The organism is Acetobacter ascendens, assembly GCF_001766235.1.
In the GTDB taxonomy this organism is placed as follows: domain Bacteria; phylum Pseudomonadota; class Alphaproteobacteria; order Acetobacterales; family Acetobacteraceae; genus Acetobacter; species Acetobacter ascendens.
In genome coordinates, this window is the sequence record NZ_CP015164.1 from 284,522 (window position 1) to 341,093 (window position 56,572).

The 56,572-nt window shown below is 54.9% G+C and carries 54 protein-coding genes, 1 tRNA gene and 1 pseudogene (2 of these 56 cut by a window edge); 32 read left to right on the forward strand and 24 right to left on the reverse strand.

Annotated elements, in window-relative coordinates; translation table 11 throughout:
• Together A4S02_RS01470 and A4S02_RS01475 are read left to right on the forward strand one after the other, a co-directional pair.
• A protein-coding gene (locus tag A4S02_RS01470) for a replicative DNA helicase (RefSeq protein ID WP_070324134.1) crosses the window boundary here: on the forward strand, window positions 1-1,428 show its 3' portion. 75 nt of this gene lie to the left of the window's left edge; 1,428 of the gene's 1,503 nt are visible here — the last part of the coding sequence; its start codon lies off the left edge, out of view; the stop codon is at window positions 1,426-1,428.
• 179 nt (window positions 1,429-1,607) lie between these two features.
• Window positions 1,608-1,826: a hypothetical protein gene (locus tag A4S02_RS01475; protein ID WP_070322733.1), complete on the forward strand. Its 219-nt coding sequence runs from the start codon at window positions 1,608-1,610 to the stop codon at window positions 1,824-1,826.
• Here the strand turns inward: A4S02_RS01475 and A4S02_RS01480 are convergent.
• Complete coding sequence (locus tag A4S02_RS01480) at window positions 1,798-2,622, reverse strand: IS5-like element IS12528 family transposase (RefSeq protein ID WP_082246719.1); 825 nt, start codon at window positions 2,620-2,622, stop codon at window positions 1,798-1,800. The genes A4S02_RS01475 and A4S02_RS01480 overlap by 29 nt on opposite strands.
• A gap of 28 nt (window positions 2,623-2,650) precedes the next feature.
• Here A4S02_RS01480 and A4S02_RS15495 point away from each other — a divergent pair, with 28 nt between their 5' ends.
• Window positions 2,651-2,890: an NERD domain-containing protein gene (locus A4S02_RS15495; RefSeq protein WP_070322735.1), complete on the forward strand. Its 240-nt coding sequence runs from the start codon at window positions 2,651-2,653 to the stop codon at window positions 2,888-2,890.
• A 90-nt stretch (window positions 2,891-2,980) separates the two neighbouring features.
• Here A4S02_RS15495 and A4S02_RS01490 read toward each other — a convergent pair whose 3' ends face one another.
• Complete coding sequence (locus A4S02_RS01490; RefSeq protein ID WP_208858931.1) at window positions 2,981-4,063, reverse strand: IS5 family transposase; 1,083 nt, start codon at window positions 4,061-4,063, stop codon at window positions 2,981-2,983.
• Window positions 4,064-4,193: 130 nt separating this feature from the next.
• Between A4S02_RS01490 and A4S02_RS01495 the strand changes: the two genes are divergently transcribed.
• A complete protein-coding gene (locus A4S02_RS01495; protein ID WP_265733692.1) occupies window positions 4,194-4,598 on the forward strand; it encodes a nuclease-related domain-containing protein in 405 nt (134 codons plus the stop codon).
• Between the two features lie 63 nt (window positions 4,599-4,661).
• Here the strand turns inward: A4S02_RS01495 and A4S02_RS01500 are convergent, their stop codons facing one another.
• The 4 genes from A4S02_RS01500 to A4S02_RS01510 all read right to left on the reverse strand — a co-directional run bounded on the left by A4S02_RS01500 (window position 4,662) and on the right by A4S02_RS01510 (window position 9,118).
• The gene (locus tag A4S02_RS01500) at window positions 4,662-7,079 is read right to left on the reverse strand and encodes a mechanosensitive ion channel domain-containing protein (protein ID WP_070322736.1); all 2,418 of its coding nucleotides are present in this window, start codon (window positions 7,077-7,079) and stop codon (window positions 4,662-4,664) included.
• A 230-nt stretch (window positions 7,080-7,309) separates the two neighbouring features.
• On the reverse strand, window positions 7,310-7,459 hold the full coding sequence (locus tag A4S02_RS15825; RefSeq protein ID WP_003629136.1) for a hypothetical protein: 150 nt from the start codon (window positions 7,457-7,459) through the stop codon (window positions 7,310-7,312).
• 88 nt (window positions 7,460-7,547) lie between these two features.
• Entirely contained in the window at window positions 7,548-8,336 is a 789-nt protein-coding gene (locus A4S02_RS01505; protein WP_082246720.1) for an ABC transporter ATP-binding protein, read from the reverse strand.
• Window positions 8,333-9,118, reverse strand: a complete 786-nt coding sequence (locus A4S02_RS01510; protein WP_070322737.1) for an MlaE family ABC transporter permease — start codon at window positions 9,116-9,118, stop codon at window positions 8,333-8,335. Before A4S02_RS01510 ends, A4S02_RS01505 begins: the two co-directional genes overlap by 4 nt.
• 206 nt (window positions 9,119-9,324) lie before the next feature.
• Here A4S02_RS01510 and A4S02_RS01515 point away from each other — a divergent pair, with 206 nt between their 5' ends.
• The 9 genes from A4S02_RS01515 to A4S02_RS01555 all read left to right on the forward strand — a co-directional run bounded on the left by A4S02_RS01515 (window position 9,325) and on the right by A4S02_RS01555 (window position 18,704).
• Complete coding sequence (locus A4S02_RS01515; RefSeq protein WP_070324136.1) at window positions 9,325-10,356, forward strand: hypothetical protein; 1,032 nt, start codon at window positions 9,325-9,327, stop codon at window positions 10,354-10,356.
• 84 nt (window positions 10,357-10,440) lie between these two features.
• A complete protein-coding gene (gene radA / locus A4S02_RS01520; protein ID WP_070322738.1) occupies window positions 10,441-11,832 on the forward strand; it encodes a DNA repair protein RadA in 1,392 nt (463 codons plus the stop codon).
• A 54-nt stretch (window positions 11,833-11,886) separates the two neighbouring features.
• Window positions 11,887-11,960 (forward strand) — tRNA-Gly (locus A4S02_RS01525).
• A 98-nt stretch (window positions 11,961-12,058) separates the two neighbouring features.
• Window positions 12,059-12,493 carry a hypothetical protein gene (locus tag A4S02_RS01530; RefSeq protein WP_157885523.1) on the forward strand — a complete coding sequence of 145 codons (435 nt, stop codon included), beginning with the start codon at window positions 12,059-12,061 and terminating at the stop codon, window positions 12,491-12,493.
• 89 nt (window positions 12,494-12,582) lie between these two features.
• Window positions 12,583-13,149, forward strand: a complete 567-nt coding sequence (locus tag A4S02_RS01535; protein WP_070324137.1) for a recombinase family protein — start codon at window positions 12,583-12,585, stop codon at window positions 13,147-13,149.
• Between the two features lie 601 nt (window positions 13,150-13,750).
• Window positions 13,751-14,005: a hypothetical protein gene (locus A4S02_RS01540; protein WP_228142428.1), complete on the forward strand. Its 255-nt coding sequence runs from the start codon at window positions 13,751-13,753 to the stop codon at window positions 14,003-14,005.
• Window positions 14,006-14,155: 150 nt separating this feature from the next.
• A complete protein-coding gene (locus A4S02_RS01545; RefSeq protein WP_082246712.1) occupies window positions 14,156-14,980 on the forward strand; it encodes an IS5-like element IS12528 family transposase in 825 nt (274 codons plus the stop codon).
• A gap of 688 nt (window positions 14,981-15,668) precedes the next feature.
• The gene (locus A4S02_RS01550) at window positions 15,669-17,264 is read left to right on the forward strand and encodes a hypothetical protein (protein ID WP_019089763.1); all 1,596 of its coding nucleotides are present in this window, start codon (window positions 15,669-15,671) and stop codon (window positions 17,262-17,264) included.
• Window positions 17,265-17,333: 69 nt separating this feature from the next.
• The gene (locus A4S02_RS01555; RefSeq protein ID WP_070322740.1) at window positions 17,334-18,704 is read left to right on the forward strand and encodes an amino acid permease; all 1,371 of its coding nucleotides are present in this window, start codon (window positions 17,334-17,336) and stop codon (window positions 18,702-18,704) included.
• Between the two features lie 29 nt (window positions 18,705-18,733).
• Here the strand turns inward: A4S02_RS01555 and A4S02_RS01560 are convergent.
• The 3 genes and pseudogenes from A4S02_RS01560 to A4S02_RS01570 all read right to left on the reverse strand — a co-directional run bounded on the left by A4S02_RS01560 (window position 18,734) and on the right by A4S02_RS01570 (window position 24,172).
• Window positions 18,734-19,418, reverse strand: a pseudogene (locus A4S02_RS01560) (YoaK family protein).
• Between the two features lie 205 nt (window positions 19,419-19,623).
• Window positions 19,624-23,349 carry a bifunctional proline dehydrogenase/L-glutamate gamma-semialdehyde dehydrogenase PutA gene (putA, locus tag A4S02_RS01565; protein ID WP_082246856.1) on the reverse strand — a complete coding sequence of 1,242 codons (3,726 nt, stop codon included), beginning with the start codon at window positions 23,347-23,349 and terminating at the stop codon, window positions 19,624-19,626.
• A gap of 109 nt (window positions 23,350-23,458) precedes the next feature.
• Entirely contained in the window at window positions 23,459-24,172 is a 714-nt protein-coding gene (locus A4S02_RS01570) for a GntR family transcriptional regulator (RefSeq protein WP_019089758.1), read from the reverse strand.
• A 541-nt stretch (window positions 24,173-24,713) separates the two neighbouring features.
• Here A4S02_RS01570 and A4S02_RS01580 point away from each other — a divergent pair.
• A complete protein-coding gene (locus A4S02_RS01580) occupies window positions 24,714-25,148 on the forward strand; it encodes a hypothetical protein (protein ID WP_019089756.1) in 435 nt (144 codons plus the stop codon).
• A 216-nt stretch (window positions 25,149-25,364) separates the two neighbouring features.
• Window positions 25,365-27,287 (forward strand): acetate--CoA ligase, encoded by a 1,923-nt coding sequence (acs, locus tag A4S02_RS01585; RefSeq protein ID WP_070322742.1) that lies wholly within the window; start codon window positions 25,365-25,367, stop codon window positions 27,285-27,287.
• A 35-nt stretch (window positions 27,288-27,322) separates the two neighbouring features.
• On the opposite strand, the gene A4S02_RS01590 is transcribed toward acs, so the two are convergent.
• The gene (locus tag A4S02_RS01590) at window positions 27,323-27,652 is read right to left on the reverse strand and encodes a DUF1653 domain-containing protein (RefSeq protein WP_019089754.1); all 330 of its coding nucleotides are present in this window, start codon (window positions 27,650-27,652) and stop codon (window positions 27,323-27,325) included.
• A gap of 33 nt (window positions 27,653-27,685) precedes the next feature.
• On the opposite strand from A4S02_RS01590, the gene A4S02_RS01595 reads away from it, so the two are divergent.
• Window positions 27,686-28,258 (forward strand): hypothetical protein, encoded by a 573-nt coding sequence (locus A4S02_RS01595; protein ID WP_026019446.1) that lies wholly within the window; start codon window positions 27,686-27,688, stop codon window positions 28,256-28,258.
• A gap of 9 nt (window positions 28,259-28,267) precedes the next feature.
• A complete protein-coding gene (locus A4S02_RS01600; protein WP_070322743.1) occupies window positions 28,268-28,555 on the forward strand; it encodes a hypothetical protein in 288 nt (95 codons plus the stop codon).
• Window positions 28,556-28,613: 58 nt separating this feature from the next.
• Here A4S02_RS01600 and A4S02_RS01605 read toward each other — a convergent pair whose 3' ends face one another.
• Window positions 28,614-29,588 (reverse strand): SAM-dependent methyltransferase, encoded by a 975-nt coding sequence (locus tag A4S02_RS01605; protein WP_070322744.1) that lies wholly within the window; start codon window positions 29,586-29,588, stop codon window positions 28,614-28,616.
• Complete coding sequence (locus A4S02_RS01610; RefSeq protein WP_082246721.1) at window positions 29,585-30,043, reverse strand: DUF423 domain-containing protein; 459 nt, start codon at window positions 30,041-30,043, stop codon at window positions 29,585-29,587. Before A4S02_RS01610 ends, A4S02_RS01605 begins: the two co-directional genes overlap by 4 nt.
• Before the next feature lie 70 nt (window positions 30,044-30,113).
• Here A4S02_RS01610 and A4S02_RS01615 point away from each other — a divergent pair, with 70 nt between their 5' ends.
• From A4S02_RS01615 to A4S02_RS01625, 3 genes are all read left to right on the forward strand, one after another.
• The gene (locus tag A4S02_RS01615) at window positions 30,114-30,680 is read left to right on the forward strand and encodes a cob(I)yrinic acid a,c-diamide adenosyltransferase (protein WP_070322745.1); all 567 of its coding nucleotides are present in this window, start codon (window positions 30,114-30,116) and stop codon (window positions 30,678-30,680) included.
• Between the two features lie 275 nt (window positions 30,681-30,955).
• Entirely contained in the window at window positions 30,956-31,612 is a 657-nt protein-coding gene (locus A4S02_RS01620; RefSeq protein WP_070322746.1) for a hypothetical protein, read from the forward strand.
• Between the two features lie 33 nt (window positions 31,613-31,645).
• Window positions 31,646-32,113: a hypothetical protein gene (locus tag A4S02_RS01625; RefSeq protein WP_019089747.1), complete on the forward strand. Its 468-nt coding sequence runs from the start codon at window positions 31,646-31,648 to the stop codon at window positions 32,111-32,113.
• Window positions 32,114-32,202: 89 nt separating this feature from the next.
• Here A4S02_RS01625 and A4S02_RS01630 read toward each other — a convergent pair whose 3' ends face one another.
• The 4 genes from A4S02_RS01630 to cysQ all read right to left on the reverse strand — a co-directional run bounded on the left by A4S02_RS01630 (window position 32,203) and on the right by cysQ (window position 36,114).
• Complete coding sequence (locus A4S02_RS01630) at window positions 32,203-33,672, reverse strand: FAD-binding oxidoreductase (RefSeq protein ID WP_082246722.1); 1,470 nt, start codon at window positions 33,670-33,672, stop codon at window positions 32,203-32,205.
• Between the two features lie 15 nt (window positions 33,673-33,687).
• The gene (locus tag A4S02_RS01635; protein WP_070322748.1) at window positions 33,688-34,251 is read right to left on the reverse strand and encodes a hypothetical protein; all 564 of its coding nucleotides are present in this window, start codon (window positions 34,249-34,251) and stop codon (window positions 33,688-33,690) included.
• Window positions 34,238-35,254, reverse strand: a complete 1,017-nt coding sequence (locus tag A4S02_RS01640; RefSeq protein ID WP_070322749.1) for an L-threonylcarbamoyladenylate synthase — start codon at window positions 35,252-35,254, stop codon at window positions 34,238-34,240. The genes A4S02_RS01635 and A4S02_RS01640 overlap by 14 nt, the downstream gene beginning before the upstream one ends.
• Window positions 35,255-35,343: 89 nt before the next feature.
• Complete coding sequence (cysQ, locus tag A4S02_RS01645; protein WP_408736040.1) at window positions 35,344-36,114, reverse strand: 3'(2'),5'-bisphosphate nucleotidase CysQ; 771 nt, start codon at window positions 36,112-36,114, stop codon at window positions 35,344-35,346.
• Window positions 36,115-36,257: 143 nt separating this feature from the next.
• Here cysQ and A4S02_RS01650 point away from each other — a divergent pair, with 143 nt between their 5' ends.
• Window positions 36,258-37,742 carry a leucyl aminopeptidase gene (locus tag A4S02_RS01650; RefSeq protein WP_070322750.1) on the forward strand — a complete coding sequence of 495 codons (1,485 nt, stop codon included), beginning with the start codon at window positions 36,258-36,260 and terminating at the stop codon, window positions 37,740-37,742.
• A 61-nt stretch (window positions 37,743-37,803) separates the two neighbouring features.
• Here A4S02_RS01650 and A4S02_RS01655 read toward each other — a convergent pair whose 3' ends face one another.
• Window positions 37,804-38,250, reverse strand: a complete 447-nt coding sequence (locus tag A4S02_RS01655) for a DNA polymerase III subunit chi (protein ID WP_019089741.1) — start codon at window positions 38,248-38,250, stop codon at window positions 37,804-37,806.
• 106 nt (window positions 38,251-38,356) lie between these two features.
• On the opposite strand from A4S02_RS01655, the gene A4S02_RS01660 reads away from it, so the two are divergent.
• Entirely contained in the window at window positions 38,357-39,211 is an 855-nt protein-coding gene (locus A4S02_RS01660; protein ID WP_019089740.1) for an aldo/keto reductase, read from the forward strand.
• Between the two features lie 16 nt (window positions 39,212-39,227).
• On the opposite strand, the gene A4S02_RS01665 is transcribed toward A4S02_RS01660, so the two are convergent.
• From A4S02_RS01665 to A4S02_RS01695, 7 genes are all read right to left on the reverse strand, one after another.
• Window positions 39,228-40,346: a S1C family serine protease gene (locus A4S02_RS01665; RefSeq protein WP_019089739.1), complete on the reverse strand. Its 1,119-nt coding sequence runs from the start codon at window positions 40,344-40,346 to the stop codon at window positions 39,228-39,230.
• 138 nt (window positions 40,347-40,484) lie between these two features.
• Complete coding sequence (gene hrpB / locus A4S02_RS01670; RefSeq protein WP_070322751.1) at window positions 40,485-43,052, reverse strand: ATP-dependent helicase HrpB; 2,568 nt, start codon at window positions 43,050-43,052, stop codon at window positions 40,485-40,487.
• Between the two features lie 99 nt (window positions 43,053-43,151).
• On the reverse strand, window positions 43,152-44,135 hold the full coding sequence (locus A4S02_RS01675) for a hypothetical protein (protein ID WP_228142429.1): 984 nt from the start codon (window positions 44,133-44,135) through the stop codon (window positions 43,152-43,154).
• Window positions 44,136-44,237: 102 nt separating this feature from the next.
• On the reverse strand, window positions 44,238-45,188 hold the full coding sequence (hslO, locus tag A4S02_RS01680) for an Hsp33 family molecular chaperone HslO (RefSeq protein ID WP_019089735.1): 951 nt from the start codon (window positions 45,186-45,188) through the stop codon (window positions 44,238-44,240).
• 123 nt (window positions 45,189-45,311) lie between these two features.
• Window positions 45,312-45,629, reverse strand: a complete 318-nt coding sequence (locus tag A4S02_RS01685; RefSeq protein WP_019089734.1) for a hypothetical protein — start codon at window positions 45,627-45,629, stop codon at window positions 45,312-45,314.
• A 4-nt stretch (window positions 45,630-45,633) separates the two neighbouring features.
• Window positions 45,634-46,620 carry an ornithine carbamoyltransferase gene (argF, locus tag A4S02_RS01690; protein ID WP_070324139.1) on the reverse strand — a complete coding sequence of 329 codons (987 nt, stop codon included), beginning with the start codon at window positions 46,618-46,620 and terminating at the stop codon, window positions 45,634-45,636.
• A gap of 11 nt (window positions 46,621-46,631) precedes the next feature.
• Window positions 46,632-47,879, reverse strand: a complete 1,248-nt coding sequence (locus A4S02_RS01695) for an aspartate aminotransferase family protein (protein WP_208858901.1) — start codon at window positions 47,877-47,879, stop codon at window positions 46,632-46,634.
• A gap of 199 nt (window positions 47,880-48,078) precedes the next feature.
• On the opposite strand from A4S02_RS01695, the gene A4S02_RS01700 reads away from it, so the two are divergent.
• From A4S02_RS01700 to A4S02_RS01745, 10 genes are all read left to right on the forward strand, one after another.
• Window positions 48,079-48,741: a RecX family transcriptional regulator gene (locus A4S02_RS01700; RefSeq protein WP_070322754.1), complete on the forward strand. Its 663-nt coding sequence runs from the start codon at window positions 48,079-48,081 to the stop codon at window positions 48,739-48,741.
• Window positions 48,738-49,196 (forward strand): CHAP domain-containing protein, encoded by a 459-nt coding sequence (locus A4S02_RS01705; RefSeq protein WP_019089729.1) that lies wholly within the window; start codon window positions 48,738-48,740, stop codon window positions 49,194-49,196. The genes A4S02_RS01700 and A4S02_RS01705 overlap by 4 nt, the downstream gene beginning before the upstream one ends.
• A 128-nt stretch (window positions 49,197-49,324) precedes the next feature.
• The gene (locus tag A4S02_RS01710) at window positions 49,325-49,582 is read left to right on the forward strand and encodes a twin-arginine translocase TatA/TatE family subunit (RefSeq protein ID WP_004448930.1); all 258 of its coding nucleotides are present in this window, start codon (window positions 49,325-49,327) and stop codon (window positions 49,580-49,582) included.
• A 33-nt stretch (window positions 49,583-49,615) separates the two neighbouring features.
• Window positions 49,616-50,239: a methylthioribulose 1-phosphate dehydratase gene (locus tag A4S02_RS01715; protein WP_070322755.1), complete on the forward strand. Its 624-nt coding sequence runs from the start codon at window positions 49,616-49,618 to the stop codon at window positions 50,237-50,239.
• Window positions 50,236-50,781: a 1,2-dihydroxy-3-keto-5-methylthiopentene dioxygenase gene (locus tag A4S02_RS01720; protein ID WP_019089727.1), complete on the forward strand. Its 546-nt coding sequence runs from the start codon at window positions 50,236-50,238 to the stop codon at window positions 50,779-50,781. Before A4S02_RS01715 ends, A4S02_RS01720 begins: the two co-directional genes overlap by 4 nt.
• A gap of 11 nt (window positions 50,782-50,792) precedes the next feature.
• Window positions 50,793-51,497 carry an acireductone synthase gene (gene mtnC, locus A4S02_RS01725; protein ID WP_019089726.1) on the forward strand — a complete coding sequence of 235 codons (705 nt, stop codon included), beginning with the start codon at window positions 50,793-50,795 and terminating at the stop codon, window positions 51,495-51,497.
• Window positions 51,498-51,501: 4 nt separating this feature from the next.
• Window positions 51,502-52,449, forward strand: a complete 948-nt coding sequence (locus A4S02_RS01730; protein ID WP_208858902.1) for a bifunctional riboflavin kinase/FAD synthetase — start codon at window positions 51,502-51,504, stop codon at window positions 52,447-52,449.
• Window positions 52,450-52,621: 172 nt separating this feature from the next.
• Complete coding sequence (gene ileS / locus A4S02_RS01735) at window positions 52,622-55,537, forward strand: isoleucine--tRNA ligase (protein ID WP_070322756.1); 2,916 nt, start codon at window positions 52,622-52,624, stop codon at window positions 55,535-55,537.
• A complete protein-coding gene (lspA, locus tag A4S02_RS01740; protein WP_070322757.1) occupies window positions 55,534-56,049 on the forward strand; it encodes a signal peptidase II in 516 nt (171 codons plus the stop codon). Before ileS ends, lspA begins: the two co-directional genes overlap by 4 nt.
• A gap of 48 nt (window positions 56,050-56,097) precedes the next feature.
• Window positions 56,098-56,572 carry the 5' portion of a DUF3035 domain-containing protein gene (locus tag A4S02_RS01745; RefSeq protein WP_070322758.1) on the forward strand. Its footprint extends 56 nt past the window's final position, so the window shows 475 of its 531 coding nt (coding positions 1-475); it begins with the start codon at window positions 56,098-56,100; the stop codon falls past the right edge of the window.

A 56,572-nucleotide genomic window follows, 5' to 3' on the forward strand; every position in this document is an offset into this window, starting at 1 on the left:
GTGGAGGCCGAACAGGCGCTGCTTGGCGCGTTGCTGACCAACAACCGCGCCTATGATCGTGTTTCGGACTTTTTGGCCGGTGAGCATTTTGCCAACCGTGTAAATGGCCAGATTTATGAAGCCATTGCCCGGCGCATAGAAAACGGCCAGTTGGCAGACCCCGTAACCATGCGGGCCGAGCTGGAACATTCCGGCATTTTGGCGAGTGTTGGCGGCATGGCCTATATGGCCAAGCTGCTGTCCTCCATGGTCGGGATTATCAACGCTGGGGATTACGGACGCACCATTCATGATGCGTGGATCCGCCGCCAGCTAATTGATATTGGTGAAAACGTGGTGAACAGCGCGTTTGGCACCACCATGGGCCTTTCCGGGCAGGACCAGATTGAAGCAGGGGAAGAAGCCCTGTTCAAACTGGCGACGGAAAAAGGCAATGAAGGGGATTTTGTTTCCTTCAATAAGGCGCTGAGCGGGGCCATTTCTGTTGCGGCCCAAGCCTTCCAGAACGAAGGGCACGTTACGGGCCTGACATCCGGCCTGCGTGATCTGGATAAAAAAACAGGTGGGCTGCATCCGTCGGACTTGCTGATTCTGGCGGGGCGTCCGGCTATGGGTAAAACGGCGCTGGCCACCAAAATGGCTTTTTCCGCCGCCCGCGCCATTATGGATGAGGCCGAGGAAACGGGAGAAAAGCCCAAAGGGGCTGTGGCTATTTTCTCGCTCGAAATGTCGGCAGAACAGTTGGCCACACGTATTCTGTCTGAACAGGCAGAGGTTTCGGGCGAGCGTATCCGCCGTGGTGATATTGGGCAGAAGGAGTTTGACCGCTTTGTGCGTGTCAGCCACGAACTGGCCCGCCTGCCATTGGTGATTGATGATACGCCAGCTATTTCCCTTTCCGCCATGCGCACACGCTGCCGTAGGTTAAAGCGTACGCAGGGCCTATGCCTTGTGGTGGTGGATTACCTCCAGCTTATGCGGCCATCTGTTGGCACCCGCCCAGAAAGCCGCGTGTTGGAAATTTCCATGATTACGCAGGGCCTTAAAGCCATTGCCAAGGAATTGGAAGTGCCCGTTATTGCGCTTTCCCAGCTTTCCCGTCAGGTGGAAAGCCGAGAAGACAAGCGGCCTATGCTATCGGATTTGCGTGAATCTGGCTCCATTGAGCAGGACGCCGATGCGGTGATGTTTGTGTACCGTGATGAATATTACCTGCAACAGCGTATGCCCAAGGAAACAGCTTTTGAATCCATGGAGAAATACTCTATGGCGATGGATGAATGGCAGCGCAAGATGAGCCTGGTGCATAATAAGGCCGAGCTTATTTTGGAAAAGCAGCGTCATGGCCCCACGGGCACTATCAATCTGTTTTTCGAAGGCGAATACACACGCTTTGCAGATTTGGATACCATTCATCAGGATCAGTAAACCTGTTAAAAAGGCCCCACATGTTGGGGCCTTTTTTTTGGTAAAAACCATCTGATATCCACGCAAATTTGAAAAGTGGTGCAGCTTGCCGTAAGGCGCTGTATGTGCCACTGCATGTACGTGCAAGAACAGCCTGTAAGCTGAATGCCAAAAAACAATAAGATCGGGCAGATTTTTTAATGAATAAACTTGGTGCCATTATTGCAGTGGCAGTGTGCGTTCTTGTCTTGCTGAATATTTCAACTGTTTTTGCGTTCTTGTTCCTGCTTCTAAAAATTGCTTTGGTTGTTGGGCTTCTTGCTCTGGCAGGGTTTCTGGTTTTTGGTTTTATTGAAAAACCAGAAACGCGCTTAGAGCCCTTTTGGAAATTCACGGATGAGCGTTTCGGCGTAGCATGAGGCTTCCCATGGCGATGTGGATCATGGCCTCTGCGACGTCGATCCGCTGTTCGTAGTCCTTCACAAGGCGACGCCAGCGGATCATCCAACCGAAGGTCCGTTCCACAACCCACCGACGCGGCAGGATTTCAAACCCTTTTGCTGTCTCTGACCGCCGGATGATCTCGACTGTGAAGTCGAGAAAAGTGGCCTTATCCATCAACTGGAGGCGGTCATAGGCTCCATCGGCAAACAGGTGCTTCACCCAAAGCCAGCGTTTACGAATGGCATCAAGGATCATCTGTCCTCCTGCACTGTCCGAAATATCGGCTGTTGTCAGCTGGACCAGGAGAAGGCGGCCATCCGTATCAACTGCGATGTGACGTTTCCGACCGACGATCTTCTTGCCTGCGTCATAACCACGTGTCTTTGCGTGGGGTGCCTTGATACTCTGGCTATCAATGACACCACCCGATGGACTGGTTTCGCGTCCTGTCGCTTCACGATCGAGCATCAGACAGACATCATGAATGGTCTGGAACAGGAAACGGCGCATCAGCCTGCGGAACCACCAGTAAACCGTTTGACATGGGCCAAAATGAACCGGAAGCATCTCCCAACCGCAGCCTGAGCGCACGAGATAGCGCAGAGCATTGATGATCTCACGGAAATCGGTTGTCCGTTTCCGACCACGCCGGTTCGCAGGGGGCATCAGAGGCGCTATGCGCTCCCATTCCTCATCTGTCAGATCAGACGGATAGCGTTTCGTCTTGCGTGTAATTCCGGCCATGCGACCTCGTTGTGCTGGCGTCCACATCCTGCCTTTGAATCACGCTCAAAACCTCTTGAAAACCTATCATAGCGAATTTCCAAAAGGGCTCTTACCTCCGGCCCCAACACCTAAGGGGGAAGCCCCCACAGAGCCGGTTTTTGAGAAACCGTATTTTGATGCTCATGAAAAGGGGCGGGAAGGGGAAGAAAAAGTAAGCGCAATTCTCCAGCATATGGGCTGGCCAGCCTTGCATAATGTTATTCTGGAAGATGGAGGGTTCGAAGAACCGTTGATTGATTTCCCTTCTGCCTGATTTCAGGTTTTTAGCGAGTTGATTGCTGGTTCGTGGACCTGATTTTCACTCTGCGTATTGAGCAGAGAGAGGGTCTCATGCCCTGAATTGCTACGCGCTCGCGTTAATCCGCTCCAGGAGGAGAAAGCGGCGCATATTATAGACGATATTGGCCAGCCCGATCCTCATGGTGGCTCGGGTTATCCCTACGGTTCGTATGAACAGTCCTGTCTGCGATTTCTGATCGGCAAAAACATGCTCGACACGCGACCGAATAACGGACTTTCCGGCGTTGGATCTCTGGATATGTCGTGGCATCGGCTTGAGATGAGGCTTTTTCCTGTGAACCTTCGAGACAAAGCCATGCTTGTCCATGAAGTCCTCATTGGCTTTTGAGCGGTAGGCTGTATCCGCCCAGACTGTTGATGCCATATTGGTTTTATCCAGCAGGCCCTCGCGTAGTCTGGCACCATCGCTGGCCGCTGCATCGGTCGCTTTCCATTTGCGGATCAGCCGAAATTTCCGGTCGATGGAAACATGCGATTTATAGCCAAAGAAAGGGATGGCCAGATCTGTTGCGGGCATACTCCCGTCATCCTGACGCTTTGCTTTCGTGAACTTCAATGTCCATCGGGCATGACGATCTTTATGGGACAGCTTTGAGGGCTTGTCCTGCCAATCCTGCGGGATCCGTCCTTCGCGCAGATCGGCCTTCTCTTCATTGGTATTGCGCTGCTTTGGGGCCGCTACCAGTGTAGCATCCAGGATCTGACCTGACATGGGGAGATAACCGGCATTCCGCAGGGTCGCATCAAAGCGGTTGAACAAAACATCAATTGCTCCCGCCTGTGTCAGACGCTCACGAAACAGCCAGACGGTCTTGGCATCAGGCACGCGGTCAGACAGCCCCAGACCAAGAAAGCGCATGAAGGACAGGCGGTCGTTGATCAGGTATTCCGTCCGTTCGTCGGACAAATTGTTCAGCGTCTGGATGACCAGAATTTTGAACATTAGCACTGGATCAAACGGAGGACGCCCGCCTTTGCTTCTGTCTGAATAGGCCAACGCCTTGTTCAGCTCCGGACGGAATACCTCAAAATCCACAGTCTGGGAAAATGCTTCAAGTTGGTCACCAAGCCCACTCAACCGAGCAAGCCGCTCTTCAACATCAAAGAAACCAGACTGCGTCATCAGCCACTCCTCCAGTCATCACACAAGAGAGGGAATCACACAGAGAGACCTAAAACCAGAGGGTTTTTCGAACCCTCCAGATGATAGAGGGCTGACAGAAATAGATCATCTTGTAAAAGCCCCGTGGGGCATTGTGGTTATTGAAACCAAAAATTACGATGGCTTTATTTCTGGTTCATCTACGCCGGGTGTTTGGAAACAGAGTTTTCCAAATTCTTCCGGGGTAAGCTACCGGCTGTTTATGGACCCCGTGCATCAGAACTATCGGCATGTTTGTGCTGTAAAATATTTGACCGAGATGGAAAACGTGCAATCTGTAGTGGTGTTTGCCGGGCGTGCCTATGCCAGCCCGTTTGTGCATCATCAGGTGGTGCGGCTGAAAAATCTGGAGCGCGTTTTACGTAAGCGGCCAGAAAGTTTTGCCCATGTTGATAAGCGCGAATTAGAAAAGGCATGGTACATTCTGCAACAGGCGTATATTGCCAATGCTGGGCGTGCGCGTGAACATATAGATGAATTGCGCCAGCGTTTTTCCTAAAAAAGAGCGGGGCCGGGTTTCTGCGGGCCATACAGGTAGCCCGCAGAAATTAAAGTGTGTTGGTTAAACGGTTATCAGGTTTTGCCGCACCGTAACCGGTATTTTGTTTTCCTGAAACGCCTTCCAGATTTCAAAAAGTGCGGCACTACGCACGGCTGTAAGGTCCGTGCCACTTACGGCCTTGGCAGATCCAATCAGCAGGGCAGAGCCATCAGATACGGAAGACATGCTGACACTTGGCTGCACGGTTGCATCCACATCCTTACAGGCGGCAAGGGTGCGCGCCATAACATCCATGGCTTTATCCAGATCAGATGCAAAAGGTAGATTGAGTTCTATGGTGAACACACCGGGCTTTTGTGCCCGTGTAGCATTTTTGACAGCCGAGGTAATGAACTGCGAGTTGGGGACAATCATGGTGGATTTATCATCTAGCCGGATATCGGTAGAGCGCACGCTAATGCGTTCTACCGTGCCGGTAACACCTGCAATGGTCACAACATCCCCAATGGAAACCGGGCGTTCAGCCATAAGAATAATGCCAGAAACAAAGTTTTGCACAATGGATTGCAAGCCAAAGCCAATACCCACAGAAAGCGCGCTAACAACCCATGTCATGCTTTTAACGGTAACGCCTAGCACCGCCAGCATGCTTAGCCCCACCAAAATCCAAGCCGCATAGCTTAGAATACTCAGGATGGAGGCCTGCGCCCCGATATCTAACCGCGTGGTGGGGAAAAACCTTTGCTTGAACCAAGATTTTAAAATGCTGATGGTGTAATAGCCCGCAACCGGCAACACGGCGCACAGCAAAATGGCATCCAGAGAGATATGGGAGCCATCGGTACTGGCTTGGCCATGAAACAACCAGTAAAGCTGGTGCCAGATTTGCTGCGGGTCAAACCCATCGCCACTGGTGGCAACAGCATAAGCTACGGCCAGCAGCAGCACATTTACAATACCGGGTACCACCACACACATCTGGTTTACAAGCCGCGGGGGCAGCCCCAGCTCAACCAGATGCCGCCCCAAAGGCGCACTGGCCGGGAAAAGCGTGCTGGCCATAACCGTAACCAAAAGGGAAAGCAGCAAAAGGCCAGTCATGCTAATGGCCATCATGCTCAACCATGAGATGATGGTGTAAGCCAGCGGAATATAGCCTGAAAAAACAGCCAGCCAGCAGACAATGGAAATTCCCATAGCCAGACTGATTAAAAACTGTGTGCGCGAGGGTTGGCTGGGTGTGTTTTCTGCTTGGTCGGAAATGCGCAATTCCTGCGGGATAACAAACAGCAAAGGGCTTACCGCCAGCACATACAGGCCATCCATAAACTGTACGGACAGCATGGAAATGCCGCTTTGCGTATCAATATAACGCAGGAACCCACGCATAATAAGCGCTGCCGCCAACCAGAGCGGAAACAGCCGTAAATTGCGCGCAATGGTGTCCGACATCGGAAAGATACGCCATTCTGGATGGCGTGAAAGCAGGCAAAACCCCAACTCAATAACAAGCCCGCAAAGTGGAAACTGCGCGCCCATCATGCTGCCAAGGGTGGTTAAATCTTCATCCAGCGCAGAGTTATCAAAGGCCAGAACGCTCCACAAAATCTGGAAGGAAAAGCCCCATGCCAACAGGCTAAGCACACCACAAATAAGAGTTGCGATAATGGGGCGGATACGTCCTGCAGGTAAAATACGCACCACCACCCGGCGAATAATGCCGTGTGAGAAAAACCACCCCACCAAAAGCAAGGCGGAAAGTGCTAGACCGCCGAGCGAAATAAAGATGCGCTTGCCAGCAAAAGCTACGCCCAGCACCCCAAGGGCTTCTCCCCCCAAAGCGCTGAGCCGTGTGGTGTCTGCACGGAAATTGCTGGTAAACTGAGACCAGAAATTAACACCCAGAGGTGAGGGAAAACGCTGCCACAAGGTAGCCTGCTGTATGGCGGTGCCATGCTGGCGCAGTTCATTAACAAGCTGCTGGGCTTCTACCTGATACAGCTTAAGCCGCGTCATGCGGGAATTGATATCCTGCTGTTTGGTCAGCAGGAGTTTGCGCTGCTCGGTAATGGAGGCCGCTTCTGCCGGTTCATCTTTGCCCGGCGGCTTGCCCAGAATATCTAAAAAGTTTTGATAAACCGCTTGGTAGGGTTTTAGGCGGGCTTGCAGGGTATCTGTTTGTGTAGCTACAGCATTGGCGCGGCGCAGCAAGGTGGCCAGTTCTGTTGTGCTTTGGGCGTTGCTTCTTTCTTGCTGACTGCTTTGGTAAATGGCGCTTATTTCTGTGCCAATACTTTCCAGCGTGCTGTTACTGACAATATCAGCAGTATTGGTAATAAGGGTTGTTGGGGCCGGTTCCGTAACCTGTGTGTTTTCTGTGGTGGCTGCCAAAAGGGGGGAGCTGGTTGCAAAAAACAGGGCACCCTGCGTAAGCACAAAGCACGATAGAAAAAGAGAACAGAACCGCTTCAAACGCATCAGAAAACCTTGTGTTTCAGGTGTCTGGAAAAAATAACACTTATATCCGTAACGTAGCGGCGTAAGAGGGGGTTGCGCCACTATTAAGCCAGCGGCTTAGTGTTATTGGGCGCGTGCGCAAGTTTCTGTTTTGTGCAGGCGGCGTATACGCTGTGCACATTCAAACAGATAAAGCCCTGCCATCAAATAGTGGCAGGGGTAGAAATTAACGTATGGGAAAAGTGATGGAGTTAGTCGTCATCACCTGTTTTGAGGTGATCATGATACCCGTATTTTTCCCACTGGGCGGCTGTGGTCAGATGTTTCGGTTCACTGGAGCTAAACATGCCACAGGCGGATAGTCCCAAGGTGCAGGCCAGCAGCAGAACCGCGCGTTTCATCTTACCGAATATCCCTTACCCGTTTTGTCTGCTTTTTCTATCTCATTGCAGGGCATCGTGGGCAAGTGGAGATTGCAGGCAAGAGTGATTAACGCCGCAATTCCATGCTGATGGGGCCTTCACGCCGCCCATGTGTAAACTGATCTACATACGGGTTACCACTGTTCATAAGGGAGGCTGCTGCTCCCTGCCAGATCAGCTTGCCTTTGTAGAGCATGGCGGCTTCATCCCCAATGCGCTGGGCGGATGCCATATCATGCGTAATGGCAATGGCGGTGGAGCCCAGCTTTTTCACGCAATCTACAATCAGCCCATCAATCACCGCCCCCATAATGGGGTCCAGCCCGGTGGTGGGTTCATCAAAAAACAAAATATCCGGCTGGGCAGCAATGGCACGGGCCAAGCCCACACGCTTTTGCATGCCGCCAGAAAGTTCAGATGGGTATAAATCCCCCACAGAAGGATCAAGCCCCACCTGCGCCAGAATGGTGCCAGCATGGTTGCGGGCATTTTTGCGGGTGATTTTATGAAGCGCCAGCAGGCCGAAGGTGACGTTTTCCCATACGGTTAAACTGTCAAACAGGGCGGCGTTCTGGAACAGCATGCCAATTTCACTGCGCCGTTTTTCACGCCGCTTTTCCGAGGCTTCCAGAACGTTTTCGCCATCAATTTCAATAATGCCGGAATCTGGCGTAATCAGCCCCAGAATGCAGCGTAACAGCACGGATTTGCCCGAGCCAGACCCGCCGATAACAACAAAGGATGTGCCCTGTGCAACATCCATGGAAACACCATCCAGCACCTTTTTGGTGCCGAAGGATTTGTGCAGGTCCCGAATACGGATTTTAGGCGTGGTGCCTGTCATGGTCTGGCTCATTGTGAAAAGAACAGGTCTGTCAGCAGGTAATCAAAGGCCAGCAGCATGATGGAAGCGGCCACCACGGCGGCTGTTGTGGCAGAGCCCACACCTTCTGCTCCACCTTTACTGTTATAGCCGTAGTAGCAGCCCATCAGCGCAATAAGGAACCCAAACAGCGCGGCCTTTACCAACCCTACAGTCACATCAATGGCCTTGAGGGAGTTCAGCGTGGCCGTAATGTAAGCGGGTGCAGAAAAGCCCAACTTTACCACCGCTACGGTAAAGCCACCTGCAACACCCAATATGTCTGCCACCAGCACCAGCAGGGGCAGGGCAATAAGCCCGGCCAGCAAGCGCGGGGCTACCAGATACTTCATGGGGTTGGTGGAAAGGGTGGTGAGCGCATCTATCTGGTCTGTTACGCGCATGGTGCCAATCTGGGCAGCCATGGCAGCACCCACGCGGCCAGCCACCATAAGGCCAGCCAGCACCGGCCCCAGTTCACGCGTAACGGCCAGCACCACAATTCCGGCAATAGCACTTTGGGCATGGTATTGTGCAAACCCGGTATAGGATTGCAGCGCAATCACCCCGCCAGAAAACAGCGCCGTAAGCGCCACCACAGGCAAAGAGAAAAAGCCTGTTTCTAAAAAGGTGGATAAAAATACCCGCCCATAAAACGGAGGGCGCACAATGTGCGAAAGCCCAGAAGCCGCAAACAGGGCCAAAGCCCCCGCCGCGCGAATAAGGGAAAGTGTAGCGCGGCCAAGGTGGGCCACAAGATTAAGCACCATGTCCATGAGTGTGGACTGTCCGTTCCTGCTGAAGTGTGAAAAGGCAGTTCCAGCAGCCGTAACCTGTGCGAGCGGGTTCGTCAAAGCATCGTTGCGTGGTGGGGGAGGTGGTATTGCCCTTTCAAATAATAAAATTTGTTTAAATTTTTGAACAGAGGTGGCAAAGAGCGCCCAGCCATTTTGCGAAATGGCACTATATGGGGTGTTCAATTATGAATGATGTTTCCCGTTCTGTTTTTGTGTTTGGGTCTCCTTGCAATAATAATTACGGCAAGGTGGTCTTTCTGCCCAACGGCCAGCTTTATGGGTATCAGCACGAAAACGAACATACATGGTGTATGGATGGGGAAGAACTGTGCCTGTTAAATATTCAGGGGCAGGTGAGCAGTCGGTATCATCGTACGGGAAACGGGTGGGCAGGCACGGTAGAAGGCCGCAGATACCCACTTTATCTCAATACCCTGATAACAACAGATATATGTGAAACACCGGGCCTGCCGCCTGTTATGGTTAACACCATTCCCAAGGCTGGCACCTATTATGTAGAAGCTGCGCTAAAGGCAGCGGGCTGTCCTTCCCATCGTCTGCATCTGGGGGGTGAGGATGTGGTGGATGATTACCGCGGCCTGCCGGATGAGCGTGTGCACATTATGCCTGAAACACTGCGGTTATATTGCCCGCTGGATCTGGTAACCGCCACGCTGCAAGGTGGCCATGTTGTGGCGCATTGTGATTTTCAGCACGTTATAGACCATGTGCGCAGCCAGGGCGTGGTGGTGCTTTCTGTTGTGCGCAACCTGCGTGACATCATGAAAAGCATGTTCCGCTTTTTGCTGTATATGATCCCGCCGGAGCCAGATGATTTTCTGGGCCAGTTCTGGCGTGAGCAGGAAGGCGATGCCCGCGTAACAGCTTTTCTGGCCGTAGAGCATGAACGTGGGCTGGAACATGTGCGCCAGATGGCCCGTATGATGCTTGCTGATACATCGCCCCAAAGCATCGTGCTGCGTTATGAAAGCCTGAAACAGGGTGATTTGCAGCCGCATAACATTGAAAAATTGCAGGCTATCAACCCGGAATTTACACAGCGTTTGTCTGATGCGTTTGTGCAGACATATGGCGTGCGCACCCCTACATTTTCGGGCGAAGCCCGGCAGCAGCCAGACCCGTGGTGTGATGTGTTTGAGGCGTATTTCCATAAATCCGGCATGGCCGATCTGAACGCGCAATTGGGTTACGCGTAAAAACAGTTCAGGCGAGCCCTTGAGTTTGTTCCTGTTTTATTCCACATCAGGGGGGATGAACCAGACAGCAAAAGAGCTTGCCTGATGGCTAAAAAACTTTCCCGCACCTATGTTTGCCGCAACTGTGGCGCTGTACATGCCAAATGGGCCGGGCAATGCGATGCCTGCGGTGAATGGAACACGCTGGAAGAAATGGCTGTGGAACCCTTGGCCGCATCCTCTGCCGCGGTGCGCGGCGGCAAGGGGCGGCGTGTAGCGCTACAGGCGCTGGAAGGGGAAATCAAACTTCCACCACGCACCCAAACTGGCATTGCAGAACTTGATCGGGTTCTGGGCGGTGGCCTTGTGCCTGCCTCTGTTGTGTTGGTGGGGGGGGACCCCGGCATAGGTAAATCTACTCTGCTGCTTCAGGCCGCCAGCAAGCTGGCAGGTAAGGGCGAGCGGGTGCTGTATATTTCTGGTGAAGAAGCGGTGGATCAGATCCGCCTGCGCGCCCAGAGATTAGAGGTGGCCGGGGCCAAGCTGGATCTGGCGGCATCCATTAACGTGGCGGATATTGTGGCCACGCTGGAAGCCGAACCCGACGTGCGGGCGGTGGTGATTGATTCCATCCAGACCATGTGGCTTGAAACCATAGATAGCGCACCGGGCACGGTCTCTCAGGTGCGGGCCTGTGCGTTTGAGTTGATACGTGCAGCCAAGCGCCGGGGCTTCAGCCTTATTCTGGTGGGGCACGTTACCAAGGAGGGCGCATTGGCAGGCCCGCGTGTGCTGGAGCACATGGTGGATGCCGTGATGTATTTTGAAGGTGATAGGGGCCACCAGTTCCGTATCTTGCGTGCCGCCAAAAACCGTTACGGCGCAACGGATGAAATTGGCGTGTTTGCCATGACAGATCGCGGGCTGGAGGAAGTTAGCAACCCATCAGCTCTGTTTCTGGCCGAACGGCGGGGGAATATTGCCGGGTCTGCCGTATTTGCTGGGTTGGAAGGTACGCGCCCCGTTTTGCTGGAAGTGCAGGCTTTACTGGCCCCCAAAGGCGGAGATGGCGCACCGCGCCGCGCCGTGGTGGGGTGGGATACAGGCCGCCTTTCCATGTTGCTGGCTGTGCTGGAAACACGTTGCGGGCTTAAACTTTCTAGCATGGATGTGTATCTGAACGTGGCCGGCGGCCTGAAAGTGGCGGAGCCTGCGGCAGATCTGGCTGTGGCTGCGGCGCTGGTTTCTGCCGCCAGCGGCGTGCCCACCAGCCCCGGAGAGGTTTATTTTGGCGAAGTAGGTCTTTCAGGCGAGGTGCGGCAAGTGGCACAGGCCGATGCCCGTTTGAAGGAAGCTGCCAAGCTGGGGTTTGACCGAGCCGTGCTGCCCCGGCGCATTGCACGGGGCAATACGCGCTCTCGCCCGCCGGAGGGGCTGCATCTGCGAGAAATCGGGCATATTTCTGATTTGGTGAGTGCAGAAATGGAAGCCGAGTAAAACTGATACGTTGCTTTTTGCGCGATGTATCGGTATAGTGCGCCCCACAAAGATGCGGATGTAGTTCAATGGTAGAACGGCAGCTTCCCAAGCTGCATACGAGGGTTCGATTCCCTTCATCCGCTCCAATGTGCATTTTCCCAATGAAATCAATGACTTATGAACATCACCCAGCAGCACGATATACCGTGTTGGTAGTGGGTCAGCGGTAGTTCTTCCTATGGGTATGAAGAAGGATGCCGAGAAGATGTTTGGATTGAGAAGGGCTGCAAGTGGCTTGTGGTCTGCCCGCCTGTCTATTCCAAGAAACCGCTGGAAGGACGTGGGGCAGGCTTTCCAGACCAAGTCGGGCATCCGGCAAGACTTCGTGAAGTCACTCCAGACCAAGGACAAGCAGGAAGCTATCCAGCGCCGTGATGCCGCTCTTGCTGCCCTCCGTTCTGTGGTCAATGAGAAGCTCAGAGAGATAGGCAAGCCGCCCCTTGGTGGTGAGTGGGAAGCCTCTTGCATGGGCATAGCTGAGAAGGCTGTGGTGGATGCCTTGTCGGCAAGGAAGCAGATAGACCAAGCCTCAGACGCCTATGAGCCAGTCCAAGACGCCTATGGGAATGTGAATGAGAACATACCGGCCACTGAGCAAGGTCTATCGGAACATAATTGATGGAACACTTTTCCGTTCCAATAGGGTTGACTTTATGTGTTTTGGAACACTATCTGTTCAGGGTCTAGGCCCTAATGGAACAGAACGTCATGAAGATTGGTTATGCCCGCACCAGCACCACAGAACAGCTTGCAGGATTGGAAGCACAGGTCAGAGACTTGTGGGCGGCTGGGTGTGAGAAGGTCTTTCAGGAGCAGGTGAGCGGAGCCAGCACAGACAGGCCACAGCTTGCTGCTGCATTGGAACACATGCGCCAAGGTGATGTCTTGATGGTCATGAAGCCAGATAGGCTTGCACGTTCAACCGCTGATCTTCTTGGTTATGTGAAGGCCATTCAGGCCAAAGGGTGCCGCCTGATTGTTCAGAGCATGGGCGGGCAGACTCTGGACACCAGCAACCCGACAAGCAAACTGATGCTCACCATGCTGGGTGCTGTGGCTGAGTTTGAACGTGATCTGATGAAAGAGCGACAAGCAGAAGGCATTGCCAAGGCCAAGGCGGAGGGCAAATACAAGGGCCGCAAACCCACAGCACGGAGCCAAGCCCATGAAGTCAGCAAGCTGCATGAGCAAGGCATGACACCCACAGAAATCGCCAAGAAGCTCGGCATGGGTCGCACAAGTGTCTATCGGTGCCTTTCTTCTCTAACTAATTGATATATAGCACTCTTCGGTCATTGGCTTCTGATGAATGAAGCAAACAAGAAGAAAACGGCTCTCTTGCAGGCTTCGTGTGGATGCTGATATGACGCCATGCAACTGAATTGCTTGCTGATAATCGTGCAAGGCTCTGGTGCTACCAGTCTGGTGGTTTATGTGTTGGTAGCTGTTTTTCTTTGAGAAACTGCCATTTATCGAGTGTTTCGAATGGGTCTGTGACATTCCCTTCATCCGCTCCAATTTCCTAAAAATTTAGAAATTTCAATTGGTTGCAATATGCTTCTGCTGTTGGCGCTGTAAGTCTGCGTTATAGGTTAGGTGTTACATATTTTGCGGATGGAAAAGCATTGAATCCGCAAAATATGTTCTTCACACAAGATAAATCCTGCGCAAGGAACCCGTTTTTGGGGTTCCTTTTTTTATGGCCACATTGCTGTCCAGATGCCCGGAGCATGTGTTGGGCTGTTCACGATGATTGCTTTTTAAAGAGCAGACATACGGAGAATGCACAGTCCTCGTGTTGAAAATAAACAAATAAGAAATACATCCTGTTACAGTTTTGTTAAACGAGGAGAGAAAAATGAAAAAGACACTTTATATGTGTGTCGCTGTTCTTGGCCTCGGGTTTGTACAGAGTGCTTCTGCTGCCACATGGGATGGTGGTGTTTCCAGGCATGTTGAGGTTAAGAATCCGGATCAGCCCGATACAACCAAAGGGGGTGTATGGGATGGCGGGGAAGCCGAGAAGGTAAAGGTGGAAGACCGGGATACACCGGATACCACTAAAGGCGGTGTGTGGGACGGCGGTATATCTGAGCACGTGCCCGTAAAATACCCCAGTATGCCGCAGTAATGCGGGATAGCCCTGTTTCAATGTTGTTATGATGCGTTCATACAATATAGGAACAGGGCATAGCTTCTTTTTCATTCCAACACTAAGAGCCCTTTTGGAAATTCGCTATGATAGGTTTTCAAGAGGTTTTGAGCGTGATTCAAAGGCAGGATGTGGACGCCAGCACAACGAGGCCGCATGGCCGGAATTACACGCAAGACGAAACGCTATCCGTCTGATCTGACAGATGAGGAATGGGAGCGCATAGCGCCTCTGATGCCCCCTGCGAACCGGCGTGGTCGGAAACGGACAACCGATTTCCGTGAGATCATCAATGCTCTGCGCTATCTCGTGCGCTCAGGCTGCGGTTGGGAGATGCTTCCGGTTCATTTTGGCCCATGGCAAACGGTTTACTGGTGGTTCCGCAGGCTGATGCGCCGTTTCCTGTTCCAGACCATTCATGATGTCTGTCTGATGCTCGATCGTGAAGCGACAGGACGCGAAACCAGTCCATCGGGTGGTGTCATTGATAGCCAGAGTATCAAGGCACCCCACGCAAAGACACGTGGTTATGACGCAGGCAAGAAGATCGTCGGTCGGAAACGTCACATCGCAGTTGATACGGATGGCCGCCTTCTCCTGGTCCAGCTGACAACAGCCGATATTTCGGACAGTGCAGGAGGACAGATGATCCTTGATGCCATTCGTAAACGCTGGCCTTGGGTGAAGCACCTGTTTGCCGATGGAGCCTATGACCGCCTCCAGTTGATGGATAAGGCCACTTTTCTCGACTTCACAGTCGAGATCATCCGGCGGTCAGAGACAGCAAAAGGGTTTGAAATCCTGCCGCGTCGGTGGGTTGTGGAACGGACCTTCGGTTGGATGATCCGCTGGCGTCGCCTTGTGAAGGACTACGAACAGCGGATCGACGTCGCAGAGGCCATGATCCACATCGCCATGGGAAGCCTCATGCTACGCCGAAACGCTCATCCGTGAATTTCCAAAAGGGCTCTAATAAGCTTTTGAGGTATGGAAACGTATGCGGCGTTTTCTGTCTCGCTGATTTAGTATTTAAATAAACTGTATATATGAATGTATATAGACCTGCTATATCATTTGAAGTTTATATTAAATGAGTGATTTTTATGGGGTGTATAAAAATATATACAGGATAATAACCATAATACAGAAAATTTTATAATGATATATGTTGAATATTTAGTTTGCATAAAAAGAATTATACATATCACGCATAAAATCAGAACTCCTAAAAGGCAGATGCGCACCTGAAGGCATGTACATTGTGCATGCGGCAAGATAATTTTTCATGAAATTATTGTTTCACATCCGATATGGTAAGCATTCTTTGTTTTGGAATACATGAAAGAAATACAAAATACTCTTTTTATTATTTAACAATACATCTTGATTATACAAAATATAGAAGTAAAAAAGATTCAGAATTTTTTATTATAATCTCTTGAATATCATATATTGTTGTGTGATGATTATAAAAAGAGATGTGTATATGCAATACATATCTGTCCCGTAACAGATTGCAACAAGGAGATCCTCTGCACGTGGCATATCTGATGCAGGATATCATTTTTGTACAGAAACAGCTTTACCGCTTTTTTTGTACGTGTGCGTCTGGGTTTCAACTTCATGCAGACGCGGGCTGATTATGAGTAATTCCTTTGTCCGGCATGCGCGTTCTCATGCCTCTTCAGTGTGCCGCGGGTCTCGCGGGTTTGTTAAGGCAAGCTGTTCTTTAGTCGCGCTCGGTCTGGCCGCGTTTGTAGCGCCAGAAGAGGTGCGGGCAGAACAAACGCTCGTTTCCATTAAGGGGATCACCCTTCAGGGCGCGCTGGATATTGGTGGGTCTGCTTTTTTCCTGCCCAATACCAACTTTGGCGCTGGGTCTTACGGCACTAAATCCTCTGGCGCTCTGGTGCGGCATAAAAACAGCACATATGGCGAATTTTACGGCAAGCCCATGCTTATGGGGTCTTGGCAAACGGGCTGGGGCTTTACCGTTATTGGCAAGGCTTCTGCCATTGGTGCCACCACGCTGGGTGATGGTGATGCGGAGGAAGTTTCTCAAACATCTGGCACGCCGCGCTCCATTTATTTGGAAGAAGCCAATCTGGGCGTAGAAGTGCCGCTCAAGATGGCAGGCGGCAACCAGGTTCTTACGGTGCAGGGCGGCAGACAGGCCTTTGCGGTGGATGATGGCTTTCTGATTGGTAAAGGCACCTACAGCGCGGGTGATAGAGGCGCATGGTGGTATGCACCGCGATATGCGTTTTCTGGCCCAGGCGTGATCAAGCTGGAAGGTGATTCCGTGCGTGGGGATGTCTTTATGTTGGAAAGCAATTCCGACAACGACATTGACCGCGGGTATGATCGCCCCAAAACCAAGTTTGTCGGGTTTGATGTATCCTGGTTTAAAAACAAACCCGGTGGGCATGGTGGGTCTACATATGCAGATCGTGCGGCGTATGTAACGTTAACCTACTTCCATGTGCGTGATGCAGATGGGTCATCTCATTACGATTATTCCACACGTGCAGATCGTAACGGCATGAACGTAGCAGCCCTGAGCTGGGGTGGCACACTGTTTCCCATCAAGGCGTTGGGAATTTCAAAAAACTTTACGTTCTACGGCAACTTTGTATCCGAACAGAACAGCCACGCAGGCAATGGCTACAAATCAGTAGAAGCCTACGGTATGTTTTTCGAACCCGGCTATACGTTCTCCATGCTGCCGTGGAAACCACACCTGTTTTATCGGTACACGCGTTTTGGTGGCGGCAAAAATGCCGAAGGTTCGGTCAAGCGCAATTACGATACGTTCTTCCTGTATGATGGTAAACGCTACACCTATGGCGGTTACTGGCCGGGTGAAATTGTGGGCATGTATCTTGCCCCGCTTTCTGATTTGGAAGTGCATCAGTTTGACCTTACCGGCACGCCGCCTGTGCACCTGTTCCGTAAAAAGGATGAGCTTAAGCTGGGTGTGCATTTTTACGATCTCTCCCTGCTGTATCCCTCCGGTATGGGGCTGAAGAACGTGGGCCGCCATGTTTCAAACGAAGTGGATTTTACGGCCGAATATATGCTGGACGAAACCACATCAGCCGCGGTTGCCGCAGGCACAGCCTTTAGTGGCCCGGCAGGGCGGGCGCTTTCACGCGCAGGGGTGCCAACGGGGTATCGTATGCACAATATCGGGCGGCATGCAGGCGTGCTGGAAGCCTATTTTTACAAGCATTTCTAACGAGAATTTCCCAAAACGTTTCGTTTTGGGGTAGAAACTTGCAGGACAACAAGAATAAAGGATTTCCTGATGCCCGAACCGACAACCCTTCCTGCGGAAAAACCCGCAGACGGGCTGCGTAATCGCCACATAGCTATGATCGCTCTGGGCGGCACTATTGGGGCTGGCCTGTTTGTTGGCAGTGGCGCTGCCATTGCAGCAACGGGGCCTGCGGTTCTGCTGGCGTTTCTGCTGGTAGGATTTCTGGTTATCCTGGTGATGCGCATGCTGGGGGAAATGGTTGTGGCGGACCCCGGGCGCGGGTCCTTTGTAGAATACATTCGCGCTGCACATGGAGATAAAGTGGGCTTTACCGCAGGGTGGCTTTACTGGTTCTTCTGGGTGGTGGTGTTGGGAAGTGAGGCCATAGCCGGCGCCATTCTGTTACAAGATTGGGTGCATCTGCCAGTTTGGCTGCTTTCTGTTGTGCTTATTCTTGTTCTTAAACTTATTAACTTTGCAGCCCCACGCGTTTTTGGTGAATGTGAATTCTGGCTTTCTGCCATTAAAGTTTTCAGCATTATCGCCTTTATTGCTATTTCCCTTTTATATGCGGCGCATGTGTTTGGGCCGGGCGTTTCTGTAAAGGAAAATCTGCTGGGGCATGGTGGGCTTTTCCCGCATGGTGTTGTGGCGCTGCTTTCTATTATTCCCACCATTTTGTTCACCATGATGGGTTCAGAAATTGCCACAGTAGCCGCTGCTGAATCTCCAGAGCCGGGTAAAAATGTGGCCCGTGTAACCCGCAGCCTTGGCCGCCGTATTACACTGTTTTACGTGGCCGCCGTGGGTATGATCCTGATTGTGGTGCCGTGGACAAACATTGTCGCCGGTAAATCGCCTTTTGTGGCGGCTATGGATGTTATGGGCGTGCCCGGTGCAGGGTTGCTGATGCGTATTGTGGTGCTGAGCGCCATTCTCTCCTGCCTGAACTCCGCCATGTATATTACATCGCGCATTCTTACAGAGCTGGCTGCTCAGGGGGATGCTCCGGGCTTTTTGGCGCGTAGCTCTGCCGCTGTTGTGCCGCGTAAGGCCATTATTGTTAGCAGCCTTGCGGGCACGTTGGTGGCTTTCTCATCCATTCTGGCACCGGGCACCATCTTTGCCTTTCTGCTAAGCTGTAGTGGTGGCGTTATCCTGCTGATCTACAGCCTGATTGTAACATCTTACATTGTTACGCGCCGTGCAGCGCGGAAGGCTGGCACAGAGGCAGAAAATTACACGCTGCCGCTTTTCCCGCTGTGCAATTACGTAACACTTGCTGGTGTGGTGCTGGTGTTTGTGGCCATGTTGCTGAACCCATCCGAACGGATGACGGCTCTGGCAACCATGGGCAGCTCGGTGGTGTGCTACCTTATGGCTGTTTACTTTGCCACCAATAACAAAAAAGCTGGCTGAGCTTTGTATTTACTGAGTATTCCCGTTGTTTAGGGAATACTCATTTTGTCCAGATGCAGGGCAAGAGGGTGGCGGCGCCAATGCAGCAGGCCACCCGCCGCAAAAACGGTAGCACCCGCAGCGGCAATACCAATTCCAACATTTTTATCAGAAACCAGAGTGCCAATAACGGCCCCCACAAACAGGCTGGCAATAGCGGCTAATCTGCGCCAAGTGCCAGAGTTTGTGCCCCCAGCCACTGTGCTGTTATGGGCCAGCCCGTGCAGCACCATAGTGGCGGCAGGCAGCACCATATCCGGCAGTTTGGCATGGCGCGTGGCAGAAGTTTGCAGCCCCATGGCTAGCGAGAGCATGCCCAGCGTAATGTAAATGCTGCCTCTAAGCTGTGCACACCACACAAACGCGGCCAGCCCCACAAGGCAGCCAACACCCAGCAGGATATCTCCCACTACAAGGCGTGTATGGCGTTCACGCCGTACAAGGCGTGCCACCAATAATGGCCCCCGTAAAGTAACAGGCAATGGCTTCTAGGCCAGAAAGAACAATGGCCTGAGAAGTGGCAATGTTAACAGCCATAAGAATAATGGTGGCTGTCATATATCCTGCAAAAATTTTCAGATGCAGTAGGGATATGGCATCCAGCATGCCCATTGCCATTGTAACCAGCAGAATGGCAATAACCAGCTTGGCATCATGTCCCGTACGGGCTGTCATAATTTCTCCTCTAAAGAAAAAGAATGAAAAGAGAGGTTTTATGCGCGTTTTGTAATAGAAGGATGCGCGTTATATCACCATCTCTGCTCACGAAAAGATGATCTCTTGTAAGATGAGCCATGCCCCACGCAGGAGGCACAGCCGTACAAACAAAACCCCCGGCGCACAAAAACGCCGAGGGCTTGGTTCATACCGTGCTGGCTGGTTAGTTCAGTGTCATCAGGCTGGCATTGCCACCCGCTGCGGTGGTGTTGATGCTGCGAGACTGCTCTTCCAGCACCACTTCAACACCAGGCAATGTTGCGCCCGTTACAAAGGCAGAAACAATGGGGCCATTGGCTTCTGCTAGTGTTTTGCGTGCACTGCGGAAGATGGCGTTATCATCTTCACCCAGCAGGATAGAGCAGGGCAGGGCCGTTGCGCTGACAACTGGGCGAATGGCCTGACGCAGAATATCTGGCAGTCTATCCAGCCATTCTGTCAGGTTTTCTTCTGCCAGCACCAGTGCGGTGTTGCCCCCAGCCAGTGCCAGAGAAACCTGATCATACAGCCCTGCCAGCGTGATGGGCACGCACAGCACGTTGCCGCGCGCGCTCAGGCGGTAGATGTTCTGCTCACCCACAGGGCCGGGGAGGGTGATTTCTCCGCCCACCAGCGGCAGGCGTGCCAGATTGCCAGCAATCTGCGCGGCTTTGCTTTCACCTTTTTCACGCAGCCAGTCTGTCCACTGCGCCATTTCTGGCGTGGTGCGGCCCCGCACAATCTGCGCCACTGTTGGAGCTTCGGACAGCAGACGGCGCAGAATAAGCGGGCCACCTGCCTTGGGGCCGGTGCCAGAAAGGCCACGCCCACCAAAGGGCTGTACACCCACCACCGCGCCAATGGTGTTGCGGTTGACGTAAAGATTGCCTGCCTCAACCTGTGAGAGCACGCTTTTGATTGTGGAATCCAACCGGGTATGCAGGCCGAATGTTAGCCCGTAGCCGGTATCGTTAATTTCCAGCAGCAGTTCTTCCAGCTTGTCACGCTGGAAGCGCAGAACATGCAGCACGGGGCCAAATACTTCCGGCCCGATTTCCCGAATGTTCAGCACTTCAATCAATGTGGGCGGCACGTAACTGCCATTGGCGCAGGCTTCTGGCACAGGCAGCGCCATAACCGGAGCCTTGCGCGCTTTAAAGGCATTAACATGCGCCGTAATGTTTGCAGCGGCTTCCTCGGTAATCACCGGGCCCACATCGCAGGAAAGATGCGCGGGGTTGCCAATACGCAGTTCACGCATAGCGCCGCGCAGCATAGCCAGAACGTGGTCTGCACAATCTTCCTGCACACACAGAACGCGCAGGGCGGAGCAGCGCTGGCCTGCACTATCAAAGGCAGAGGCCAGAACATCAGCCACAACCTGTTCTGCCAGTGCGGAGGAATCCACAATCATGGCATTCTGGCCGCCGGTTTCGGCCACAAATGGCACGGGCTGGCCGGTAGCTGTGCGGCGTTCCAGAAGCTGGTGGTTGATAATTTGCGCCACGGTGGTGGAGCCAGTGAACATCACACCCATGACGCGCTCATCCGCCACGGCAGCAGCGCCTACGTCACCTTCACCTGTCAGCAGTTGCAGGGCTGCGGGGGGCACGCCTGCTTCTTGCAAAATGCCCACGGCCACGGCCGCAACAAGGGGTGTTTCTTCTGCTGGTTTGGCCAGAACAACGTTACCGGCCGCAAGGGCTGCGGCAATCTGGCCGATAAAGATGGCCAGCGGGAAGTTCCACGGGCTAATGCAGGTGACAATCCCCAGTGGCTTGTGGGTGGTATTATCAAAATCCCGCCGGATGGTGGCTCCGTAATAGCGCAGGAAGTCTACAGCCTCACGCACTTCTGCCACGGCGTTGGGGAGGGATTTTCCGGCTTCACGCCCCAGAAGTGCCAGAAGATCATCTGTGCGTTCTTCCAGAATGTCAGAGGCTTTTTGCAGAATATCTGCACGTTCTGCCGGGCTGCGGTTGGCCCAATCCTGCTGGCCTTTTTGTGCGGCATCTACAGCTTTTGTCACCACATCTGGCGTGGCGTAAGAGACCTTGCCCACCACATCGCGCCGGTCTGCCGGGTTGGTAACGGGGCGGAAAGCGCCTTTCTTTTTCACACCCACAACCATGGGGCTGGCTTCCCACGTTTGCGGGGCATCTTTAATGCCGATTGCCAGTGCGGACAGAACTTTGTCATCCGCCAGATCCACCCCTGCGGAGTTGATGCGTTCTGGCGCAAACAGATCTCGCGGGTTGCGGATTTCTGTGTGCGGTGCGCCATAGGGTGCGTAACGGTGGGCCACATCAATGGGGTTTTCAATCAGGGATGAAAGCGGAATGGCGCTATCCCCAATCTGATTGACGAAGGAGGAATTAGCCCCGTTTTCCAGCAGGCGGCGCACAAGGTAGGCCAGCAGGGTTTCATGCGTGCCAACAGGTGCATAAATGCGGCACGGACGGTTGAACTTATCCGCCCCCACAACCTGTTTGTACAGCGGTTCGCCCATACCGTGCAGGCACTGGAATTCGTAAGAGCCAAGCTCGAACTTTTCACCTGCCAAAGTGTAAATGGTGGAAAGCGTGCGGGCGTTGTGCGTGGCAAATTGCGGGAAAATGACATCACGCGCGTTCAGCAATTTGCGGGCGCAGGCAATGTAGCTGATATCTGTGTGGCACTTGCGGGTATAAACGGGAAAATCCGCCATGCCCTCAACCTGTGCTTTCTTGATTTCGCTATCCCAGTAAGCGCCTTTTACCAAGCGCACCATAATGCGGCGGTTGGTGCGCTTGGCCAGATCAATAATGTAATCCAGCACATAGGGGCAGCGCTTGCCGTAAGCCTGCACCACAAAACCGATGCCGTTCCAGCCTTCCAGCCCCGGCGTGGCGCACAGGGCTTCCAGAATATCTAAAGAGACATCCAGACGTTCTGTTTCTTCCGCATCAATATTCAGGCCGATATCGTATTTGCGGGCCAGCAGCGTAAGTTCCTGCACAACCGGCAGCAGTTCCCCCATTACACGGTCATACTGCGCGCGGGCATAGCGTGGGTGCAGAGCGGAAAGTTTGATGGAAATGCCGGGCCGGTCATACACATTGTTGCCGGTTGCGCTGCGGCCAATGGTGTTGATGGCGTTGATATAATCCTGCCGGTAGCGTTCTGCATCGTGCGCGGTAAACGCGGCCTCGCCCAGCATATCGTAGGAATAGGAAAAACCGTCAGCTTCCAGCTTGGCGCTGTTCTTGCGGGCCTGATCAATGGTCTGGCCCAGCACAAACTGTTCGCCCATCAGGCGCATGGCGGCATCTACGGCCTTGCGGATAATGGGTTTAGATGTGCGTTCGGCAAAGTTGAGCAAATAGCTGGCAATCGTGCCTTCATCATGATCGGTTACCAGTTTGCCGGTAAGCGCCAGCCCCCATGCGGCGGCGTTGGCAAACAAAGGCTTGCCGCGCGCAACATGAGAAAGCCAGTTGCTTTCACCAATCTTGTCCTGAATTAGCGCATCGCGCGTGGCAACGTCTGGAATACGCAGCAGCGCTTCGGCCAGACACATTAGGGCCACGCCCTCGGTGGAGGAAAGCGAGAACTCCTGCACCAGTGTTTCCACCAGCCCCGGGCTGCGGCGCGCGCGCAGGGCTTCGGCCAGTTTGGCAGCCATAGTGGCAACAGAGCCGTTTTCTGCCTCTGTTAATGTGGCGTCTGGTGTCAGGGTTTCCACGCACTGGGCTTCGGGGCGGCGCATGGCTTCAATAATGGCCTGCCGAAGTGGTGTGCGGGATGCAAAATCAGGAGCGAACGTGTCTGTGGATGACATGGGCTTTTCATTCCGGATTGGTGAGCCATAACCGGGCCTGCCGTGTGTGCAGGTAGTTTTGGCTTCATAATGATTATTCCCTCCTGACATGATAATATATGATTTGCAACATAATATATTATCCAGAAATGCAGAGGTGTTCCGCTCTTTAAACCCTACCTGTAGCGCTAGGGTTTTTGTGAATTTCCATAAGGGGAAATCAGGTGCCTGTTCTGGCGGTTTTTGCAGCTTTTCTGCTGCGGAACACATCTATGGAAATAGTCGCCGCTTCCAGAATATGCGTGCGCGTGAGATGCGCGCATAAATCGGCATCGCGGTTGCGGCAGGCATCTAGAATCGCCTTGTGTTCCAGATCTGTAATATCCTTGCGGCCCTCTATCACCAGATGCCCACGAATATAGCGATCAAGCCGCACGTGCAGGTCTTCTATCATTTCAAGCAAGCGCGGGCTGCGGGCCGATGCGTAAATGGAATTATGAAAAGCCCGGTTGAGCGCGCCAGAGCGGATACGCCCAGAAGGGCCATGCACACCCTCTACAAAGGCTTCATACGCATCTTCCACGCGGGCAAAATCAACGCGTGTCATGTTGCGTACACCTTCTGCGGCGGCGCGTTCCTCTAAAATGGCGCGGATCTGGGAGTATTCCAGAATATCCGCCTCATTCATGCCAATCACCATCGCCCCTTTATTGGGCATGAAGGTGACAAGCCCTTCAGCTTCCAGATGTTTCAGGGCCTCGCGCACAGGAATAATGCTGACACCAAAGCCGCTGGCCAGTTCAGATTGCGGTAGCGGTTGGCCGGGCTGAATCTGGTCTTCAAGAATGGCGCGGCGCAAGGCGTCGCATATGGCTTCAGAAGCGGTGCCATGGCCTGTTATTTCTGTTTTTGCAAAAAGGCTGGCTGGCAGCATGCCTTGTATTCCCGCTCGTCGTTTCTTTTTCGATACAAGTTAACGTTGTACCCTGCTGGTTGGCTGGCTGTCCAATTTTCGGTGGAGGTTAAGCGTATATTTGGGTGGAACGCCCAGCTTCGCCCATACACTCACTAGATCGTGATCTAGCACGAGGAAGGAAAGAAGACACGAATAACACCTGTAGGACACTTTGTTATAACATAGAGGGATTGCTCAGGACTACCTACACATCTCAGATAGGTGCAACAGGGAAGTTCACAAAAAACTGGCTTTTTGTGTTGCGGCTGAATTGAGAAAAGTGAGGCAGATTCATCAATATTCGTATCTTTGCCACGCAAAAGCAGGCTGGCTGGGCTTGGGCTGCTGGTGCTGCGCAAGGGCAGGCACGGGCCATGCACACAGCAAGGCTTGGGGTCAGGCTTATAGAAAAACCCTGATATATCTGTGGTCTGCCATGTGCGGGGTGCGCAATGGGGCTGCTTGATCTTTCAGGCAGATACAGGGCAGTTTGAGGCATATTCCGCTAGGGAGATTCTGAATGAAACTGATTGCCGTACGTGCCCTGTCGGCGCTTGCCCTCACCACATCTCTGCTGGCAGGGGCTGCTGTGTCTGCCCATGCGCAGGAAAACACAGATGCGCCCGTAACACGCGCCGGAGATACATCCCGCCTGACAGATGTAGATCCGTCTGGCTTTGTTGGTTCCATTGATCCGGCAGAAAATGCTGGCCTGCTGAACTACTGTGTGCAGAACGAATACGTTGATTACGACGACGGCTGGCGCACGCTGCAGGAATACAACAAAAAGACCAACGCCGTACCAGAAGGGCAGGAAGGCAGCATGCCTTACGCCAATGGTTCTGCTGGTCTGCTGCATGCCAACAACCACACCTACACCATTGCCATGGCTGTTCTGCCAGTGCGCCAGAAAACCTGTAAGGCTGTTCTGGAACGGGCCAAGGCTTCTCTGTAAGCACAAGGCTGTTATTCCGGTTTTGTTGATAAGGCCGGATCACGCTGAACACGGCATGATGGAAGGGTCAGTCACACAGGTGGCTGGCCCTTTTTCTGTATGAACGCACTTTATTTAGTGTTCATGCGGTGCAGGGTCTTTCATGCAGGCGTGCAATATGGTCAAACCAGTTCTGTTTCGTAACAAGAACAACAGAAGCCGAAAGGGCCAGACAGAGTGGTAGATGCGTTTTTCCCCGCAACGGATAACCCCGTTTCTGATCGGTATCAGGATCTTGTGCAGCGGGCGCAACGTGATCCGGAGGAATTCTGGCTTGCTCAGGCGCAAAGGCTTGCATGGCATACGCAACCCATGCACGCATCCCGCTCTGACTTTACCGGCGATGTGCGGATTTCTTGGTATGAAGACGGGCGGCTGAATGCGGCTGAAAACTGTCTGGACCGCCATGTTCTGTATCAGCCCGATAATGCTGCTCTGATCTGGCAGGGGCAGGAAGACGGCCACCGCGAGGTGCTCTCATACCGTGAGCTACATGCCCGTGTATGCCGTTTGGGTAATGTGCTGCGCCGCTTGGGCGTAAAAAAAGGAGACCGCGTGGCCATCCATCTGCCTATGGTGGCAGAGGGTGTTATTTCCATGCTGGCCTGCGCCCGTATTGGGGCGGTACACGTGGTGCTGTTTGGTGGTTTTTCTGCCGAGGGTCTGGCCGAACGTCTGACGGATAGCGGCGCTGTGGTGGTGATTACCGCAGACGTGGCGCGCCGTGGGCCTAAGAAAATCCCCAGCAAGACCACAATGGATGAGGCCATAAAGCTGTGTGGGGCACAAAGTGCCGTGCGCAATGTGTTGGTGGTGCCTGTAACGGGTGCTGATGTGCCCATGCAAAAAGGGCGGGATCTGTCTTACACAGCAGAAGTGGCGCTTGAAATACCGGATTGCCCGCCAGAAGTTATGAATGCGTGTGATCCGTTGTTTCTGCTTTACACATCTGGCAGCACAGGCCGCCCCAAAGGGCTGGTGCACAGCACGGGCGGGTATCTGGTGTGGGCATCTTTCACGCATGAACTGGTGTTTGATGCCAAACCCAATGATGTGTTCTGGTGCACGGCGGATACAAGCTGGATTACCGGACACACCTATGTGGTGTACGGGCCATTGGTAAATGGTGGCACCATTCTTGTGTATGAAGGCCTGCCATCATGGCCGCAGCCGGGCCGCTGGTGGGATGTAATAGACCAGAATCAGGTTTCGGTTTTCTATACCTCTCCCACAGTTATTCGCGCTGCCATGCGTGAGGATGATTCTGTGGTGCAAAGCCGTTCTCTGTCCAGCTTGCGCGTGTTGGGCACGGTGGGTGAGCCTATCAGCCCAGAAGCATGGAAGTGGTTTTATGCAGAAGTGGGGCGCAATGCCTGCCCGGTGGTGGATACATGGTGGCAGACAGAAACCGGCGGCGTGATGATTACAGCCTGCGCCCAGAATGTTGCAGGCAAACCGGGGGCTGCTGGGCTGCCGCTGCCAGGTGTGGCTGTTACACTTACAGATGCCAAAGGGCAGGATATTGAAGGCGAGGGCGAAGGCCTGTTGAGTCTTGCGCAATCATGGCCCGGACAGGCCATGACGCTGTGGCAGGACCATGAACGGTTCTGCAAAACCTATTTCACCACATGCCCGGGCCATTATTTCTCTGGTGATGGCGCGCGGCGGGATGCTGCCGGCTATTACTGGATTACCGGCCGTGTGGATGATGTAGTCAACGTATCTGGCCACCGCATTGGCACGGCAGAAATTGAAGATGCCGTGGCCGAAGATCATGCCGCAGTGGAAAGTGCGGCCGTTGGCGTGCCGCATGATCTGAAAGGGCAGGCCCTTGTGGTGTTTGTGGTGCCCAAGGCGGAGGGCACGTTTGATGCTACAGCCGTAAACAAGGCCGTGGCCGCAGGCGTGGGCCGCTATGCTGTGCCAGAAAAAATTTACGTTGTGCCGGATCTGCCTAAAACACGTTCGGGCAAAATTGTGCGGCGTTTGCTGCGCAAGATTGCAGCGAATGATCTGGAAAATATGGGTGATCTGTCTACTCTGGCAGATCCGGATATTGTGGCCGAACTGATAAAGCTGGTTGCCCAGCAGAACGGCTGAGTAACCAAGCTACATATATATAAAGGCCGGGGCGCTTATGCCCCGGTTTCTGCCGCATTGGCGGCTTTTAGCAACGCAAAGCGTGGTACGCCGTTTACACTTTCTTGCCACATGGCAAGGGGGCGCACCCAGTAATCTCCCCGCGCTTCACTGCGGTACGTTACAAGCCATTCTTCGGTTTCACTGTGGCGGCCTGTGCAGATCACAGTATAAAGTCCACCCTTGTAATGTTTATAAAGACCGGGGCAGGGCATTTCTGGCACTTGGGTATCTACTTTATTCTGGTTATGTTCTATCATGATCGGGATATCCTGCTGGGGTAGGTTATGATCCTGTGTTGCGGAAGGAGCGCACTTTTGAACCATCGTGTTGTGCTGTGTCAGGCGTTAACTGGCTTTATGTTTCTGTTTTGCGTTAATCCCGGCCACGCCACAACCACGGGCCATACCAAAACGCATGCGCATACATCCAAGCGCACGCATCATACTGCCGCGGCCCGTAGCCCTGCTGGTGGTGCACCGGTTGTTCTGACAAGCCAGCCCGGTACATCGCTGGACAAGGAAGCCCGCCGCCTGAATTCCGAAGATATGGCCGCCGCCGCCCGACATAAGGAAAGACCATTGGTGCTGATTGGCTCTGCCCCGCTGAGCACCAGTGGCGGTAGCATGGCGCTGTTTGTACAAGTGCAATCTGCCAGCCTGTGTGGTTCTGCCGGTTGTTCAACAGATGTGTATCTGAAGCGTGGAAATGATTGGGATAAGATTCTGGATTCCGTCAGCGGGCCGATTGAACTGATGTCCACCGCCCACGGGGGGATGAAGGATATTGTGGTGGATGGCACAGACCGCTGGGTCTGGAAGAACAACACCTATGTAGATACCATTGTGGCGCAGGATGTGCCGGGCCTGAAAGATTCCATCGAGCAGCATCAGGCGCAGATGCGTAAACACGGTAAGTCCTCTTCCCGGTAAATTTGTAAAGTGCCTGCACCCCAACCCAGTTTGGCCTATACGGCGCTGAAAACACTGGCCACGGTGGCAATTACCGTGGTGCTGATTGCCCTTTTGCGCGGCGGCCTGGCGCTGCTGCCAAAATTTGATTCCGCTACAGGTGGGCAAGCGGGCACGCACCTGCTGCAACTTCTGGCTGGTGATGGGCAGGCCCGCACCCAGAATGCGGTGTCCATAGGGCTGATGCTGGGTTGTTTTGTTCTGGCTGTTCTGTTGGTGCAGGTGCTGCAAAAATGGTGGCGCAAGCAGGCCAGATAACGCCCACGCTAAAAAGCGGGTGTTATCTGGTTTTAAGCATGTAACTCTGCGGTGTGTATTAAGCGTCTTCTTGCGTAAGATTTGTGCCTGCCAATGTGGGTTTATTCTCGGCTGCGGCTGTTTTGTTCCAGAAAAATGTCAGCTCATGTTTGTTATGGGCCAGATGCGCCAAGCTGCCACCCGGAATGGCCTCAAACACAGCAACAATTTCATGGTCTGTTTCGCCCTGAAACTTCACTGTCAGCACAATGTTGTCTGTGTTGCCAGAAGCTACCCAGTTTTGCGTCAGCCGCAAAAGGCGCTGTGGGTAAGCAATGATGTCTGAAAACATCCAGTCCACAGCGGCGAGTTTTTCGGGTTCCAAGCCAAAGGCGCTGGCTTGTTGGAAGGATACGCCCGGCATAGCTGCCACTTTGGGGTCAAGCGGTGCGCGGTCAAATGCTGTAACTTGTGCACCAAGGTTGGCAATGGCCCATGTCCATCCGCCGGGGGTGGCGCCCAGGTCATAACAACGCTCTTCTGGCGTAGGCCAGCGGCCAAGGCGCGTGCAGGCTTCCCATAATTTCAGATAGGCGCGGGAAGGCGGGCCAGTGCGGTTTTCTACAAACTGTGGCGCGCCATTTACAAACGGACTGGTTTTACGTGCAGAAAAAAGCAGCGTGTTGGTGTCCAGCAATGTCCACGCACCCAAGGGGTTTGTTGGTGGCAGTGTAGGAAACACCAGCGGAGCGGCTTTAACCGGAGGCAGTTTGTCTGTAATCAGCGCGGTACGCCGAAAGTGATCAACCGCATATAGGCTCCAATTCCGTTGAATGGCGCGCAAAGTGTCTGCAGCATTGCGGATGGAGGCTATCTCCACCACCTGCGGGTTCAGCCAGATATCCAGCGCCCAAGGGGAATACACGGGTGGACTGCTGGAAAGTGCTAAACGGCCATGCCAACGGTCAATAGTTACGCCGCGCCATGCCAGATCAGCTTCTAAAACGGATGTCAGCCCATCGGCGGCCAGCCATGCTGTGCGAATGGTGCTCATGCTCGGCATATCCAGCCAACGGAAAGCAACAGCCACGAAAGAATGAGCAGGCTGCCACCTGTTGGGGCAACGTGGGCTGCATGGTGGCCCGTAAAAGCTGTGTAATATACGCCCGCGCAAAACAGCAGCGTGCCCAGCACCAGCCCACACCCACCGGCCAGCAAGATACGGCCTGCTTGGGGTTTGGCTGTAAGACCTAGAGCAACAAGGGCAATGCCTTGCCACATCTGCATTTCCATGCCGCTATGGGCCATAACGCGGCCACCGGCAGCAAAGGCCGAATCTGGCAGGTGGGCGGTAAGTGCGCCCATAACGGTGCCGGTAGCGGCCAAAAGGCCCCCGCATATGCGCCATAGGCGCGGAAGAAGAAGTGAAAAGGACATAAGTTCTGCTGTATAGGCGCAGCCGCTGTAATGGAAAACAGGAAAGGCAACATGCCCGGCTATTTCCTGCATTGGCCTTTATAAAGTTTGCGCCGCATTGTGGTGGAATATATGCAAAAATGAGAGCAGGAAAATCCAAAACATGAGCATCAGGCTGGATCGTATCGTCACGCGCGGTGGAGATGGTGGGCAGACATCTTTGGGCAATGGTGCACGCGTTCCCAAAAGTAGCGCACGCATTGAAGCACTGGGCACGCTGGATGAAGTAAACGCCATAACCGGCCTTGTGCGCGCCCACGCCCCGCAGGACAGTGCCGTGGTGAACCAGCTAGCAGCCGTGCAGAACATGCTGTTTGATATGGGGGCAGATTTGTGCCAGCCAGAAGAGGGCCCAAAAGCCGCCCGCGCCAAGCGTATGCAGGAAAGTGCTGTTTTAAAACTTGAAGAATGGGTGGAGCAGTTGCGGGCAGCCCAAAAGCCATTAACCAGTTTTGTATTGCCCGGTGGCTCTGTTCCCGCAACGTGGGCGCATTTGGCCCGCACGCAAGCGCGTGCAGCAGAACGGCGTATGGTGGTGCTGGCTGAGAAAGAAACAATCAATCCTGTTCTGCTACAGATCATGAACAGGTTATCTGATTACTTTTTTGTTCTGGCACGTCACTTTAATGCAGATGGGCAGACTGATCTGGTATGGATTCCCGAAAAATAAGAGAAAACCTTATGCAAACCCCTGTCTTGTGCTTGAACATGGCAGGGAAGACATGATAATACTGTTTAGTAAGAACCAAAACACATTATAAAACGTGTGTAATAATTCTGTCTGTCCGTTTGTAATGTGTGATCTCATGCCTGCTGCAAAGCATCATGAAGGATTGGCTGGAACCGTGTTGGGTATCGCGCGGGCTAATGCCAGAATATAACGGCTGATGGAATGTTTAAGAACTGTATCAACAGACCATTTTTCTTAAAGTGACTTCCAGATTTATGAACACAACATCTTTTATGCCACCCTTGGATGCCGATAGAGAGCAGGATGAAGGGCTGGAAGAAGCCTCCATGCGCAACGCGCTGGAACGGCTTGGCGCATCTCACAAAGGGCGGTCTGCGCCGTCCTCCCCCCGGCCTACGGCAGATGCCACAGGCAACAAGCGCCGAAGGTTTGTGCGTGATGGCGAAGTGCCGGTAGAAAAGCATTCTCTGGCCCGTATTACGCCCCGCATGGTTGCAGCCCCCCGGACACCCACTACATCTCGCGCTGTTCATTTTTCTGAAGAAGAAAACAGCGAAGTTTCTCGCCTGCGCCGTTTGGTGGCGGAAGAAAAGCTGCGTGTGGAAGAAATGGAACGCCAATTGGGTGAAGTGCAGGCCGCCCAGCGTGCATTGCAAACCCAAAAAGGCCACGCGGATATGATGGTGCGTGAGCTGAAAGCCAAAGTGGCGGAGCAGGAAGCCGAACTGGCAGAAACAGGCCGCCAGCTTCGGGCCGCACACCGGCAGGTGGCAGAGCGTGATGAAGAAATTACCAGCTTAAAGCGGCAGGTAGAAGCCAAGCCGCGTGGCCGCCCACGCCGCCAGTATGAACTGGCAAAAGAAGAAGCGGTTGAAGATGAGCCGCAGCCCGTAAAATGGTGGAAGGACTAATATTCTGCTTCTGTTTGTAAAAAGACACTCTGCGTGAGAAATCCTCCTGTCACGCCAGCGTTGGTGTTGCTGGTGGCGGATATTGCCGTGGGGGTGGCCTGTGTGTTGCTACCGCCTCTTGTTATGGGCTTTCTGGCCTTGTTGAAGGATATTTTTGGCGTGCTTATCCTGCCGTTCAGCTTTTTGTTCGGGCTGGCGGGGTGGTCGTCTGATATGTCTTCTCTGGAAACCATGCAGGGCGGATTGGTGCCAGATATGATGGCCCATCCGTTCCGGGCAGCTTCTGCTGCCGCGTTGCTGGTGGTGGGCGGCGCGTGCTCTCTTATGGCATGTGGCACGCCAGATGGCGCACGTATGGAACGTAACCTAGCGCCGGTTTTTACCTTTGCCGCCATGGTGCTGGTAGGGTTTGATCCGGGGCTTGTGGTGTTGCCTGCGTTTATTTTGCAGATTCTGGCGTTACGCTACCCTGCAATGGATTTTTTAAAAATCCGTAGGTAATTCTGTATTCAGAAATATCTGTTCAAGTAATAAAAAGGGCGACCATTGCATTGGCCGCCCTTTTATTGTGCAGAGTGTCACATTATTTTTTAGGCTGCGGGAAAAACCTTGCCCGGGTTCATCAGGCTTTTGGGGTCCAGCGCATTTTTGATCCGGCGCATGGTTTCCAGCTCTGCACCGCCACGCCATGAGGGCATCATGTAGGTTTTAAGCTGGCCCACGCCGTGCTCGGCAGAAAAAGAACCGCCAAGTTTGCGCACAATCGCGGCCACAGTATCCATCATGGCATGATCCTGCGCCAAAAATGCCTTGGGGTCTGCGCCTTCGGGCTGCACCAGATTGAAGTGGATGTTGCCATCCCCAATATGCCCAAACGGTGCCACCCGAATACCGGGAATAAGTGCTTCACACGCTTTGGTGGCTTCATCAATAAAGGTAGGAATAGCGGCTAAGGGCACGGAAACATCGTTTTTAACAGATGCTCCGGCACGTTTTTGGGCTTCTGCGTGTTCCTCACGGATCATCCACAGGCTTTGGCGCTGAGCTTCACTTTCTGCCAGCACGGCATCTGTTACCAAGCCGTCTTCCAGCGCCGTGCCCAACACATCTTCCATAAGGGTGCGCAGGCTGTCATCTGCACGCGGGCTTCCCAATTCTACCAGCGCGTAAGCGGGGGCGGGTTCGCTCAACGGCAGCGGCGCGCCTTCAATCAGTTTGTTCACCAGTGCCATGCTGGTGCCGGACATGAACTCAAAAGCCTGAATGGCAGAAGGGTCCTGCTTACGAAAAGCAGCAAACAGATCCAGCGCGCCCTTGGCATCCGCCACAGCGCACAAAGCCGTCTCGCGTGAGCGGGGGGCAGGTTGAAGCTGAATAATAGCCTGCGTGATAATGCCCAGCGTGCCTTCAGATCCCACCAGAAGCTGGCGCAGGGCGTAGCCGGTGTTATCCTTGCGCAGCTTGCGCATTAGGTTCAGCACGTTGCCATCGGGCATTACGGCTTCTAGCCCCAATGCCAGTTCACGCGCATTGCCGTAACGCACGGTATTGTTGCCGCCCGCGTTGGTGGCCAGAATACCCCCAATATCGGCAGAGCCTTCGGATGAGATAGAAAGCGGCAGCAGCAGGCCTTCCTTGGCGGCGGCATCCTGTGCGGCTTTAAGCGTTACACCAGCTTCTACCGTCATGGTCAGATCAGCGTGGTCAATTTCATGAATACGCGTCAGGCGGGTGGTGGAAATTACCACAGCCTTGCCAGTGTTATCTGGCGTAGCACCACCCACCATGCTGGTGTTGCCACCTTGTGGCACCATAGGCACGTTGTGCTGGTTACACAGGGCCACAGCTTTTGCACATTCTTCCGTATTGGCCGGGCGCAGAACAGCCGCACATTTACCATGATAAAGCGCGCGCCAATCTATGCAGAACGGATCTACGTCTGAAGCCGCTGTCAGCAGGCCAGCAGGGCCTAAAAGCTGTAAAAGGGCATCATGCAGGGGTTGGGGAAGGGCGGCGTTTTCAGGCATAGGCGCGGGTTCCTGCAAAAGGGGTGAACACACAAAATAAAGAAAACATCAGTAAAGGTAACGAGCGTTTTCTGCCGCAGTATTGATGTGCGGTGGAAAAAAGGCATGAAAAAGTTCGGTGCCTGCAATACCAGCCAGAAGCCCTGCAATAGTGGCAATAACTATAGTCATGCGCCGCTGATACTGGCCAAAGCTTTGTATCTGCGCCATCTGGGCCTGCATTTCGGCACGGGCTTGCAGGGTAAGATACAGTTCGGATTTAAGGGTTTCGTTCTGGGCATTGGCGCTGCGCAGTTTGCGATCCAGAGAAACAATATTGTTTCTAAGTTCCTGCAACTGGGCACGGTAGGTTTCAGACATATCCGCCTGCGCCTTGTTGCCTGTGCTACGGCTATTGGCCCGTGTTTTGCTAGTGCGTGCGGATTTTGCTTTTTCGGGGTCTGTTGCAATAGTCTGGAACAGGTTTTTAAGCGCACCGCCTGTTGTAGCATTACGTTTGGCTCGGTTGCGCAGGGCTTCCAGCGCAGTGGCAGACTGGCCCGGCTGATCTTCCAGCACCAATGCCAGAATATCTGAAAGGATTTTCAGTTCTTTGGGGTCAATATCGCTCATGCTGGCAAATCTTCCGGGGGCAGGGCAGGGCAGGGCGCGGTGCTGCCGCACGGTTAAGCCGATCTTGTATGGCAAGCCCAAGCCCATGCTGCGGAATGGGTTGCACTGCAATGCCACGCAAATGGTGGCTCTGACCTTGTTTGTCTAATGTGCGCAAGCCGGCAAACAGGCGGGCGGCAGCTTCTTCCAGATTGCCACTTTCGCTCAGATTCCAGCTTATAACTGCGCCATTGGGCTGTGTGTTGCCAAAGGCCAGCAGGGCTTCATCTGGCGCAACATCAACAGCGTTCAGCCGTACGGGCAGGTGTGGCGCATAGTGTGAAAGCAGCCTACCGGGAGATGCCGGGGCCGTATCTACCTCAGTTTCCGGCATAAATATGGTGACGCAAACAGCTTGCAAGGCTTCCAGCGTAATGCCGCCGGGGCGCAACAGGGTAGGGCGTTCAGGGTTGGAAATATCCAGTACGGTGCTTTCCACCCCGACCAGGCAGGGGCCACTATCCAGCACGGCATCAATGCGCCCATCCAGTTCTTCCAGCACATGGGCTGCATCGGAGGGGCTGATGCGGCCAGAACGGTTGGCCGAAGGCGCTGCAATGGGGCGTTGTACCAGCTTGAGCAATGCCTGCACGGTTTCCCCTTTAGGCACGCGCACGGCCAAGGTGGGCAGGCCATCGGCAGCCAGATCACTTACTGTGCTGTAAGGTGCGCGCGGCAGAATGAGCGTAAGCGGGCCGGGCCAGAATGCTTCCGCCAGTTTATGCGCAAGCGGGTTGGCGGTAACCTGTGTGAAGGCTGCCTGTGCATCTGCAAAATGGCTGATAAGCGGGTTAAAGCGCGGGCGGTTTTTGGCTTCAAAAATCCGGGCCACGGTTTGGGGCTGCGTGGCATCTCCGCCAAGGCCGTAAACAGTTTCTGTTCCAAACGCCACCAAGCCACCTTCGCGCAGAATGCGGGCAGCTGTTTGAAGGCCAGAGGAGGAGGCATCCAGAAGGTTGGTCATACTTCTCTGTAATGGCAGCAAAAGGGGCGGCCTGTTTGCTACATTGGCCAACCTTTGCGCAAGGTTGGCCAAAGTGCAGCGTAATGGAGTTACAGCGTTCCGGTACAGACAAATGGCGGATTTTTCCAGCCCGTTTTGCCATAAACAAGCGGAGAACCATCTAGTAGCGTAATATTTCCGCCAGCAGCTTCCACAATAGCCTGCGGGGCTGCGGTATCCCATTCCATGGTGGGGCCAAGGCGTGGGTATAAATCTACCAGCCCTTCTGCCACACGGGCAAATTTTACGGCAGAACCAATATTGCCCAGCTTGGCCACAGGGCGTCCGTTTAGATATTCGGCCAGCCGCTTATCATCTGCATGATGGCGAGAGGCCAGAACTGTCAGCCCTTCTGCCGGAGCCTTGCGCACATGAATGGGCTGTGTGCCGTTTGTATCTGTGCGATGCGCGCCTAAGCCTATGCCGCCTGTATAAAGCTGATGGTAAGCGGGCAGCGCCATGGCGCCTAGCACCGGGCGGCCATCACGCACCAGACCGATATTTACGGTAAAGTCATCACGCCCGGCGGCAAATTCACGCGTGCCGTCCAGCGGGTCTACCAGCCAATAGGCAGGGGCCACGGCAGTCTGTTTGCCAGCGGCCACTTCTTCTTCCGCAATAACGGGAATATCCGGTGTTGCTGCCCGCAGGCCGCGCAGAATATGCGCTTCTGCAGCGTGGTCTGCCTCCGTTACGGGGGAAGAATCGGTTTTGGTTATGGTTTCAAAGCCGCGCGCACGAATAGTACGAATAATTTCAGCAGCTTCATCGGCCAGTCTGGCAGCAAGGGCCAGAAGGTCGGCATCGGTATGGCTTGTCATGGCTGTTAGCATACGCCAGCGCGCGGGCGGCGTCATGCCCACAATTGCAAGCGCATGTCATGCACTCGTGGGCTTCCTATTGCCAAGCCGCCGGGGGAGACGTACGCAGGAAGGATGAGTTTACAGAAAGGGCAGTAAACACCATGCTTCAGATCAAGTTTTCTTCCGCTTCGCTGCCAGCAGGTGGCGCTCTGGCTATTTTGGTGCCGGAAGGGGAAAAACGCTCTGCCATTTTTCAGCAAGCCGATAAAGCCACCAACGGCGCGCTTACCCGCGCGGCCAAAGCGGATGATTTTACAGGCAAGGAAGGCACCACCTGCGTTGTGCTGGCACCATCTGATGCGTTTGAGCGCGTGGTGCTGATTGGCATTGGCAAGCTGGAAGCCGTAGATGCCTGGGCCGCAGAAAAAGCCGGTGGCGCTGCGGCATCTCGCCTTGGGCGGGATGAGCAGGCCACGCTGGCAGTGGGTGATCTGTCCGGCGCGTTGGCAGCACATGCGGCACTGGGTGCCGTGCTGGGGGCTTACCATTTTGGCCTGTATCATGGTGCGCCAGAAGCCAGCAAAAACCATCGCCTTGCCGAACTTTCTGTTCTGACAGACCACGTGGATGCAGCCGCAGAAGCATGGCCATCCCTTTCCGCCGTGGCACGTGGTGTGGTGCTGACGCGTGATTTGGTGACCGAGCCTGCAAATGTGCTCAATCCGGCTGAATTTGCAGAACGCGCCACCACATTAAAGAGCTTGGAGCTGGAAGTGGAAGTGCTGGACCGCGCAGCCATGGAAAAGCTGGGCTTTGGTGCGCTGCTTGGTGTGGCACAGGGCAGTGCGAACGAACCGCGCACCGTTATCCTGCGCTGGAATGGTGCGGCTAACAAGGATGAAGCCCCGCTGGCCTTTATCGGCAAAGGTGTAACGTTCGATTCCGGTGGTATCTCCATCAAGCCTGCCGCTGGTATGGAAGATATGAAGTGGGATATGGCAGGTGCCGCTACGGTAACTGGCCTGCTGACAGCACTGGCCGGGCGTAAAGCGAAGGTAAATGCCGTTGGTGTTGTAGGGCTGGTGGAAAACATGGTGTCTGGCACAGCCCAGCGCCCCGGCGATGTGGTGCGCAGTGCCTCTGGCCAGACCATTGAAGTGCTGAACACCGATGCTGAAGGCCGCTTGGTGCTGGCAGATATTCTTTGGTATGCGCGTGAACGTTTTGCACCGCAGATTATGGTGGATCTGGCAACGCTTACGGGCGCCATTATCATCAGCCTTGGGCACGAATATGCGGGCCTGTTCTCCAATAACGATCAGCTTGCAGCAGGCCTTGCAGATGCGGGCGCGTTTGCGGGTGAAAAGCTGTGGCGTATGCCCATGGGCAAGGAATACGATGCCCTGCTGAAATCCGACATTGCGGATATGAAAAACATTAGCGGTGGCCGTGCGGGTGGCTCCATTACCGCAGCGCAGTTCCTTAAGCGTTTTGTGGGTGAAACACCTTGGGCGCATCTGGATATTGCCGGTGTGGCTTGGGCATCCAAGGCGCAGAATGGTCAGCCCAAAGGGGCGACTGGCTTTGGTGTGCGTCTGCTCGACCGCTTTGTGCGTGATGGTTATGAATACGAGCCGAAAGACTGAACCCGCTGTAATTTAAAGCAGTTGGCGTAATACCAAAGGCTGGAAGGGCGTTGCGGTAAGGTTACCGGGCGCGTTTCCAGCCTTTTTCTTCCTGCCGCCAGTAAGCCAGTTCATGCCCGGCAGCTTTGGCGGCACTCCAGCGGGTGCGGGCGGCGGCAACGGCTTCCTCATCATGCCCGTCAAACAGGTCAAACACCCGTTCAAAAGCTGCCAGATCGGGAAAGCTGCGGTTTTCCAGCAAAAACAGAAAACGTGCATTATTGGGGGCATCTTCCCCCATGCTTAACCAGATAGGCTGCAAATCCGGGCAGGCAATGCCTTCGCGCCCATGTGGTAGCCATGTTGGGTTGGTGACTTTCCACAAGGCTTTATCCAGATCATCCAGCATGGGTTTGCTGGCGCACCACACAGCGGCTTTTTGCCCGCTGGCTAGTGTGCGTGCCAACAGTTTGGGCAGGGCCTCGGTCACGCTTGTGCGCGTAAGGTGGTAAAAACCAATCTGAGTCATACGTGTTAGTATATCCAGCCTTACCTGCGGGCAGAAGGCTGATTGAGTGCGTTTAGAAAATTAACAGGCAGATAAGCCGCCTGTTTGACAAAGGAGAACCGGCGCAATGGCAAATACAGTAACCCTGGCCGATGGTACTGTTCTGCCCGCTTTGGGTGTGGGCACATGGAATATGGGTGAAGAGCCCGCCCGTTGGCCAGAGGAAGTGGAAAGCCTGCGCTATGCCGTGTTGAACGGTGTGCAGGTGGTGGATACAGCCGAAATGTACGGCAATGGCCGCTCCGAAAGTGTGGTGGGTGAGGCCATTTATCCCTACCGCAAAAAAGTTTTTCTGGTTACCAAAGTATTGCCCTCAAACGCATCTTCTCAAGGTGTGGCGGAAAGCTGCCGGAAATCTTTGCGCCGTTTGGGAACAGATTGGATAGACCTGTATCTTCTGCACTGGCGGGGCGGTGTACCGCTGGGTGAAACGGTAGAGGCATTTAAAAAACTGCAACGGGAAGGTTTGATCCGCCATTGGGGTGTTTCAAACTTTGATACAGATGATGTGTATGAACTGGATGGATGTTCCCGTATTGGGGAATGTGTGGCCAACCAAGTATTGTACAATCTGGAACATCGCGGCGTGGAATATGATCTGCTGAAAACGGATTATCGCCGTAAAATTGTAACTATGGCTTACTCCCCCATTGGGCAGGGGCAGGAACTGCTCAAAAGCCCGGTTCTGGCAGATATTGCCAGCAGGCACAGCACGGTGCTTGGCCCAGCCACACCGGCACAAATTGCGCTGGCATGGGTGCTGCGCCAAAACAATGTGCTGGCTATTCCCAAAGCTGCCTCGCACGAGCACATGAAGCAGAATCTGGCCGCACGAGACCTTGAATTAACAGAGCAGGATCTGGCTCAGTTGGATGCAGCGTTTCCGCCGCCCACCAAAAAAACACCGCTGGATATGATCTAAAAAACCGGAATGGGGGTTATTTGCCCCCGTTGCCGTCCTCCCATTTGGGGCGGCGGCCAATGTGGATGGTAAGAGTTATTGGTTGGTTATTGCGCAGCACGTTCAACTGCGCATCCAGTCCCGGCTTGGCAGATGCCACGGCGCGTATCATGGCGCGGGCGGTTTCTACATGCTCATTGTTCATGCCCACAATGATATCGCCTTTTTTCAGCCCGCCTTTGGCCGCGGGGCCGTTACGGTCCACCTCCGTAACCTGCGTGCCGTTATGGGTCATAATATCTTCCAGCGTGGCACCCAGCCACCCGCGCTCGATATGCCCGGCTTGCCGCAGTGTTTCTACAATGGGAATGACAATTTCGGAGGGGATGGAAAACCCAAGCCCCACAGAGCCACCGGTGGGGGAAACTATGGCAGTGTTTAACGCCACAACCTGCCCAGCAAGGTTAAAGGTGGGGCCACCGGAATTGCCGGGGTTTATGGGGGCATCTAGTTGCAGAAAATCATCAAACGGACTGGTGCCAATATCGCGCCCGCGGGCAGAAACAATACCTGCGGTAACTGATGAGCCTAAGCCAAACGGGTTGCCCGCAGCCATAATCCAGTCTCCCACCTGCACCAGCCTGCTATCCCCCCATGTGACATAGGGGAGAGGCTGTGGGGAGCTGATTTTTATAACGGCAATATCCGTTAGGTTATCTATGCCTGCCAGCGTAGCGGTAAATTCCTTACCACTTGCAAGGGCAACGGTAATTTTATCTGCATCTTCCACCACGTGGCCATTGGTAACAATGGTGCCTTCGGGGTCTATAATAAAACCCGAACCCGCCCCAAGCAGTTCATCCCGGTGGCGGCGCATGCGTTCGCGGTACCGCTTTTCCAGCGGGGTGCCTTTAACGGTGGATGGCAGCTTGTGTTTGGCGCTGGTATCAGAATCTCGCGTAACAGAAATATTTACCACTGCGGGCACAACCTTGCGCACCAAAGGCGCAAAGCTGATAGGCCCGCCAGAAACAAGCGGTACAGCGGGCTCAAATGTCGGGAGAGATGCAGCCTGTGCCAAATGGTGCGCGCCTGTTTCCTGAAGGGAAAAGCAGGCTACGGCCAGTGCAGGCAGGTTCCGTAGAAGCGTCTTCATGGAAATGGCAATAAAGCTCCAGACATTACAAACTTGTGGCCCGGATTATCTGCTTTATGCAACCGGCTATACGGGTTTGCCCTTGATCTGGTACGTTTTTATGGCGGCAGGGTGTTGTTTACGCCACGTCCACATCTTCTAGTTGCGTTTGGCACGCGGGCGCGCCGGGGCTAAAGCGGGGTTTTCTGGCCATTCATGCTTGGGGTAACGCCCGCGCATATCGCGCCGCATATCTGCCCAGCCGCCTTGCCAAAACCCCGCCAGATCCGCCGTAATGGCCTGCGGCCGCCCTGCGGGAGAAAGCAGAGCCAGCCGCAACGGCACGCGCCCCCCAGCCAGTTTGGGTGTTTCCGCTGTACCGTAAAAAGCTTGGGCACGGGCCGAGGCCACAGGCACAGGCTGCGTATAATCCACCTCCGCCACACCACCGGGGAAGGGCAGAGAGGTAGGCAGTTCCTTATCCAGCCAGTTTGTACGGGCATAACCCAGATAAGTGCGCAGCAGATTGAGTATATCCAGCTCCCGCAATGCGGTGATGGATGTGCAGCCTTCAACATACGGGGTCAGCCATTCATCCATACAACCAGCAAGGGCTGTGGAGGAAAAATCCGGCCAGGCTTCTTCCATGCCGGTACCACCGGGCAGGGTACGGGCCAGTTCTACGCGGGCCTGAAGCTGCCGCACGGCATCTGACCAGTTGAGCGTGGTTTCTGGTGCTTCCTTGGCCTGTGCCAGCAGCAGCGGGCCTGCATCTTCTGGTTTTACTTTTTCTGTGCGGTCTCGCAGTACAAGGCAGCCAATGCGGGTGCGCCTGCGGGCCATGATATTGCCCGATACGGGGTCCAGCGTGGTTTCAATCTGTTCACGCGTGCGCTCCAGCAGGGCTGGAGGTAGGGCGTTGCTATCCAATGGGGCCGCCATACGTATTTCGGCAGCGGTGCGTAGGTGTAGGCCTGCCACTGCCAGCAATTTGTGTTTTGCCAGCCCGTCATCTCGGCGTAGGCGAGCATTGCTGCCATTGGCCATGCGGTAGCTGCCCATATCTCCCCGGCACAGGGCAACCCGATCTGGAAAGCCTGCGGCCAGAAGGGCTGCGGCATCACCGGCTGCCGGGTGGCGAGGTTTCAGCCCCATGCGTGTACGAAAACGCGCGGCCGCCTGCCGAATACGGGCCAAAGCGCCACGGTCTGCCTGTGGGTTATTATCTTCTCCTGCAATCAAATCCAGCCGGAGGGTAATATCTGCGGGTGGAATGGGCGGAGGGCCACCGCGCCCGGCAGCGCGTGGGCGCAGGGGGTCACGCTCCTCCAGCAGGGCGGCAAGGTCTGCGGCCAGTGCGGCTTCTTCTGCCGTGCGGGCGGCCAATATCATGGCGGCAAGGCGTGGGTGCGTGCCCAGATTGGCCATGCTGCGACCAAGTTTTGTAATCTTGCCCGCATCATCCAGCGCGCCCAGCAAAATCAGCAATTCCTTTGCGGCGGCTACCGCGCTGCCGGGGGGCTGATCTGGTAGCGGAAGCGGCGTATCGGCAGAACCCACCGTATCGGCCCACAAGGCAGTTGCCAGCACAAAGTCAGACAGATCGGCTTCTAGAATTTCTGGCCTGTCATGCTGGGGCAAGGCGCGCTCTGTATGGGCAGACCACAGGCAATACGCCATACCCGGTGCCTCTCGCCCCGCACGGCCTGCACGTTGCCGTGCGGCTGCCTTGGAAATACGCACAGTATCTAACCGGGAAAGCCCAGCCCCGGCATCAAAACGCGGCACACGGCGGAAGCCGCAATCCACCACAACGCGCACGCCGGGCACGGTAAGAGATGTTTCGGCTATAGAGGTTGCCAGAATCACCCGCCGTTCGCCTTCATTTCCGGGGCGTAGCACGCGGGCCTGTTCTGCCGGATGCAATTCACCATGCAGGGGGAGCACCGTGGCGGGTACGTTTTCCAAAAGCTGCATCACGCGGCGGATTTCACCCGTGCCGGGCAGAAAGGTGAGAATATCGCCTTCTGTTTCAGCCAAGGCTTGCCGCACACCTGTTGCCGTGGCGGTGGCAATATCACGTAGGCTCGGAATATCGTGTTTGGCATGGTGGACGGTAAGTGGGAACATCCGCCCTTCACTTGTTAGCACAGGCGCGTTCATTAGCGCGGCAAGGCGTTCTGTTTCCGCCGTGGCAGACATGGCCACAAGGCGCAGATCAGGCCGCAAAGTGCGTTGCAGATCTAGGCAGAAAGCCAGCGCCAGATCTGCATCCAATGAGCGTTCGTGTATTTCATCCAGAATAACGCAGGCCACGCCTTCCAGCATGGGGTCACCCAGCAGGCGGCGCAGGAACAGGCCCTCTGTCAGCACCTCAATACGGGTGCGGTCTGAAACAGCAGATTCCAGACGGGTGCGGAAGCCAACAAAACCGCCAACCTCTTCCCCCATTAGAGATGCAATGCGTTGGGCAGCAGCGCGGGCGGCCAGCCTGCGGGGCTCCAGCATGATAATTTTATCAGACGGCGCGCGCCATGCTGCCGCTGCCAACACGGGAGGCACGGATGTGGTTTTACCCGCCCCGGGAGGTGCGACTAAAATGGCTGATGCAGGATGGTCTGTAGTGGGGTTTTGAGCCAGTACTGCGCAAAGTTCTGACAGTACATCCTGCACAGGCAGGCCCTGCGCAATGGAAAATGGGTTCAGGTTGGAGGCGGAAGCGGTCATGCCCTGCTTTATGGCGGCCCCACCGCCGCAGTGCAATGCTGTGCGGCAATGGGGGATGTATACGCCAAGTATTAAAGCGTTGTGTTGAGGATAATAGCCTTATTGAGGCTGGGACGGCAGCTTGAGATACCCCGCTTTGGGAGACGTAGCTTTTGTAGAAGAGGAACTGGAGGACGAATCATCATCCTCACCCGCCGGGAAGATGGCGTTGGGTTCAGTATCCTGCACTTTGGGGGCAGCAGCAGGTTTGGCTTCCGTGCTGCTGGTGGTGGAGGATGTTGCTGCATCGGTGGAGGGGGCAACAATAGGGGCGTTTTCCGGTACCGTTACGGGGGATGTAGCCTGCCCGGTTTTAGCGGCTGAAACGGGTGAAAGTGCTTCTTGCGTAGCTGCGGCACCAGCACCAGCACCCGTGGCGGTGGCTGGTGAGCCATCAGATGTTAGCGGCTGGGCCTGAATGGCGCCCTCTACGGGCATACCCCCGGCATCTACCAGCCATTTGCCAAGTGCACGATGTACCTGCGTATCCAGTTCGGTATTGATGCTGTCCATCATCCCTTTGGTGACATTGTACAGGTTGGCCTGGCTTTCCGTATCCTCTGTGGGGTCTGGGTGCAGGCTTTGGGTGGCGTGGGCTTCTGTGTGTGCGGTTTTGCTGCCATCGGGGTTCAGGATATCCAGATGCACATCTATCTGGCCCTGTAGTGTGCCGCCGGGTTCGTGCAGGATGGAGGCCCGATCAATCACAAACTGGGCGGAATTGGCGCTGGTAATGCCCCCTTTGGCGGCCAGCCTGTCCTGCACCATCTGGCGTAGGGCCTGCACGGGCGGCGTGGGGGATTTGTAGCCGATATCGCCCGCAACCGGGTGGGTTACAGTGTTATCCACCAATGTCAGAGTGTTTACGTTGAGGTTGATCTGGCTGAGGTTATCATACCGCAGCGGCGCAAACTGCGTAGGCTGTTTTTGATCTGCGCAGCCTGCCAACAGGGCAGGAAACAGCAGCGCGGCTGTTAGGCCAGAAAGGCGCATGCGGGAAAACAGCATCATGGCGCAAAACCTCTTGTGAACTTTATCCGACATTCTAAAAAATGCCTGCCCTGTGGCAGATATCTTATACCAGCAGCGCCTTAAGATATTGCGCTTATGGCCCTGCTGGCAAACTTTGCGGCTATATTTACTGTTTTACTGCGCCTGCGTGGCAATGTTTTTGCGTGCAAAGCGGAAATCCACATTACAGAATTCGCACGTCATGACGATGTTTCCATCATCTTGGCACATATGGTCTAGATCATCCTGAGGGAAAGTTTCCAGCACATTGGCCAACCGTGCGCGGGAGCAACGGCACCCAAAGGCCAAAGCCCGAGGCTGGCTGACATGCAGGTCTTCTTCATGGAAAAGCCGGTGCAGAAGCTGCAAAGTGGGCAGGCCATCATCCAGCAGTTCCTTGGTAGAAAGTGTGCCTGCCAGAATGGTTGCTGTTTCCCAGCTTGCTTCTGCGGCTTCATCTTCCACCACGTGGCTGCCGCCTTCGCCCGCAATGCGTTCCAGTATCAGGCCACCAGCGCGCCAGCCTGTATCTGTCATCTGGCAGGCCAGCATAATCCAGCAGGCGTGCTGCTCACTGCTGGCAAAGTAATGCATGGCCATTGCAGACAGATCATCACCGGCAATTTCTACAATACCCTGATGCCGGTCCATTTCCGGGCCTTGGTCCACCGTAAGAGCCATATACCCATTGCCCAGCAATTCGCGGTCTGTGGGTTTAGGTGTTTCTGCCAGCAGAGCTTCCAGCGCTTCATCATCCGTGCGGGCGTAAAAGCGTAGCGCGCCGGTATTGGTGCAGTCTGCTACCAGCATGGAAACGGGGCCATCGCCCTTCATCTGGAGGGAGAAAGACCCCTGAAACTTCAGGGCAGACGCCAAAGCTGCCACCAGTGCCAATGCCTTGCCAGCAAGGCGCGTAACAGGGGCTGGATGATCATGCCGTGTGAGCAGCGTATCCGCCAGCACGCCCAAACGCACCAGCCGGCCACGCACGGGCCGACCAGCCAGATAAAAAGGTGTTACACCACCGGGCACCACCAAATCGGGCACATCTGGGCGATCGCGGTCAAGAAAAGCAGGTTTTTCCATGGGAATTTGAGTTTGTCCTGAGTCCATCAAAAATACGGGAATATCAAGAACGTGCGCCTGATGCGTGCGGACTCTGATGGTGCTTTTCAGGCGGACAAAAAGGGTAAGGTGGAAAGCAGGGGATTACGCCCCTGCGGAAATATCCAGCTCCAGCTTTTCCAGCTTCTGTTCAAGGGCTCGGCCGGTTTCTGAATCCATGTTCAAACCGTCCTTGAGCGCAAGAAGCAAACCCTTGCGGCAGGCATCGTGCTCGCTATCCAGATCTTCCGTGCGGCCACAGCCAGCCAGACAATCCAGATAGGCGTTACGGAACGGCACCAGCTTTTCTGCCGAAAACGGCAACGTAGCCAGAATAGCATCCAGACTGCTTTCCACCCAGCCGGGGGTGGAGGGTGTCTCTTCGGTAGATGTCATGGAAACTGTTCTGTCTGTGCCGCTCATGTGCTTATTCCTTGCCGAAAGAGGTCCAGTTTGTGCCGCCCATTGTCCATGTCAGCACGCCTTTCTGGGCATGAAGGCGGTTTTCCGCCTCATCAAACACCACAGAATGCGGGCCTTCAAACACGTCCTTGGTTACTTCTTCCCCTATATGGGCAGGCAGGCAGTGCATGAACAGGGCATCTGGCGCAGCAAGGGCCATTAAATCTGCATTTACGCGGTAGGGTTCCAGCTTGCTCATGCGGCTGGCGGCTTCCTTGGGTGAATCAGACATGCTGATCCATGTATCCGTCACCACGCAATCAGCATCTTTTACGGCGGCTTTTGGGTCTATCGTCCATTCCACATCACCGCCTTCGGCGCGGGCCCAATCCAGCACATCCTGCGGGGGCTTCATGTCTGCGGGGGTGGCGGCACGCAGGGCAAAGCCAAAACGCACGGCCCCTTCAATAAGAGAGACAAGCACGTTGTTGCCATCACCCGTCCACGCAAAGGTGCGGCCACGCACGGGGCCACGGTGTTCCTCAAACGTCATGATATCGGCCAGAATCTGCACCGGGTGAGAATGAGGTGTGAGACCATTGATAACGGGCACCGTGCTCCAGTGTGCCAGTTCATGCATGGTTTTTGTGTTGCCGGTGCGCAGCATAATGGCATCTACAAAGCGGGAAAGCACGCGGGCCGTATCGGCAATGCTTTCACCACGGCCAATCTGCATTTCCTGCGGGCTAAGCACTACGGCATCGCCCCCAAGCTGGCGAATACCCACTTCAAAAGAAACACGGGTGCGGGTGGAAGGCTTGGAGAGGATAAGCCCCAACTGCCGTCCGGCCAGCGGCTGGCGCGGGTGCAGCGGAAACCGGCGGTTCTGCTGCATGCGTTTCATGCTGGCGGCCACATCCAGAATCTGGCGCAGGGTTGCGGCATCCAGATCTTTCAGATCCAGAAAATGGCGTGGCGTTGCCAAGGAAGAAGAGGGCAGGGCAGTGGTCATGTTGGCGGCGCTCACGCTGTTGGCTCCAGAACTGTCTTGTTGTTATGATTTTTTCTGAGTGTGCTGACAGCCTGCGCCAGCAGGGCCACAGCTTTGCGGCATTCTTCTTCGGAAACAGTAAGCGGCGGCACAAGGCGCAGCACGTTATCACCCGCCGTAACGCACAGCAGGCCCACATCTTGTGCGGCCCCCTGCACATCACCCACTGCGGGCACACAGCGCAGGCCAATCAACAGGCCAAGGCCACGGCGCTGGGCAAAAACATCCGGTGCATCAGCCACAAGGCTGTCCAGCAGTTCATCCAGCAGGGCTGCACGGGTGCAAACCTGATCTAAAAAGCCGGGGGCCAGAATAACATCCAGTACAGCGTTACCAGCCGCGCAGGCCAGCGGGTTGCCGCCAAATGTTGTGCCGTGCGTGCCCGGTGTCATGCTCTTGGCAATGGTTTCTGTGGTAAGGATAGCCCCAATGGGGAAGCCCCCACCCAAACCTTTGGCCGTGCTGACAATATCGGGTTTGATGTCAGCCCATTCATGCGCAAACAGACGGCCTGTGCGGCCAACGCCACACTGCACCTCATCCAGTGCAAGCAGCACACCGGTTTCATCGCACAGTGCGCGCAAGGCACGCAGATATTCCGGGCTAGCTACCTTAATGCCGCTTTCACCTTGAATAGGCTCCAGCATGACCGCTGCCGTGTTGGGGGTAATGGCGGCTTTTATGGCTTCAATGTCGTTAAACGGAACGTGCAGAAAGCCTTTTACAGGCTCACCAAAGCCTTCCAGATATTTTGGGTTGCCGGTGGCAGAAAGCATGGCCAGCGTACGACCATGAAAAGCCCCATCCATGCAGATAATATCTGTGCGTTCGGGGTGGCCTGCCATCATCTGGGCGCGGCGCGCCATTTTCACCATGCCTTCGTTGGCTTCTGCGCCGGAATTGCAGAAGAACACACTATCAGCAAAGGAGTTTTCAACCAGCCTGCGGGCCAGCTTTTCCGCCTGCGGAATCTGGAACAAGTTGGAAACGTGCATCACCTTTGCGGCCTGCGTGCTTATGGCTTCCACCATCTTGGGGTGTGCGTGGCCAATAGAGCACGTGGCAATACCCGCAGCAAAGTCCAGGAATCGTCGCCCGTCCGACGTTTGCAGCCAGGAGCCTTCTCCCCGCTCAAAGGCGAGGTCAGCGCGCTTGTATGTCGGCATCAGGGCAGAAATCATGGAATCTGGTCTTTGTGTTGGCGGTTGTTGAACCTGCATGGTGAGAAGTGGAATGCAGAACGAAAAACGCCCGCTGCCTTGATATAAGGTGAGCGGGCGGCCCGTATTGCGGGCGTATCATGGCCTTTTGTGCGGATTAAAGTCAAATATTCTGTGTGAAAAAATTCTGCATACGCAACATGCGTGATGTGGCCCGTTGCGTATTTTCCTGCACGGCGGGAGTGGGTAATAAAGAGGAATGACGCATTCTGGTTCTTCCTCATCTGTCCATACATCATCGGGGTTTCCGCAGCTTGATCGCCGGGTGTTGCGAGAGGCCGCGCTGGCGCATCTGGCACGCTTTGGCACCACGCGCCACGGGCTGGAACAGGTGCTTCTGCGCCGTATTGCACGGTGGGAGAAGCAGGCCCTTAAAGCTGGAGCAGATACGGAAGATGTGGCCGAAGCCGTGCAGGCGCTGCGCCCCGTAGTGGCTGAAATATCAGAAGAAATGGTGCGCCTTGGCGCTGTGGATGATGCCAGTTTTGCCACATCCCGCGCACGCAGGCTGGTACGGTCTGGCCGATCTGGCCGTGCGGTACAGGCGCATCTAGCCGCACGCGGGGTGGAGGCTGATCTGCGCGATGCCGCCTTGCAGGATGCGGTGGAAGGGTTTTCTCCTGCGCAAAGGGAATTATGTGCGGCATTGGTTCTGGCGCGTAAGCGCAGGATGGGGCCATTTGCCACGCCTTATGTTGCGGATGATGATGAAGCCGATACCGAGCAGGCTTTGGCCCGCAGGCACAAGGCGCTGGGTGTGCTGGCCCGTGCTGGGTATGCGCGGGATGTGGCGGAACAGGTTTTGGATATGTCCCCCACAGAAGCGGAGGACTGGATGCAACGTTTGAGGGCCGAATCGTGAAGCGTAGCCTTGTTCTTGTTCTGCCTTTATTACTTGCTGCCTGTGCAGGCGGGCGCGGAAGTTGGAATGGATCTGTACAGTGCGCCCCCTATGCGCGGGAGCATTCTGCCGTAAACCTGCGTGGTGCGGCTGCAAGCTGGTGGGGGGAAGCGCAGGGGCAATATGGCCGCACGTCCTCCCCACGTGCGGGGGATGTGTTGGTGTTTCGATCCACCGGCAGGCTGCCATCTGGCCATGTTTCTGTGGTCAAACAGGTGCGGAATTCACGCCTTGTGCTGGTGGACCATGCAAACTGGGAGCCGGGGGAAGTCACGCGCCACGCCCCTGTGGTTGATGTTTCCCCCAATAATAACTGGACACGTGTGCGCGTATGGTGGAGCCCTATTCATGCCATGGGCAAAACGGTTTATCCGGTTTATGGCTTTATTGAACCAACAGGCACGGGCGGCAGTTAGCACCCAATAGGCGGGTAGGCCGCGCAAGGAAAAACTTGCAAGAAAGTGTTTCCGCCATCATGTACAAACAAGGATGTGCAGCACGTGTTCATTTCGGGCGCGTACTGCAAGTGTAGGGGACTGGTTTGATGGGTAGCTTAAGTATCTGGCACTGGCTGATCGTGCTTGTGGTCGTACTTGTGGTTTTTGGCGGCGGCGGCAAAATTAGCTCGTTGATGGGCGATATGGCCAAGGGCATCAAATCCTTCAAGAAGCACATGGCGGATGATGAACCGATGGATGATGGTACGGCACGCCCCGGTAATGGGCATATTGCCCCACCGCCTGCATCTTCCACAGTGGAGCAGCGCACGGCTGCACCAGCGGATAAATCTGTCCAGCCGTAAGGCTCTGGCAGTTTAAGACGGGCAGAGAACGCCATGGATCAAACCGTTACGGATTTTGCCCGTGCCGTGCAGGATATTCTGTTTGCCGGGCAACGGATGGATCAGCGCGGGTGGGTGCCTGCCACGGCAGGCAATATCAGCCGCAAGCTGGCAGATGGCCGCATGGCCATTACGCGCTCCGGCTGCCACAAAGGTTTTTTGCAGGCGGCAGATGTTATTACCGTGGATATGCAGGGCAAACCGCATAGCCCGGAAAATCGCCCCAGTGCAGAAACACTGTTGCATTGCCAGATTTACCGCCATTTCCCCCATGTGGGCGCAGTGCTGCATGGCCATTCCGTGGCGTCCACTGTTCTGTCTATGGAAGAAGAAACAGCAGTACTTACACTGGCGGATTACGAAGTTCTGAAAGTGTTTGAAGGGCAGACCACACACGAAACATCCGTGCAGGTGCCTTTGTTTGAGAACGATCAGGACATTGCACGGCTGGCCGAAGTTGTGGAACCGTTTTTTGGCACCGGCATGCCAGCGGGCTACATTATTCGCGGCCACGGTGTGTATGTGTGGGGCAAGGATATGCCCACCGCCCTTGCGCGGCTGGAAGGGCTGGAGTTTCTGTTGGCCTGCGCGCTTGAGCGAAGGAAACTGCACGCATGAGTTCCCTGACAGTTTACAAAGATACCACCCCCCAGCACCCTGTGCTGCAAACGCAGGACCCGGCAGAAATGGCCCGTGTTCTAGCCCCGTTAGGCGTGCGGTTTGAGCGTTGGGAAGGCCCGCAAATTCCTCCAAGGGATGCTGATGAGCAGGCCGTGCTGGATGTGTATGGCCCATTTTTAGACAAGCTGATGGGTGAAACAGGCGCAGGCTCTGCCGATGTGCTGCGGGTTAGCCCTTCCACGCCCAACCGCGAGGCTTTGCGGGACAAGTTCTTGTCCGAACATACGCATAGTGAAGATGAAATCCGCTTTTTTGTGCACGGCAGCGGGCACTTTATTTTGCATATTGCAGGCTATGTTTACGATGTGGAATGCACACAAACTGATCTGATTTCTGTGCCCGAAGGCACACAGCACTGGTTTGATGCTGGGCCAGAGCCAGATATGGTCACGCTGCGTATTTTCACACACAAGGAAGGCTGGGTAGCCCGCTATACAGGCACCGATATTGCCCGGCAGTTTCCTTCTTACGAAAACTGATTGAGGGCATAATGGCCGATACCCGGATTTCTCCGCGCGTGGTGCTGCTGGATATTGAAGGCACCACCCTGCCAGTGGCTTTTGTGCATAAAGTGCTTTTTCCCTATGCGCGCAAACATCTGCCCGCATTGCTGGAACAGCACGAAAACCCAGTGGTGCAGGAAGCGCTGGCACAAATTGCCCAAGCAGCCCCCGGCGTGCCCCCGCTAGAACAGCTTGAACGCTGGATGGCGGAAGATGCCAAGGTTGCCCCGCTTAAAAGCCTGCAAGGTCTATGTTGGCAGCAGGGGTATGAAAAAGGAGAGCTGGAAGCCCAGCTTTACCCGGATGTTGAACCAACCTTAAAGGCATGGAAAGCCGCAGGTCTTACGTTGGCAGTGTATTCCTCTGGCTCCGAAGCCGCGCAGAAGCTGATTTATGGCTATACCGAGCAGGGGAACTTGACCTCGCTTTTCAGCGCGTTTTTTGATCTGCGCGTTGGTGGTAAGAAAAGCGCGCAAAGTTATCGCCATATTCTGGAACAAAGTGGCTGGCAGGGGCAGGATGTGCTGTTTCTGTCCGATGTGGTGGCAGAGCTGGATGCAGCAGCCCAAGCAGGCCTGCGTGTATGCCAGATTGCCCGCCCGGAAGATGGCACGGTGGCAGGTACTACCCACCCTGTAGCGCAATCTCTGCCGCAGGCGGGGCAGATGTTTGGCCTGCCGGAAGGAGCATAATAAAGTGCTGAAAGCACAGTTGCACACAAACTGGCGGGATATACCGCCGGAAGCGCACGGCTGTGCGGCAGCGCTTGGTAATTTTGATGGTGTGCATCTGGGCCACGCCCATCTGGTTCATTCCACCCACGCAGCGCGGCCAGATCTGCCCTTGGCGGTGGTTACGTTTGAACCCCACCCGCGCGAACTTTTTCGCCCGCAGGACCCACCATTCCGCCTGAGCCTGCCAGATGAGCGCTTTGCCGCCCTACAGGCGCTAGGTGTGAAGCATGTGTTCCAGATTGGGTTTGATGAAGAATTCTCCCGCATGACGGCGGAACGGTTTGTAGAAGACGTGCTGCATGATGCCCTGTGCCTGCGCCACGTTGCCTGCGGGCCAGATTTTGCCTTCGGGTATCGGCGCGGGGGCGATGTGACGTTCTTGGCCGAACGCACGGGTGAACTGGGTATGGGCTTTACATCCGTGCCCGCGCTGGCAGATGCCGCAGGGCCATATTCCTCCACCCGTATCCGGCGGTTGTTGCAGGAAGGGTATCCAGAACGGGCAACGGAAGAACTCGGTCGCCCGTGGTTTATTCGTGGCCAAGTGCAGCATGGTGATAAACGCGGCCGTTTACTGGGCTTCCCTACAGCTAACATTCCACTTGGGCGGCATTTGGAGCCCGCACGTGGGGTTTACGCCGTAACGGTGCGCTTACCCGGTGGTTATACACGCCCCGGCGTGGCCAATATTGGCCGCAGGCCCACCATTAACGATGGGCAGGAAAGCCGCGTAGAAGTGAACCTGTTTGACTTTGATGGTGATTTGTACGGCCAAACGCTTTCTGTAGCTTTACACAAAATGCTGCGGCCAGAACAGCGCTTTGCCGGGCTGGATGAACTCAAGGCCCAGATCGCGCAGGATGCGCAGCAGGCGCGCATGGTTCTGAACGCCGAACTGGCTGGCATATAACCCCCTGTAAAAGTGCGGACAGATAGGGCAGAATAGAATTTGCGGCCGCAATGTGGCCGTTCATGCTTGACCCTGCGCTTGTCCTTTTTGATAAGAGCCTGAATGCAAGATGGTTTGACCAGCACATGCGGGGCCAGACCATGAACCCGAACTGAAGTGACATCACCCGCTCATGACCACATCCAGCAGCGACCAGGACACCCAATCCCCCGCCGATCTGTATCGTGATACGGTGTTCCTGCCCCGTACATCTTTCCCCATGCGCGGGGGCTTGCCTAAGCAGGAACCTAAATGGCTGGAAAAGTGGGCAGAAACCGGGCTGGATGCGCGGCTGAAACAGCAGGCGGAAGGGCGGCCCACCTTTACGCTGCATGATGGCCCCCCATATGCCAATGGCCACCTGCACATTGGCCATGCCATGAACAAGATCAATAAGGATGTGATCAACCGCGCCCATCGTATGTCTGGCTACGGCGTGCGCTACGTGCCGGGTTGGGATTGCCACGGCCTTCCGATTGAATGGAAGGTGGAAGAAAAATACCGCAAGGCAAAGAAAGACAAGGATTCCGTGCCTGTGCTGGAATTCCGTGCTGAATGCCGTGCCTATGCGGGTGAGTGGCTGAATATCCAGATGCAGGAATTCCAGCGTCTTGGCGTGCAGGCGGAATGGCAGAACCGCTACGCCACCATGGATTTCTCATCCGAAGCGGCCATTGTGAACGAAATTGGCAAGTTTCTGCTGAACGGGCGGCTGTATCGTGGCTTGCGCCCCGTGATGTGGAGCCCGGTTGAAAAAACCGCTCTGGCTGAAGCTGAAATCGAATATCACGATCATACCTCCACCACTATTTTGGTGGCCTTCCCGGTTGTGCGGGATCCCACGCCAGCCCATGCGCTGGAGGATGTATCTGTTGTCATCTGGACCACCACACCGTGGACCATTCCCGGCAACCGCGCTTTGGCCTACGGGCCGGAAATCACCTACGTGGTGCTGCGGGTAGATGAAACGGGTGAGGGCGCATTGCTTGAACCCGGCGCAAAGGTGCTGGTGGCCGAAGCGTTGGTAGATGCCTTCTGTCAGGAAGCTCACGTTACTGCGCACCATATCCTCTACACCCTGCCGGGCAGCGCGCTGAAAGGGGCTGTGTGCGCCCATCCGCTGCGTGGTGCCGGGTATGATTTTGATGTGCCGATGCTGCCGGGTGAATTTGTGACCACCGAGGCTGGCACCGGCCTTGTGCACATGGCGCCTTCTCATGGTGAGGATGACTTCCAGCTTTGCCGCATGTACGGCGTGGAAGTGCCCGAAGTGGTGCAGGCCGATGGCACATATGCCCCGTGGGTGGCGGGCTTTGCAGGCACGCATGTGTTCAAAGCGGCAGATGTTGTGTGCTCCACGCTGGAAGCCGTGATGGAACATGCCAACGCCAACGGCACAGCTCCGGCTGGGCTGGTGGGGCGTGGTGAAATTGTACATTCCTACCCCCATTCATGGCGTTCCCGCGCTCCGGTTATCTATCGTGCCACGCCGCAATGGTTCATCCGTATGGATGGTGAAGATTCACTGCGTGAAAAAGCCCTCAAAGCGCTGGAAGACGTTACCTTCGTGCCCGCACAGGCACGCAACCGTCTGACATCCATGATCCGCACGCGCCCAGACTGGTGCATTAGCCGCCAGCGTGCATGGGGCGTGCCCATTGCCGTGTTTGTTGAAAAACGCACCGGCGAAGTGCTGCGTGATGCCGATGTGATGCAGCGCGTGGTGGATGCGTTTAAGGAAGAAGGGGCTGATGCTTGGTATAGCTCTGAACCAGCACGCTTCCTCGGCCCGGATCGGAATCCAGATGACTACGATCAGGTGTTCGATATCGTGGATGTGTGGTTCGAAAGTGGCTCCACCCACGCCTTCGTGCTGGGCCAGCCGGGGCTGAACTTCCCTGCTGATCTGTATCTGGAAGGTTCGGACCAGCATCGTGGCTGGTTCCAGTCTTCCCTGCTGGAAAGCGTGGGCACGCGTGGTGTTTCACCCTACAAGGCGGTTGTTACCAATGGTTTTGTTCTGGATGAACAGGGCCGCAAGATGTCCAAATCCCTCGGTAACGTGATTGCCCCGCAGGATGTGAACGACAGCTTGGGTGCAGACGTGCTGCGCCTATGGGTGGTGAACTCCGATACCAATGATGATTTGCGCATTGGTAAGGAAATTCTCAAACAGCAGGGTGAACTGTATCGCCGCCTGCGCAATACGCTGCGTTGGCTGCTGGGTGCGCTGGATGGCTACACAGAAGCAGAAGCCGTGCCTTATGCCGAACTGCCAGAGCTGGAGCGCTGGGTTCTGCATCGCCTCACAGAACTGGGTGGGTTGATTGCCCGCGCGGTGGAAACGCATGAATGGGTAGGTGTGTATCCGGCCCTGCATGGATTCTGCACTACGGATCTGTCTGCTTTCTACTTCGATATCCGTAAGGATGCGTTGTATTGCGATGCGCCTGCCAACCCCACACGTCGCGCAGCCCGCACGGTGCTGGATATCCTGCACCGGTGCCTGACAACGTGGTTGGCCCCTGTGCTGGTGTTTACGGCAGAAGAAGCATGGACATCCCGTTTTGGGCCAGACCAGAGCGTGCATGAACAGGCCTTCCCTGAACTGCCTGCAGAATGGAATGATCCGGCATTGGATGAACGCTGGGCGCGTATTCGTTCCGTGCGGCGTATCATCACTACGGAAATTGAAGGTGCACGGCGCGAAGGCACCATTGGTTCTTCCCTTCAGGCGCAGGTTGAACTGACGTTCTCTGAAGAAGAAGCCGCACTGTTTGCCGGTGTAAACTGGAGCGAACTGGCCATTGTCTCTCACGTGGATGTGGTGGTGGACCCCACGTCTTCCTCTATTTACGTGGAAGGGGATGAAGGCGGCACGCTGCACGGTGCTCCGGTTGTGCAAGTTGCGGATGGTGAAAAATGTGTGCGTTGCTGGAAGGTTCTGCCAGAAACCGGCACGCGGGATGATTACGCCGGCCTGTGCCTGCGTTGCACCGATGTGGTGGAACAACAGGGTGGCCCGCGCACAGGGCAGGAGGGCGCGTGAGTTCTCGCCCCTTCATGCTGCGTCCGGCAGGCCTTGGCCTGCTGATGCTGATGCTTACTCTTTCAGCAGATCAGCTAAGTAAATACTGGATTCTGTATGGGCTGGATCTGCCCGCACGGAGTTCTGTTAAAGTGCTGCCGTTTCTTAACTTCACTATGGTATGGAACCACGCCGTTACTTTTGGCATGTTTGGCGGCCTAGGCGGGGCGGGGCGGATTGTGTTTTCCGCCATTGCGCTGGCCGTGGCCTGCTGCCTTCTGGTATGGATTTTTCGCACCCACAGCAAACTTACCGCTGCGTGTGTTGGGGCCATTACCGGTGGGGCCATTGGCAACGTAATGGACCGTGTGCGCTATGGGGCCGTGGTGGATTTTCTGCATGCCCATGCTTTTGGGTGGTCATGGTATGTATTCAACGTGGCAGATTCCGCTATAGTATGCGCCGTATGCATGCTGCTGGTGCAGAACTTTCTGGCAGGCGGGCAGCAACAAGACAACGTAAAAACCGGGTAACCCCCAAAGGGCTGGGTGTTTTTTTTCAGGATGAGTGGAAGGCAGACGATGGCGCGCCGTGTTTCGACACTGATTTCTCCGCTGCTGCTTCTTGGCGGCTGCTTTTTGCTAAGTGGCTGCTCAGGGAACGAAGCCGCCCGTGCTTTCGGGCTGGAACGCAGCCTGCCGGATGAATACACGGTTACAACCCGTGCCCCGCTTTCCATGCCGCCATCAGATGAGCTGGTAAAGCCATCAAAGGGTGATGACCACCGGCAGGATGAAAGTGAACGCCTACAGGCGCTGGAAACACTTTCCCCCGATGTGGCGCTGCGTGGCACAAACGGTGATACCAGTGAAGGCCAGACCATTTTGGTGAATGAGGCCACAGAGGCATCAGATGCGCCAGACCGGGGTGAGCTGGGTGAAGCCGGTTCGGGCTTCGTGCAGGAACTGATGTTCTGGAAAGGTGGCAAGGCCGGGGGCGTGGTGGATGCGGATGGAGAAAACCGTCGCCTGAAAACCAATGCCGCTTTGGGCAACT

Excerpts from the sequence above, each read along its gene's own strand:
- A4S02_RS01620 (WP_070322746.1), top strand. The coding sequence starts at position 30,956 with ATGAACACAACATCTTTTATGCCACCCTTGGATGCCGATAGAGAGCAG.
- cysQ (WP_408736040.1), bottom strand. The coding sequence starts at position 36,114 with ATGACAAGCCATACCGATGCCGACCTTCTGGCCCTTGCTGCCAGACTG.
- A4S02_RS01685 (WP_019089734.1), bottom strand. The coding sequence starts at position 45,629 with ATGAGCGGCACAGACAGAACAGTTTCCATGACATCTACCGAAGAGACA.
- A4S02_RS01650 (WP_070322750.1), top strand. The coding sequence starts at position 36,258 with ATGCTTCAGATCAAGTTTTCTTCCGCTTCGCTGCCAGCAGGTGGCGCT.
- A4S02_RS01480 (WP_082246719.1), bottom strand. The coding sequence starts at position 2,622 with ATGTGGACGCCAGCACAACGAGGTCGCATGGCCGGAATTACACGCAAG.
- ileS (WP_070322756.1), top strand. The coding sequence starts at position 52,622 with ATGACCACATCCAGCAGCGACCAGGACACCCAATCCCCCGCCGATCTG.
- A4S02_RS01555 (WP_070322740.1), top strand. The coding sequence starts at position 17,334 with ATGCCCGAACCGACAACCCTTCCTGCGGAAAAACCCGCAGACGGGCTG.
- A4S02_RS01665 (WP_019089739.1), bottom strand. The coding sequence starts at position 40,346 with ATGAAGACGCTTCTACGGAACCTGCCTGCACTGGCCGTAGCCTGCTTT.
- A4S02_RS01710 (WP_004448930.1), top strand. The coding sequence starts at position 49,325 with ATGGGTAGCTTAAGTATCTGGCACTGGCTGATCGTGCTTGTGGTCGTA.
- A4S02_RS01535 (WP_070324137.1), top strand. The coding sequence starts at position 12,583 with ATGAAGATTGGTTATGCCCGCACCAGCACCACAGAACAGCTTGCAGGA.
- A4S02_RS01540 (WP_228142428.1), top strand. The coding sequence starts at position 13,751 with ATGTGTGTCGCTGTTCTTGGCCTCGGGTTTGTACAGAGTGCTTCTGCT.
- A4S02_RS01610 (WP_082246721.1), bottom strand. The coding sequence starts at position 30,043 with ATGCAGGAAATAGCCGGGCATGTTGCCTTTCCTGTTTTCCATTACAGC.
- hrpB (WP_070322751.1), bottom strand. The coding sequence starts at position 43,052 with ATGACCGCTTCCGCCTCCAACCTGAACCCATTTTCCATTGCGCAGGGC.
- A4S02_RS01640 (WP_070322749.1), bottom strand. The coding sequence starts at position 35,254 with ATGACCAACCTTCTGGATGCCTCCTCCTCTGGCCTTCAAACAGCTGCC.
- A4S02_RS01570 (WP_019089758.1), bottom strand. The coding sequence starts at position 24,172 with ATGCTGCCAGCCAGCCTTTTTGCAAAAACAGAAATAACAGGCCATGGC.
- A4S02_RS01635 (WP_070322748.1), bottom strand. The coding sequence starts at position 34,251 with ATGAGCGATATTGACCCCAAAGAACTGAAAATCCTTTCAGATATTCTG.
- A4S02_RS01530 (WP_157885523.1), top strand. The coding sequence starts at position 12,059 with ATGAAGAAGGATGCCGAGAAGATGTTTGGATTGAGAAGGGCTGCAAGT.
- A4S02_RS01590 (WP_019089754.1), bottom strand. The coding sequence starts at position 27,652 with ATGGTTCAAAAGTGCGCTCCTTCCGCAACACAGGATCATAACCTACCC.
- radA (WP_070322738.1), top strand. The coding sequence starts at position 10,441 with ATGGCTAAAAAACTTTCCCGCACCTATGTTTGCCGCAACTGTGGCGCT.
- A4S02_RS01605 (WP_070322744.1), bottom strand. The coding sequence starts at position 29,588 with ATGAGCACCATTCGCACAGCATGGCTGGCCGCCGATGGGCTGACATCC.
- A4S02_RS15825 (WP_003629136.1), bottom strand. The coding sequence starts at position 7,459 with ATGAAACGCGCGGTTCTGCTGCTGGCCTGCACCTTGGGACTATCCGCC.
- A4S02_RS01700 (WP_070322754.1), top strand. The coding sequence starts at position 48,079 with ATGACGCATTCTGGTTCTTCCTCATCTGTCCATACATCATCGGGGTTT.
- A4S02_RS01500 (WP_070322736.1), bottom strand. The coding sequence starts at position 7,079 with ATGCGTTTGAAGCGGTTCTGTTCTCTTTTTCTATCGTGCTTTGTGCTT.
- mtnC (WP_019089726.1), top strand. The coding sequence starts at position 50,793 with ATGGCCGATACCCGGATTTCTCCGCGCGTGGTGCTGCTGGATATTGAA.
- A4S02_RS01695 (WP_208858901.1), bottom strand. The coding sequence starts at position 47,879 with ATGCAGGTTCAACAACCGCCAACACAAAGACCAGATTCCATGATTTCT.
- argF (WP_070324139.1), bottom strand. The coding sequence starts at position 46,620 with ATGACCACTGCCCTGCCCTCTTCTTCCTTGGCAACGCCACGCCATTTT.
- A4S02_RS01615 (WP_070322745.1), top strand. The coding sequence starts at position 30,114 with ATGAGCATCAGGCTGGATCGTATCGTCACGCGCGGTGGAGATGGTGGG.
- A4S02_RS01655 (WP_019089741.1), bottom strand. The coding sequence starts at position 38,250 with ATGACTCAGATTGGTTTTTACCACCTTACGCGCACAAGCGTGACCGAG.
- A4S02_RS01580 (WP_019089756.1), top strand. The coding sequence starts at position 24,714 with ATGAAACTGATTGCCGTACGTGCCCTGTCGGCGCTTGCCCTCACCACA.
- A4S02_RS01660 (WP_019089740.1), top strand. The coding sequence starts at position 38,357 with ATGGCAAATACAGTAACCCTGGCCGATGGTACTGTTCTGCCCGCTTTG.
- A4S02_RS01675 (WP_228142429.1), bottom strand. The coding sequence starts at position 44,135 with ATGTCGGATAAAGTTCACAAGAGGTTTTGCGCCATGATGCTGTTTTCC.
- A4S02_RS01550 (WP_019089763.1), top strand. The coding sequence starts at position 15,669 with ATGAGTAATTCCTTTGTCCGGCATGCGCGTTCTCATGCCTCTTCAGTG.
- putA (WP_082246856.1), bottom strand. The coding sequence starts at position 23,349 with ATGTCAGGAGGGAATAATCATTATGAAGCCAAAACTACCTGCACACAC.
- A4S02_RS01515 (WP_070324136.1), top strand. The coding sequence starts at position 9,325 with ATGAATGATGTTTCCCGTTCTGTTTTTGTGTTTGGGTCTCCTTGCAAT.
- A4S02_RS01595 (WP_026019446.1), top strand. The coding sequence starts at position 27,686 with ATGTTTCTGTTTTGCGTTAATCCCGGCCACGCCACAACCACGGGCCAT.
- A4S02_RS01720 (WP_019089727.1), top strand. The coding sequence starts at position 50,236 with ATGAGTTCCCTGACAGTTTACAAAGATACCACCCCCCAGCACCCTGTG.
- A4S02_RS01510 (WP_070322737.1), bottom strand. The coding sequence starts at position 9,118 with ATGGACATGGTGCTTAATCTTGTGGCCCACCTTGGCCGCGCTACACTT.
- A4S02_RS01545 (WP_082246712.1), top strand. The coding sequence starts at position 14,156 with ATGTGGACGCCAGCACAACGAGGCCGCATGGCCGGAATTACACGCAAG.
- A4S02_RS01505 (WP_082246720.1), bottom strand. The coding sequence starts at position 8,336 with ATGAGCCAGACCATGACAGGCACCACGCCTAAAATCCGTATTCGGGAC.
- A4S02_RS01475 (WP_070322733.1), top strand. The coding sequence starts at position 1,608 with ATGAATAAACTTGGTGCCATTATTGCAGTGGCAGTGTGCGTTCTTGTC.
- A4S02_RS01715 (WP_070322755.1), top strand. The coding sequence starts at position 49,616 with ATGGATCAAACCGTTACGGATTTTGCCCGTGCCGTGCAGGATATTCTG.
- hslO (WP_019089735.1), bottom strand. The coding sequence starts at position 45,188 with ATGGAAAAACCTGCTTTTCTTGACCGCGATCGCCCAGATGTGCCCGAT.